This window comes from Aquimarina sp. (genome assembly GCF_977115655.1).
On record NZ_CDSBKO010000051.1, the window covers coordinates 1 to 44,024 of the forward strand.

Below are 44,024 nucleotides of genomic sequence, written 5' to 3' on the forward strand. Positions count from 1 at the left end.
GCATTGTGGAGCATGAAGCAGATGGATATAAATATGTCTACCAGTTTAAAGACCACTTGGGGAATATTAGATTATCGTACTCAGATAAGGACAAAGACGGTAAAATAGACTTAGAAGGTGTAGGAGAAGATTTGGACAATGACGGCCGTGCAGAAGAATATGAGATCGTACAGGAGAAGAATTATTATCCATTTGGATTGCAACACCAAGGATATAATTTTGCCGTGAATGGTAGAAAACATAACTATGGTTTTGGGGATAAAGAAGAACAAAATGAACTTGGTTTAGAATGGCTTGATATTACTGCTAGAAATTATGACCCTGCTATTGGTAAGTGGTTTAATATCGATCCGCAAGCAGAGAAGTATTATGATCAATCGCCTTTTACTTACGGATTGAATAATCCAACCTATTTTATTGACCCTAACGGAGAAGAGATCGATGTAACTGATTTAACTAATAATAAAGATAAAGACGAAGATCAACAAAATAGAGATGCTTGGTTATTGGTCAATCTTATGATAGATTTAGCAGATATATCTGGTCAAAAAGTATCTAAAAGCCAAACAAAGGATGGTAGAACTGTTCTAAGTGGTTCTGGAGAATGTGATGGTGATTGTACTGAAGCAGGTGCATTTGTAAGTCATCTTTTAGGTGATGGAGGTACGGTAACAGTATCTGGAACTAATGAGGGTTCTGATGGTTTTCCCGGAGGACAAGTTTATTTGGATGCTTCTGAAATTAATGGAGTTCAACAAGGTTTAAAAGATCAAGGACTAGATCCAGCAACTTATGGAACTGGGATGATTTTTCTACACGAATCGTTACATACCAAATTTGGAGCAAGTTTCTTTAATAGCCCAGAAGATCAAAAGGATAAAATAGGAGGACGTTTTGAAGATAAATTTGGAGGTGAACCAGGAAAAGGAGCTAATGTAACAAGGATAAATAGATTTAGAGAACAATTAGGGCTTGCTACTAGAGAACGATATAAAGGTCAGAATACTGAATTTGGTCAATCAAGCCTTCTATTTAAAAAAGACGGGAATGAATATTTAATTCCTCAAGTAAAGATCAAACCTAAAAATTAAAACTATGAGATTGAGTTTATTTATTTTACTCGCTATTATAACGGCTAGTTGTGGTGGGTTTGGTAGTAGTGATGAAAAAAGAGTTTTTTCAGAAATATTAGATGCTAAAATTATTAGTGAGTATCCTGAAAAATTAGGTGATAAATACCTTGTTTACCCATATTATGTTGATTTTGAATTCAGTGACTTTCTATCAAAGAAAATGGAAAATCACCCATCTAGAAAAAAAATAGCGAAAAGTGTTTTTTCAAAATTAGATATAGATGCTAATCTATTTACAGAAATCCAAGGAAAAGTAAATAAAAAATATAAAGGGTTGTATTCTGATAACCTTTATGATTTATCAACGGGAAATGAAAGTACATTGATCTTTACTTTTTCAGGGTTAAATGAAAATTTAGTTTTTGTTAACCTGTACTGGTATCACGATGCAATTTCAAAAGAAGACTTGACTAAAAACTTTGATTTTCGAAATAACTTATATTCTGTAAATTCATTCATTGCCTTTTTAGATTCTGAAAAAAAGGTTGTTAAAGAAGTTGTTTTTGATGATGGCCGTTCAATTGAATGGTGGCCTAATGGAAAAACTAAATAATCCCCGCTCCGCAAAGTCTCCTGACTTAGCGGAATGATCAAAGACGGATTTATAAATATTAAGAACCAGTTACATTAATGTAGCTGGTTTTTTTATGCGTATGTATTACGTGCTTTAGCATCCCGAATGAGCGCATTAATAGTAGTTAGAATATGTTGTTGATCTTCGTTTCTAAGTTTTTGTAAGCTAGTGATTGCTCCCGATTGTCTGGATATGATAGCTGTACGAACTGTCTGGTTATTTTGAAGAGGATTTTTTTGAAACAACAGACAGAGTTTAATTTACAAATCCATAAAATTTAGCTCATGTCTTCTTTAAGGTTAAAACGCATTTCTGCTATGTGCTTTTTAAATCCGATTTTTTCATAAGCTTTAATTGCTCTTGGATTTTGGTTATATACGGTAAGACGAATTTCTTCAATGTTTTTTAAGGAAAACCAATGACAAAGTTGTTGAATAATATTTTGACTAATACTTTGACCTCTATATTCTTCTTTCACATAAATAAAGCCAATATATCCAAGTTGTTTTTGTTTAAAATAATTTTTCCGATCTCTTATTTGCCCATAACCACTACCTATGACTTTACCATCAATTTCGGCAACCAAAACTTCGGTATGATTAGAAAGGATATAATCCCGGATACTATAATAGTTTATTTTTTTGTCTTGTATCAACGTTGGATCCATTGGTAGTTCGGTTTCGATAATTTTTTGTTCAAAATCGAGGAGTACAGGCAAGTCTTCTATTTTAGCGGGTCTGATAATCATGTTTGATTTGTAATATAGTATTTGAAAAAAAGATACGAGTATTGTTTAAACTTACCAATCCGGAGTTTTTGAAAGAGGTCTGTAGTCTTCAGTCCAATTTTTTTCTCCTACTTTTTTTAATCCCATTTTAGCAATCCAAAAAGGTAGTTTAGAAAGCTTTTCCCGTTTTTGATTACGGGCTCTGGTCCAATCAATACGGTCATTTCTGTTTTTTGAAAATGCAGGAGCAATAGTGTTCCAGTCTTCGGTTTTTAACAAGCCGGACAATACTATGGCATCTTCTATGGCCAAAGCACCACCTTGTGCCATAAAAGGAGGCATTCCATGTGCAGCATCGCCTGTCAAAACAACCCTTCCTTTTCCCATTTCAGGAAGTTTAGGTAGTTCTTCCAGATCATTCCAATATGCATCCTCGGGATTCCATTCTTTAAGGATTTTGGCAATAGGGGGGGCAAATCCCTTAAAAGGATTCATGTATTGGTCTTTGTCAAAAGTTTTAAAACCTCTTGTTTTTCTGTTTACATAGCAATATGCGGTGTCATTATCAACAGGGATTATAAGAAATTGCCCTGCAGGGCTAATATACAAAGTCCATGAATTAATTTCTTTTGGTTTTTGGATCATGAAACGGCATACCTGGGCAGTAACTTTTCGTAAAGGGATATCTCCTAATAGTAATTTTCTGGTTGTAGAGTATAACCCATCTGCACCAATGATTAGGTCGTATTCTTCTTTGTTACCGTTAGATAATTCAATAGTTACAGAATCTGGATTGATTTTTAGGGTATTAATTGTGGTGTTGAATGAGATGTCTATGTTAGATATTCCTTCTATTAGAATTTCGTGCAATACTTTTCTTTTTATTCCCAGGCATGGTTTTTCTCTTCCCCATATTTTTTGAAGATCTAAATCTAAGATCGTTTTTCCATTAGCATCTTTTATGTTACGAGAACTTATAAGAAAACCTTTTTTTCTTGCAATATCACCTAGTCCTAATTTGTCAAGGGCAATAACTCCGTTAGAAGGAAGGTACAACCCTGTTCCAATAGTTTGCCAATCTGGTTGTTTTTCTATTAGTTTAATTTGATATCCTTGGTTTTGAAGTGCTTTTGCAGTTGCAAGCCCGGCTATTCCTCCTCCTGCAATTAGTATTTTTTTCATTATAATAATAAGATGTATGTGGTTTTAAGTAAAATTAGAGCTTTGTAATGTGTTATAAAAATAAATAAAAAAGCGCCAACCGGCGCTTTTTTATTTAGAGTACGTTCATTTATTCTCCTAAAAAAGGATATCTGTAATCAGAAGGAGAAACAAAAGTTTCTTTTATCATTCTAGGAGATACCCAACGTAGTAAATTAAGATAGGATCCTGCTTTGTCGTTAGTTCCGGATGCTCTGGCACCCCCAAAAGGTTGTTGTCCAACTACAGCTCCGGTACATTTATCGTTGATATAAAAATTACCTGCACAGTTTTCTAGTGCCTTGGTAGCCTGGGCAGCAGCATAACGATCTGTAGAAAATATAGCTCCTGTTAATGCATACTCGCTTGTTTCATCAACCAACTTTAATGTTTCTGCCCACTGGTTATCTTCATAAACATAAATTGTAATTACAGGACCAAACAGTTCTGTACACATAGTAGTATATTTTGGGTCTTTTGTAACTATTACTGTAGGCTCTATAAAATACCCTTTGGATTTGTCATAATTACCTCCCGCAATGATTTCTGCATCCGTATCGTTTTTGGCCTGGTCTATATATTTTGCAAGTTTATTAAATGATCCTTCGTGTATAACTGCGGTAATAAAGTTGCTCATATCTTCTGGAGATCCCATTTTAAAGGATGCAACATCATCTATAAGATATTTTTTTACATCGGGCCATAGGCTTTTAGGAATATAGGCTCTGGATGCTGCACTACATTTTTGCCCTTGATATTCAAAAGCTCCTCTGGAGATTCCTGTTGCCACTTGTTTTGCATTTGCACTAGAGTGTGCTATGATAAAATCTTTTCCTCCGGTTTCTCCAACAATTCTAGGATACGTTTTATAGTTATGTATGTTAGCACCAATTTTTGCCCATATATCTTTAAATATATGTGTACTTCCGGTAAAATGAATCCCTGCAAAATCAGGACTAGCCAAAATAGTATCGGTAATCATTACAGGGTCTCCATAAACAACATTGATAACACCATCTGGTACCCCGGCTTCTTTAAAGATATCTACAATAACTTTTGCAGAATATATTTGGCTGTCACTTGGTTTCCAAACCACGGTATTTCCCATTAAAGCAGCACTTGCAGGTAGGTTTCCTGAAATTGCTGTAAAATTAAACGGGGTAATAGCATATACAAAACCTTCCAGAGGCCTGTATTCTAATCTGTTCCATGCGCCAGAAGTAGAATCTGGCTGATCTTCATAAATTTGAGTCATAAATTCTACATTAAAACGTAAAAAATCTATAAACTCGCAGGCAGCATCAATTTCTGCTTGATATATATTTTTGGATTGGGCAAGCATGGTTGCAGCATTTATTTTTGCACGGTATGGACCGGCAATAAGTTCGGCAGCTCTTAAAAATACAGCAGCACGTTGTTCCCAAGCCAGATCTGCCCACTTTTTTCTTGCATCCAGAGCAGTATCAATAGCCTTTTGCACATGTTGTTTTTCAGCTTTATGATACGTTCCTAAAATATGTTGATGGTCATGAGGAGGGGACATGGTACCAGTGTTTCCCGTTCTTATTTCTTCACCATTAATATATAAAGGTACGTCTATAGTGGTATTGTACATTGTCTTGTATGTTACCAGAACCTCTTCTCTTTCAGGTGTTCCCGGAGCATACGATTTTACAGGCTCATTTATTGCAGTAGGAACTTGAAAAAAACCTTTTCCCATGATGTTGTGTTTTAATTTAAATTAGTAAGATATGTCTATGTTTAGACTTTTTTTTGGTTAGCAAAGATAGAAAATTATATAGGCTAAAAGCTATTTTAGAGTATTATCCATAAAAAAAGCGCCCAATTTTTTCGAGATATGTTCTTTAATTTGTGAATTTATATTTTTTTTGTATTCTTTGACTATATATTTTGATAAATCTACTGCTTGCACTTTTGACAATAAAGAGTTGTATGTGTGTTATACCATTTTAACTTTGAAATCGTGCGTATAGAAATTGAATTTATTTTTTAAGTATTCAAGGCAAAAAGCTTGTGCCAGACTTGATCTGGTATCAAGCATATCTGTAGTTACGGTTATATTTTTTAACGAAGAACAGATGAAAAAGAAATAATTTATTAGTGCTGTTTCAAAGTTAAAATGGTATTATATATTTTTTTTGTAAGTTGTGTTAAATTTAGCCGACCCAGAATCTATGTGTACAGTTACGTTAACCCCAATTCAAGAAAATAATTTTATACTAACCTCTAGCCGTGATGAAGCATTGGATAGAAAAACACTGCTACCAGAGTTTTATCAGGTAAATAAAACCAGAATGTTGTTCCCCAAAGATGCTGTTGCCGGAGGAACCTGGATAGGTCTTAGTGATAAAAACACCATGATTTGTTTGCTTAACGGAGGGTTTGAGGCTCATAAAAGATTGGATTCTTACAGACAAAGCAGAGGCGTAGTAGTCAAAGATTTATTAGAAGCTAATGATTTGGAAAAAGCAATTTTAGATTATAATTATAAGGGTATTGAACCATTTACTATAGTTGCAGCAAATTGGAAGTCAGATCTTTTGTTTTTTGAATTAGTATGGGATGGGGATCAAAAACATTTTAGAAGATTAAAAAAAGAAAGCCATATATGGTCTTCTTCAACATTATATACTAAAGATGTAAAAGAGTTACGTGAAAAATGGTTTACAACTTTTGAAAGAGAAAGCATTGTAGCCCCTGATACGCTTTTGGATTTTCATAAAAATACAGGAATAGGGGATAAAAATAAAGATTTACAAATAGACAAAGGTTTTTTGAAAACCAGAAGCATTACACAGATTGTCAAAACAGAAGAAGAACTCTCGATGCGACATGAAAATCTACAGAATAAAGAAATAACCACTGTTGTTTTTGAAGCTATAACAGCCTAAAAAATAGTATAAATTATAAAATATTGACTTATACAGGTAAAATAATTGTACTTGCTTTTCCAGATACCTTTGTGCAATATTCTGATGAACCTTCGGTGAAATTTCTTTTAGCCTTGGGGTTAGGTAAGAATAATTATATAAAAGCGGGGCATGCAGCTTTTGTGCTTATTGAAAATAGAACAGGGAATGCCGAATATTATGATTTTGGAAGATATATAACCCCAAAAGGCCATGGCAGAGTAAGAAGCGCAGTTACAGATATCGAATTAGAAATTCCTTTTAAAGCCATAATAACCTCAGATTATAAACTAAGCAATGTCGAAGATTTTTTGTTATGGCTGGAGGCAAACCCCAAAAAAACCCATGGAGACGGACGCCTTGTGGCTTCGGTTTGTGATTATATCGATTATGAAAAAGCAAAAAAATATGTTTTGTCTGTTCAAAGTATGGGCAGTATCCCATACAAAGCTTTTGGTAAAACAGGCAGCAATTGTTCTCGAATTGTAACAGATACTATTTTAAGCAGTACCGATCAAATAAAAATTAAAAGACCATTATTAAGGAATAAATTGTTTACCCCAAGTCCTTTGGGTAATGTAGAAAAGGCAGCGTTGAACACTCCTGTTTACCAAGTAAAAGATGGCAGGCTACAAGTATACCCGGGATCGGTTTTTAAAGAAAACCTCACTAATTATTTTGATAAAAAGATTCCTGAAACAAAAGATAAGGGTATAAAAAAATGCAATAATAGGCTGGATAAAGCTCATTTTCTTTCAGGTACAGGAAGTAGTGCTTATTTTGTATTGGAAGAGTATTTAGAAGAGAATGTATTTGAGATTACAAGATATACAGAATATGGAGAAAAAGATTTTAAAGGTCTTTTTGTTGCTAAAGAAAGTAGATTGAATCCTAAACAAGAATATCGGTTTGTATACGATTCAAATTGTTTGTATTGCCATATAGAGCAAAATGGAAACAAAATAAGACTGGAACAAATAGGTATAACTAATTAAGAGCAAAAGGGGCGCTTAACTTAAATCCGGGGATCATTACCTGAAATTTACGGGTGGATGTAAAATTAACCATATTGTAATGTCCTTTCATAGCCCCAAAAGGAGAGCTAAGCAGGCAACCACTATTGTAGGTGTGGGATTCACCGGGTTTTAGAACTGGTTTTTTTCCAATAACACCTTCGCCTTCTACTATTTCAGTATTGTTTAAGGCATCTTTGATTTCCCAATAACGAGAGGTGAGTTGTACAGAATCCTTGCTTTGGTTTTCTATTGTTATTCTGTACCCAAAGGCAAAATGAATCTTATGGTTCTTGTAAAAAGTACCTTCAAAGGTGGTATCCACCGAAATTTTAATGCCTCTGGTAATTTGTTGAACCATACTAAAATATAAATATTGACCCTGCTAATGTTATTACAGAACCAATTCCTGCTAAGATAAAAAATAATATATTTACAAGCACAAATTTAACAATTGTTTTTCCTCTGCCCTGATTATAAAACTTTCGCATGGCTTTATACAGGTAAAATAGAAAAATAAGCATTGCAATATTAAAAAAAGAATTAATATTAGTGATTTTAGAAATCAAAATAGATAGCCCTATCGTTATAAAAAACATGGTTTGGGTATGGAATATAAAAACTAAGTGCTCCATGTAGTTAAAAGATTTTCTTATATATAAAAGCCAGATTCCTAAAGCAAAAAATGGAAGAAAGAAAAAGATGATGAAAGGAAGTTTGTTAAATATAAATTCAAAAAACTCTTGTCCATAATTTTCTTCTATTGCATTGGTTTTTAAAACCCTGTGGTAAATGTACTTGTTAAATTGGTTTTTTTCATGTTTCAGCTCAGATAAGGCTTTGTATGCAGATTTTTCTTCTGTTTTTTCGTAATAATCTTTGTACATCTCCCATAGTATATATCCCCTTTCAAAAAAACCAATACTATCAATCTGTTTTTGTGAATAGTAGATAACATCTTTGGGTTGGTTTTTCTTTTTGTTCAAGAAAGAAAGCCCGTCTGCCTTTAGAACCTCCTCACTGATCTTTTCTTTATCGGCTCTGGAAATACCGTTGGCAGCTAATATTTGGTCATTAATTTTCAGCTTTAATGAATCGTCTGTAGATATATTTTGTTTGATCTCGCTAATAGCTTCTTTTCCATCACTGACCTGATCTTCCATTTCTGTTCTAAAGCCATCAAAATCAATAAATAATCCATTAATAATAAAAAAGATAACAGAAACGCTTAAGTAAAACCGAAATGGATTAGCATATCTAACTCTTTTGCCCTTTACATAATCTTTAGAGATTTTACCGGGTCTGAATAGTAGGGCAATTATAGTATGACTAAGCCTGGAGTCGTAAGAAAAGATACTGGCAAAAAATTCATTGAAAAAATCTTTAAAAGAAAGTTTTTTTGTAGTATTGATCTGTCCGCAATGATGGCAATATCGATCAATGATGTCCAAAGGTACTCCACAATTAAGACATTCTGTGCCACGGTATTCTTTTAAGAATCTTCCCGTTTCTTTCATTTTTTTTTAGCTAATAGTTTCCTTAGGGAGCTAAAGTAATAATATTTTATGGTAACATGAAAGCTAAGGGAAGAGTTATGGATTTCTCTTGCAAGATGAAGTAAAAAGATCCTCTAAAAAGTTTTATATTATTTTATAGTGAAACAAAGCCAAAATATATTAAGACCAATACATTTTGACTTTGCTCCTTAATCAGTACTTTTTGGATAACCTCTCTGTTTAATCCATTTTAGTTATTCTAAGATGAATTTTTTAATTTGAGTTTTTGTATCGGATGTAACTGAAATGAAATATAATCCAGAAGGTAAACCATTTAATTCTATTTTATTTTTAGATACCATTCCTGCTTTTATTATTTGACCAATTTTGTTAACAATTTTGAAACTTGAATTATTATAATCATTGAGTTGTATCCTTATAAAGTCTTTAGCAGGATTTGGATAGATATAAAAACCAGAATCATCCGGATTTATTTTTAGATTATTAGTATTGCCAACACAGAAATTTTTGGTTTCCTCAGAGTTAAAAGAAGCTCCTGTGGCTAAAACGGTATTAGTGGTAACATTGGTTAATTCGTAAGATCCGTCACCGTATGTACAACAAAGCCCATCACTATCAGCGTCTTTAATTACGAAGGTGTAGCAACCTTTGTCTAAGATCTTGGTAATGTTTATAGTAGAGCTACCAGTTTGTGATTCGTATGGGCCTTCGGAGTGTATTACCTTATTACTGGCATCCTTTATCTCCCAACTGGTATTTTGTGGGTATCTGTCAAAAGTGATACGCAGTTTTACATCATATTTACTAGATGCTTCATTAGTAGTGACATTTATTTCTTTACTAGGAGCAGAGGTGTTTCCTGCTGCATCTTTAGCTTTAATGCTAAAAAGATATGCTGTATTAGCTTTTAATCCCGTAATATTGGCTGTGTTTGTGGTAACAGAAATAATCTTAGAAGTTCCTTGATATACTTCATATTCAGTTACACCAATAATATTATCTGTAGCGGCTACCCAGGATAATGTTACTGTTGTTTGTGTTATATTAGAGGCTACTAATCCTGTTGGAGTAGAAGGTGCTTGGGTATCTGTACCAGTTGCCTTATCGATAACAATACTATAATCTTCTACTTCGCCATACTCAAAAGATTCACAAGCAGTAGGGATAGAATTAAATTTCATAGATACCCTCATTCTGGTACTTCCATCTTTTGCTGTTGCAGGTACAGTAAAGCTACCACTTACAGGGGTTGTTTGCGAAGCAGCATTAATCCATACTTGTTCTCCTGTGTCGCTAAAATCTCCATCTTGATTATAATCTATCCAGACACTATATGCTTCATCGTATTTAGTTCCGGTCCAGGTAGGGGTAATGACAATAGTGTTTGAGGTTCCTTTTGTTAGGTTCGTAGATTCAGCAGTAAAATTACTGTATCCTCCAGCCTCTCCGGTCGATGTTTTGTTGATGGTTCCTAACCTTACATTACTGATATATTCATCGTTTGTATTTTTAGCATTAGAGGCGCAGTAGTTAAGTTGTACATTGGTAGTTGTAAAGTTTACAGAAGCACTATAATTAGATACAGTGCCATCTGGACATTTACTTCTTACCTGTACCTCATAGGTAGTAGAAGGAGTTAATCCGGAAATTACTTTAGAAGTCCCATTTTCTGTAGAGGTTGTCCATGTGTTTGTTCCGGTTTGCCTGTAGCGCAAATCATAATTTGCACCAGTAACGGTAGTCCATCCTATAGTAGCTGTATTTGATCCTGCCGCAGAAGAAGATACCCCGGTGGGTACTGTTGCTGCACATGCAGTATTTGATGAGTTGCTCCATGAAGCAGTATTTTGAGCATCTATGGCACCTGCTTTAGAAAAATTACCTCCTGCAAATATTTCTTTAGTTTGAGAAGATAGTGTTATCGCGTTAATGATGATATCAACACCAACGTTGGTATTGGTTCCTAAAGCTTTCCATCCGGTATCTTCGTTCCATTGTGCGATATTGTTTACGATTTTGTTACTGTTATTATCAGAAGCTGTAGTAAAAGCTCCTGCAGCATATAAGTGAGTTCCATCATAAAGTAATGAGCGAACATTGTTGTTAACTCCATTACCTAGTTTCGACCAGCTTTTGGTTGCAATGTTCCATTTGGCAATTCTATTTACAGTTGTGTTTCCTGCAAGAGCAAAATTTCCACCAATATAGATTGCAGTTGGGGTAGTCGTAATCGCTTCAACAAACCCACTCGTTCCATCTCCTAATGTCCCCCAGTTAGATCCGTTCCATGTTGCAATTCTTTTAGCGGTATTACCTCCCGCTTCATCAAAATTACCTCCTGCATATAAAATCCCATCACTACCTGTTGCTAAGGATCGAATTTCGTTATTAGTTCCTGATTTTTTGTTTGTTACATCTTCTAAAGCAGACCATTTACTGCCATCCCATTTAGCAATATTTCTTACGGTAGTTCCATTAATGGTTTTAAATACTCCACCAACAAAAATAGCATTACTGTTACCTGTTTCTATTGCAGCAACTGTTCCATCAATTCCGGAGCCTAATGCAGACCATTGTGATCCATTCCATACAGCAATGTTATTGGCATTAATTCCGCCAATTTTAGTAAAAACTCCTCCAACATACAGATTACCGTTTGGGGCAATTTTTAATGTATTGATACTACCGTTTGCGCCACTACCCAAAGCAGACCAACCAGAATTTTTGTTCCACACAGCAATATTATTAGCATCTATGCTTCCTGCTTTACTAAAGTTGCCGCCATGGTATATATTTCCATTAGAATCTGATGCGATTGCTTGTACAACTCCGTTAACTCCTTGCTCTAGTGAAGCCCATGATCCGATTCCGTTTACTATAGTGCCCGGGGGTGAGGTGTTCCCATCAATAAGTTTATATATTTTGGCATTGTTTCCATAGCTGCTAAAATATAATTCACCGTCTGTGTCGACGCCAAAGGAGGAGACATATAATCCATTGGTTTTAAATAATAATTCACGAGAGGTGCTTCCTGTAGATGGATTATAGTTTAACGCCCAAACTCTGCCGCTTACATAGTCGCCAAAAATATATTTTGAATTGATATCAGGATTTAGACTGGTAATTTTAGAGCCTCTATATACATAACCTCCGGTAATGGATACATCTCCTTGATTGTGGTTGTAATCAGACACAGGAGGTTCTACAGAACCTGAGATAATGACATTGCTATTGGCTACAGAATTGCCTTCAAACCTACTCCATCCATAGTTTTTGCCATTTTTGATAAGGTTAATTTCTTCAAACGCATTTTGTCCTACATCTGCTCCCCACATTCTTCCGGTTGGTTTGTCAAACGAAAACTTCCAGGTGTTTCTAATTCCATAAGCATAAATTTCATCTAACCCATCAGTTCCTACAAACGGATTGTCGCTTGGGATTTCATAATTTCCATTTGGTAAAACAGGGTTGCTTTCTACAGGATTATTTCCGTCAAGATCGACATCAATACGACAAATGCTTCCAAATACGGTATTTTTGTTTTGTCCATTGCCTTTAGGGTCATTTGCCCCGCCACCATCTCCAAAAGAGATATAAAGATAAGAATCCGGGCCAAATCCTATTTTGCCGCCATTATGGTTACTATTATCTTGGTTTTTGTCAAATTGAAAGAGTATAAGCTCACTATTGGGATCTGCAAGATTAGGATTATCTGTTCTAACAGAAAAACGCGATAATATCATTCGGGTAGAAATTCCAGAAATCGGACTATTTTTAGTGTAGTATACATAAAAATAGCCATTGTTTTTGTAGTTAGGATGAAAAGCAAGTCCTAAAAGACCTAATTCTTGACCTTCAGAAAATTGAACTCGATTTGTGATGTCAAGGAAGGTGTTTACTTGTGATGAAGTTACACTTTCAATTTTTGGAAATACTTTGATCCTACCACTTTGTTCTACAATAAACATTCGATCTGTGCCACTGTTTAGACATTGAATCTCTACAGGGAATTCAAAACTGATATTAGGAAAATTAGATTTGTAAGTGATTTGTGAATGAATATAATCGCAGGTAGTTAGTGTAATGATAATAAATAGATGAATTTTGAGTGAAATTTTCATTATGAGTTGTTTTTAAGAGAGTTATAAAATGTGAACAATAGCAAAACTTATTTTATTGTATGGATTGATTTGTTTGTTAATAAGTTTAACATAAATTAACTTTTTGTTCAACTTTTGCGCTTATAATATTGGATATCTGATATTTACTGTGCTCTGTTTTATTAAATTTATTAGGTAGTTCACTTGTTTTGAATTTTGCCACAATTTTTCTCTTATTATAGATCTTATAGATTCTAAACAGGTTTAATTTTTCCTTTAAGGAAATAAGACTTGAAGGGGAATGAATTGTAAAGAAAATATGAGTACAGAAAAGAGGCTGCTTAATGCTATTTAAACTTTGAAATCCTGTATGCAGAAATTGAATTTGTTTTTTAAGTATTCAAGGAAAAAATCTTGATATATCCTTAATTTGCTCTTGTGTTTTTTTAACGAAGAATAGATGAAAAACAGATAATTTATTAGAGTTATTTCAAAGTTAAAATACTACAGGTCTTTTGTTGATGAATTTTGATATTTTGGTGCAGGAAGGAATCTGTTTTCAGTTCAAAAAGAGAATCCAGATAATATAAAATAAAAACAAGGTTCAGAAAGTTTAATAAACAATACAAATACTCTAATTTGTAATAGACGAAGAGTTGCCCGTTCCTTTTCCTATAGCTCTGTCATAACGTGCCCCGGGAGCTCGGTAATAAGGTATTACGGTATATTCATTTTCAGTTTCATCAAAATTTCCACTAATAAAGCCGTGATCAATGGTTCCATCCTGTTTTAGTAAAACATATTTATAGTTATAGAACCCTTGTTTAAACAATCTTTTATTATAGTATACCTTACGTTCTTTGTCAAACTGGAGCAGGGTCGATTCGTCTAATGTGTAGTTATTAAAATTACCATAAAGGTGGATTTGACCACCATCAGTTGGTTCATAACACTCTAAAGAAAAATGAACCCAAACATAATCAGCTTCTGTATTATTGTTTTCTGCATCCAGATTCCGAATAACAAAATTACCATTAATATCAGGATTGTATGTGTATCTTCGATTTGCTCTAACTATATTGGTATACAGGTAGTTATGGTAGATGTCTTTTAACTCGATACCTCGTATACTAATATTGGATGCCCTTATATCTTTATTGTCAAAAAATAAAAACTCGTTTCCTCCCCAAAAACTAGATTCCTGATCATATTTGTATATCAAATCATTGGCAATGGTAAATTGAGGAACCAAGTCGGTAATGGCGTTTTTGATATCATTATTTTGCATTACCAAAGTTTTTACAGTTTTATGCGGGTTTCTTAGGATTTCATTAGGAGAACTTATCTCAAATTGAACCGATTGTTTAGAATCTATATGTTTTAGGTCTCTGGATCTTTTGGTGTACACTTTTACAACAGTACTGGGTTCGTAAATGATAAATTTTCTTGTAAATACTATTTCATTATCATCATTATAGATCTCTATTATATAATTGCCACTTACTTTAAGTCCTCTGGTATCTTCATTAGGTATGTTTAGGGTATAATGGCTATACATCTGCAATGTATTGAACGAATTTTCATAATTCACAATTCTAATTTCATCAAACCCGTCTAAATATTCATTTTTGTAAAGAGAAGAAGGTGTCCAGTCAAAATTATAGTGCCCTATTCTATAATAATAATCAGATTCGTCACCATTAATGTCGTCAAAAGTTACTTTAAATGACTCTCCCAACTTAAGTATAGGTATTCCTGAAAAATCTGATCCGGTAGATAGCTGGATTGTTTTTATGTTACTGGCAGTCGCAACGTCATTTGTAATGTTTTGGGCAAAAAGATTAGCACAGGTAATTAAGAAAACTATAAAAAACGAGAAATTTTGTTTAAGTTTTTGTAACATAATTCAAGGATTTGTGGTCGTAAATATAAGCAAAAAGTATGCCTAAAGAAGGGTAGATGTTTTTTGTTTTGAAATGTTATTTAGAAAGAGTATAAATAATTATCTTATAGCAGAACCTGCTTTTACTTACGTGTTTTAATTAGTAAATTTGCACGATTTTTTTAGTTAATTAACATAGACTACAAATATGTCAAAAGACATTCGTATCAGAAAAGGCTTGGACATTAAGCTTGTTGGCGAGGCAGAAAAAGTAACTGTAGATGCCACTAGAAGCAATGTTTACGCGATTAAACCTGGTGATTTTCACGGTATTGTGCCCAAAGTTGTTGCTAAACAAGGTGCAGAAGTTAAAGCCGGAGAACCACTTTTTTATTCAAAATCTAACGAGACAATGCTTTTTGCTTCTCCAGTAAGTGGAGAAGTAATAGAAATTGTGCGTGGTGCCAAAAGAAAAATTTTAGCTTTCAAAATTCTTGGAGACAAAGAGCAAAAATATACAGACTTTGGTATAAAGGATGTGAATTCTATGAGTAGGGATGCCATAAAGACCCATCTTTTACAATCAGGTTGTTGGCCTTTTATTAAGCAGCGCCCGTATGATGTAATTGCTAATCCCGATGTAGACCCAAAAGCTATTTTTATTTCAGGGTACACTACAGCTCCTCTTGCAGCAGATAGTGACTATGTGTTGGCAGGAAAAGAAAAAGAGCTTCAGGCAGCAGTTAATGCTTTAAGTAAATTGACAGAAGGAGAAGTACATGTTTCTATAGGTAAAAATTCAAATTCTCCTTTGGCCGGGTTAAATAATATTACAACACACAGTGTTTCAGGGCCTCACCCGGCAGGAAATGTAAGTGTACAAATTGCTAAAATCGACCCTGTTAACAAGGGAGAAGTAGTTTGGGTGGTAAACCCACAAGATTTAATTATTATAGGGGAGTTGTTGCTAACAGGAAAGTTTAATGCAGAACGAATTGTAGCACTAGCAGGTTCTTCTGTCAAAAAACCTAAATATTTCAAAACCAAAATAGGATCCGAAGTATCTTCTGTAGTATACGATTCTGGAGTTAATGACGAAAGAAACATAAGAGTAATTAGTGGAGACGTACTTACCGGAGAAAATGTAAAACCAGACGGTTATTTAGGCTATTATCACAATACGATAACAGTTATTCCAGAAGGCGATGACTATGAGTTTTTTGGTTGGAACAAACCTATATTCAATAAAATATCTCCGTCCAGAGCACTAACTTTTTCATGGTTGTTCCCTAATAAAAAATACGAGCTTACTACCAATACAAATGGAGAACACAGGGCTTTTGTGGTTACCGGAAGCTATGAAAATGTATTTCCTTTGGATATTTACCCATTACAATTGTTAAAAGCATGTGTGGTAAATGATTTGGATGCAATGGAGCAGTTAGGAATGTATGAAGTAGCTCCTGAAGACTTTGCTCTTACAGAGTTTATATGTGTTTCTAAGCAACCGCATCAAAAAATTATAAGAGAAGGGTTAGACCTAATGTTAAAAGAAATAGGATAGTGCCATGGGATTAAAAGATAAATTACATAAACTGAAACTTAAATATAAGGATAAAAAAATGGCTCCTGCATTTAATGCAATCCATACATTTTTATATTTACCTAATGAAACTACACATTCTGGATCCCATGTTCGTGGAGCAGATGATCTTAAGCGTACGATGAATACTGTAATCATGGCTTTAATTCCATGTTTGATCTTCGGTATGTTTAATGCAGGATACCAACATCACTTAGCAGCAGGAGAAATAGAAGCCGTAACCAATGGCTTTTTTAGTTCAGAATTTTGGTCTCTGGATAATTTAACAATAGGACTTTGGAAAGTATTACCGCTTGTAATTATTTCGTATGGAGTAGGACTTGGAGTTGAATTTCTATTTGCAGTAATCAAAAAACATGAAGTAGAAGAAGGGTATTTGGTAACAGGTATGTTAGTGCCTCTAATTGTACCAATAGATACACCTTTATGGATGCTTGCAATTGCGGTTATTTTTGGAGTAGTAATTGGTAAAGAAGTGTTTGGAGGTACAGGAATGAATATATTAAACCCTGCACTAACGATAAGAGCATTTTTATTCTTTGCATATCCAACCTGGATGTCAGGCGATAAAGTTTGGGTTCATGGTGCTGTAGAAAGAGCAAACGAGATAGCTGCAGGAGCAGAACTTGATGCTATATCAGGAGAGACTGTTTTAGGAGCTTTAGCTCAGGGGAAAGAGCTTACCTATTCTGTTTCGGATATGTTTTTAGGATTTATCCCCGGATCTGTAGGAGAAACCTCTGCGTTGCTGATTTTGTTGGGAGGATTATTCCTGATCTTTACAAAGATTGGAAGTTGGAGAATCATGGTAAGCGCCGTATTGGGGGCTTTGGCAATGGGGCTCATTTTTAATGGGGTAGTAAGCGCACAATGGATAAGTGAAAGCAGTAAATTCTATAGCTTGATGAGTACAGAGTTCTGGCATCATTTAATTATAGGGGGATTTGCTTTTGGAGTTGTTTTTATGGCGACCGATCCGGTTACAGCATCACAAACCAATAAAGGAAAATGGATTTATGGGTTTTTAATTGGATTTATATCTATATTGATTAGAGTATTTAATCCAGCATATCCAGAAGGAGTAATGTTAGCTATTTTATTAATGAATGTATTTGCTCCAACTATTGATCATTATGTAGTTCAAGGTAATATCAAGAAAAGAATGAAACGTTTAAAATTGAAAACGGCATAGATCATGGCAATTAACACAGATAAAAATTCATATACCATACTGTTTGCTATAGCAATGGTAGTAGTAGTAGGAGCACTGTTAGCATTTACTGCATCCTCTTTAAAAGAAAAAATTTCAGCAAATAAACGTACAGAGAAGCAACAAAACATTTTGTTTGCAATGGGAATAAGTGATACCGAAGACCCTAATGAGTTTGTACCTGCAGAAAAAGCTCAGGAACTATTTGATAAATATGTAGGCGATGAGCAATACATAATTATAGGTAGCACAGCTCAAAAAACAAAAGACGCTTTTAATGTTGAAGTCAAGACAGAAGGAGATAAAGTAAAGCAAGACCCGGGTTATAAAAGAAAAATGCCATTGTTTATCGGAGATAAAGATGGAGAAAAGTTTTACGTTATTCCTATGAGGGGTAATGGTCTTTGGGATGCAATCTGGGGATATGTTTCTTTAGATAAAGAATTTAAAACAGTAAAAGGAGCATTTTTTGATCATAAAGGAGAAACTCCGGGATTAGGAGCAAATATTAAAGAAGCTTATTTTAGAGATGACTTTATAGGAGAAAACATACTGGATGCATCTGGAAACTATAAAGGAATTACAGTAAAAAAAGGAAATGCAGATCCTAAAAATGCCGACAAAACAGATAATGAAGTAGATGCAATGGCAGGAGCAACAATTACAGGAGATGGAGTAACTGCAATGGTGAAGAAAGGTATAAAAATGTACCAACCTTATTTCGAATCTTTAAAAAAATAAAAAATGGCTGAAGTAACAGAACAAAAAGTTAAAGCAAAAGAGCCTAAAGAACCCTTGTTTTCAAAGAAAAACAAAAAATTATTGACAGATCCGCTTGCAGATAATAACCCTATTACTATTCAGGTACTTGGTATATGTTCTGCTTTAGCAATTACTGCACAATTAAAGCCTTCTATAGTAATGGCTATTTCAGTAATCTTTGTATTAGGAATGGGAAATGTGGTAATTTCTTTAATGAGAAATATCATACCTTCCAAAATTAGAATTATTGTACAGCTTGTAGTAGTTGCAGCTTTGGTAATCGTAGTAGATCAGGTGCTTAAAGCATTTGCATATACTTTAAGTAAAGAACTTTCGGTATTTATCGGACTTATTATTACAAACTGTATAATTATGGGGCGTTTTGAAGCATTTGCATTAGGTAATGGCCCATGGAAATCTTTCTTGGACGGAGTAGGAAACGCAGCAGGATACGGTTTACTATTAGTTATTGTAGCCTTCTTTAGAGAGTTATTGGGGTCAGGAACTTTGTTCGGGATTAAAGTTTTGGGAGATCCAATAGAAAAAACCGGACTATATGCTATCGGGTATGAAAATAATGGGTTTATGGTATTGGCACCAATGGCATTAATTACCGTAGGGATCCTTATCTGGATACAAAGAAGCAGAAATAAGGCATTAATCGAAGATCACTAAAAAGTTCACAGTTGCTAATTACTGGTTTATTAGTTAAAGTAAATCTTGATTATTATTCAGTAATCAACTTAAAACGAATAAAAAATGGAATATTTAGAATTATTTTTAAAATCAATCTTCATAGATAACATGGTATTTGCATTCTTTTTGGGAATGTGTTCTTACCTTGCTGTTTCTAAGAAAGTTTCTACCGCTGTGGGGCTTGGAGCCGCAGTAATATTTGTATTGGCGATTACCGTGCCATTAAATTTTTTGTTGGATAAATATCTTCTAAAAGAAGGCGCTTTGGTATGGCTGGGTCCAGAATATGCAGATTATGACTTAAGTTTCCTGACTTTTATATTATTTATTGCAACGATTGCTACCATGGTGCAATTAGTAGAGATAATTGTAGAAAAATTTTCTCCCTCATTGTATAACTCATTAGGTATCTTTTTACCACTTATTGCTGTAAACTGTGCCATATTGGGAGGATCATTGTTTATGCAACAAAAAGAGTTTGCAACAATATCTCATGCAGCAGTATATGGTGTGGGATCAGGTATAGGATGGTTTTTGGCAATACTAGCAATTGCAGCAATTCGCGAAAAAATCAGATATTCTAATATACCGGCTCCTTTAAGAGGATTAGGGATAACCTTTATCCTTACAGGGTTAATGGCTATTGGTTTTATGAGTTTTGGTGGAATGTTGACAGGGGGTGATGAAGAAGAAAAAAAGGAAACCAAAACAGTACAAGTAGAAAAAGAAAAGACTACAAAAAAAGTAGCCGAAAATACTAACGTTACAATACTTAAATAATATGATATTTTTAGCATCTACCGGTGGGACAATAGCGATAACGATTATTTCGTTTTTGGTGCTGATTCTTGTTTTAGTAGGAATCTTATTATTTGCAAAAGATAAATTATTACCGTCTGGACCAGTAAAAATCACCATTAATGGCGAAAAAGAAATAGAAGTAGCATCAGGAGGTACATTGTTATCTACTTTAGGGGCTCAAAAAATATTTTTACCATCTGCTTGCGGTGGTGGAGGAACATGTATTCAATGTGAATGTCATGTATTAGAAGGAGGAGGAGAAGCATTACCTACAGAAACACCACACTTTTCTCGTAAAGAACTACAACATGGTGCTCGATTAGCATGTCAGGTTAAAGTAAAGCAGGATATGAATATCGAAATCCCGGAAGAAGTATTTGGGATTAAAAAGTGGGAAGCAGAAGTAGTACGTAACTACAATGTAGCTTCTTTTATTAAAGAATTTGTAGTTCGTATTCCTGAAGATATGGGATATAAAGCAGGAGGATATATCCAGATCGAGATTCCACAATGTGAGATCAAATATTCGGATATAGATATAACTGCTCACCCAGAAGAGCATGAAACTCCGGATAAGTTTCAGGCAGAATGGGATAAATTTGGTCTATGGCCTTTAGTAATGAAGAATAACGAAACCGTAGAGCGTGCATATTCTATGGCTTCTTATCCAGCAGAAGGAAGAGAGATTATGCTTAATGTACGTATTGCAACGCCACCATGGGATAGATCCAAAAATGGATGGATGGATGTAAATCCGGGAGTAGCATCTTCTTATATCTTTTCAAGAAAACCAGGAGATAAAGTGGTAATATCAGGACCTTATGGAGAATTCTTTATAAATGATTCTCAATCTGAAATGCTTTACGTTGGTGGTGGTGCAGGTATGGCACCAATGCGCTCTCATTTATATCATTTATTCAAAACATTAGAAACAGGTAGAACTGTTACTTACTGGTATGGTGGGCGTTCTAAGAGAGAGTTGTTCTACTTAGATCACTTTTATGACTTAGAAAAGAAATTCCCGAATTTTAAATTTTTCTTAGCGCTTTCTGAACCTTTAGAAGAAGATAACTGGAAAGTAAAAAAAGATATACACGATACTGAAGGAGACGGATTTGTAGGGTTTATACACAATTGTGTAATTGATAATTATTTAAACCTTCATGAGTCTCCGGAAGATATAGAATTATACTTTTGTGGACCACCATTAATGAACAAAGCTGTTCAGAAAATGGGAGAAGATTTTGGTATTCCAGATGAGCACATCCGATTTGATGACTTTGGAGGATAAAATTTAATTCAAAAAAAAACACTGTAAACCGGTATAAGCAATTATATCGGTTTTTTTAATTTTATAGTTAAATTGGTATAAATTAGATCGTATGAAGAAGTTAGTTTTTGGTATAGGTATTATAGTAATTATATTCTTAGTGCTAAGAAACACAGCTAAAGGTAGGATGGTTACCAATCATGTAACAGGAGTAGTTGCTGGTGTTGTCACAAAAACAAATTATATAAATACTACTGGGGATTCTATATCTACCAGAGTTATAGTGCCAAAAGGCTATAAAAGAGTAGCGTATAAAACAGGATCTTTTCAGCAATATTTACGACATTATAACCTAAAACCTTATGGTAGCAAGATTATAAATTATGACGATAGTGAGTATTTTGCGCAAAATTGGCACGAAGCAATATTAGAAATTCCTGTGCCATCTAATGGATTACAACAATGTGCAGATGCATTAATGAGGATTCGATCTGAGTATTTATGGCAGGAAAACAGAAAAGATGAAATTGGATTTAATTTTACATCCGGCCATTACTGCTCATGGAACAAGTATGCACAAGGATACAGACCCAAAATAAAAGGAAACAAAGTAACATTTCATAAAACGGTAAGTCCTAATCATTCTAAAGCAAACTTTTATAAATACTTAAATCTTATTTATACCTATGCAGGGACATTATCTATGTATAATGAATTACATAAAGTAGCTGTAAAAAACATACGAATTGGGGATATGCTCGTTAAACCTGGTTCTCCGGGGCATATAGAAATTATAGTCGACGAAATTATAAATGAAACCGGAGATAGAATGTATCTTTTGGCGCAAGGAAATACCCCTGCGCAAAGTGTTTGTTTGCTTAAAAATTTTGAGGATACCGAATTTTCTCCTTGGTATAAGTTTAAAGAAAACGACCCAGTATACACTCCAAGTTATTATTTTGACGAAGCACGATTTATACGGTTTAAATAGTTTTGTAATCTAATACCTTTCCCTAAACGTAAAGGAGCGTTCACTCATTGAAGCTTTTATATAGTATGATTTATATAGAGTTTTATACTATATAAAAAAGCTAACCATGAAAAAATTACTACTACACCTATTTTTAATAGTATCCTTAAGCATTTATGCGCAAGACGCTCCTACAATTCAGTTAAACGATTCTACCCAATTAAAACTTTCTATTTTAAAAGTTGATGTCCAGATTATTGGAAATTTTGCTACTACAACTTATGATATGAAATTTTATAATGAGTTAGACAGAACATTAGAGGGAGAGTTAGCATTTCCGTTAGGAGAAGGACAATCTGTTTCTGGATTTGCAATGGATGTTAATGGAAAAATGAGAGATGCAGTTATTGTTGAAAAAGAATTAGCAAGAGTTGCATTTGAAAGTACGGTAAGGCAAAATATAGATCCGGGACTTTTAGAAAAAACACAGGGCAATAATTACAAAGCGAGGGTATATCCAATCTTGCCAAAAGAGTATAAGCGTATCCAGGTAACTTATGAGCAGGAATTGAATACAGTTAATGATTCTTATGTATATGAGCTTCCACTTGGTTTTAAAGAATATCTGGATAAGTTTTCAATAGATGTTAAGATTTATGGTGAAAAAGCTCCTGTAGTACTTGACGGTTCCATGTCTTTTGGTCAGGAAAAGGATATGTACCATGCTGTTTTGAATAAAGAGAATTATATACCTGCTACCCCGATGATTATTAATATTCCGGTTAAGTTAGATTCGCAACAAATAATGACTTCGGGAAACTTCTTTTATATTCATCAAAAACTAGAGCCCAATTCAAGAATAAAAAGAAAGCCTAAAAAGGTTACTGTTTTATGGGACACTTCCTTTTCATTAGCTCATAAAAAAACAAAAAAAGAGTTAGATCTATTAAATATATACTTTACCTATCTTCAAAATGTAGAAGTACAATTTATTTCATTTAATAATTCAATTAATACTTCTAAAATATTTACGGTTACTAACGGTATCTGGTCAGATATAAGACAAGAAATAGAAAGTGTACAATATGATGGGGGTACTTCATTTGGTTGCCTGGATACAGTTGCATTTTTATCTGATGAGATACTGTTTTTTACCGATGGATTAAGAAATTTAGGAGATTATAATTCTTTAGATAAGAAAACAATATATGTAATTAATTCTTCGGGATCTGGAGACCATGAGTTAATGAATACAATGGCAACAAATTCCGGAGGGAGTTATATTAACCTTAAAAGATATGGAGCACAAGATGCTTTTGAAATATTAAAACATGAAACGTATCAGTTTTTAGGGATTAAAAAAAATAAAGATGTAGTAGAAGTCTATCCCAGAACAAATACGAATGTAAGAACGGATTTTTCTGTTTCTGGTAAATTTTTAAAAAACACAACTATCAAATTGCTTTTTGGATATCAGAATAAAGTTGAAAAAGAAATAGAAATAATGCTAGAAGGGAGTATTGCAAATGAAAAAATGGTAAAGCGATTATGGGCAAAACAAAAACTAAAATATTTAAATAATAATAATAAGAAAGAAGAAAATAAACCATTAATAATATCCTTAGCGAAACAATATCATCTTATCACAGATTATACATCTATGTTGATTTTGGATAGAATAGAAGATTATGTAAGATATAGAATAGAACCACCACAAGAGTTAAGGGCAGAATATAAGGAGAGAATAGCAAATATAGAGGAAGAAGAGCAGGATAAAAAAGAAGAACTAGAGGAGCGAAAAGAGGAATTGTTTGAGGATTATGAAGATATAATGAAATGGTATACTACGGTGTACCCTAAAAATAAATCCAAGCAAAAAGAAAAAGAGAAAGAAGAAATTGAAGGTGATCTTCCAGAAGAAAATGAGAATACCAGCACAAATTCAAACTTGGTACAGCAAGATACTATTCAAAACACAGACATCGTTGCCCCGGTTTCAAACCCTGATAGAAATGTTGTAGTAGATCACGGTATTTCTGTACGTGCTAATATTACGGTGGTAGATACTACTAAAAGAGTTGTTTCTGGAGTAATTACAGATGGAGGAGGCCTTTCGTTACCAGGAGTAAGTATTGTTGTAAATGGTACAGGAAGAGGCGCGCAAACTGATTTTGACGGAAAATTTAGTGTCAATGTAGAAACAGGCGAAGAATTAAGCTTTTCGTATGTTGGATTTAAACCAAAAACGTTGGTAGTAGAAAATTTGGATACAGTAAACATAATGTTGGAAGAGGATGTTGCTATGCTTGAAGAAGTAGTGGTTACCGCTCAAGCGGTTACAACTCAAAAAAGAACATTAGGCTATTCGGTGTCCGAAGTAACTTCAGAATCATTATCGGGTGCTGTGGCAGGAGTTACTGTAAAAGAACAATCCAGAGGCGAATCACCCTCGGTTACGATAAGAGGTATTTCTACAATTTCAGATACAGAACCTTTATATGTTGTAGATGGAACTTCGGTTGAAGGTAATCCAATATCTCAGCTCTCTCCCGATGATATTGTATCTGTACAGGTTTTGAAAGAAGCCAGTAGTGTTACATTATATGGCTCTAGAGGTGCTAATGGAGTAGTGATAATTACCACCAAAGAAGGAGAGAGATCTAATAAAGACGAAATTGCAGAATTAAATCAAAAAATAACCGATAAAATAGAATTAAAACCTTGGAGTCCGGATGTGCCGTACATTAAAATTTTAGAAAAAGAAAAAACGATAGATTTGGCGTATGTCAAGTATTTAGAAATAAGAAATCAGTATACTAATATTCCTTCTTTTTACCTTGATGTTGCAGACTTTTTTGATCGTAAGGGAGCATCGGATATTGCAATCAGAATAGTAACAAACCTTATAGAAGTAGATATAGATAATCACGAATTGATGAGAGCTTTGGGGTACAAGCTAGAATATTTTGAGCAATATAAATTGGCGGTTAGTATATATCAAAAAGTATTAGAATTAAGACCAGAAGAGCCGCAATCCTACAGAGATTTAGCTTTAGCTTATGAATATATAGGCGAGTTCCAGAAAAGTTTTGACTTATTGTATAAAATATATAATGCAGAGTTATTAGAAAAAGATGAAGATGAGCGTTTTTATGGGATAGAAGGAATTGCATATATAGAATTAAATAGATTAGTATACAAACATGGTAAGAAATTAAAATTAAATGAATCTCAGAGAAGTAAGTTTACAGAAACTCCTATGGATGTAAGAGTAGTAATAGATTGGAATCATAATGATACAGATATTGATTTATGGGTGATCGATCCAAATAACGAAAAAGGATATTATTCAAATTCTAGAACAAATATAGGAGGAAGGTTATCTGAAGATATGACAGAAGGTTATGGTCCGGAAGAATTTACATTAAAAAATGCAATTAAAGGAAACTATCAGATTATGGTTGATTATTTTGCAGATAGTGTACAGAAGATATCGGGTCCTACTGTTCTTAAAGTATCCATGTTTGCCAATTATGGGAAGAAAAATGAATCTAGAAAAATAACTATTATTCGATTAGATAACAAAAAAGATAAAATAGAAGTAGGGAATTTAAAATTTTAAATAGAAAAGAAACCTCTAAGATTTATAATTTTAATTCTGCGTTCAAAATAATATCTTTGCCCCGCTATGACCAGAATACTTACCAAACAAGAACTGCACAACCTCGCGATGAATATCGTTGGTGAAGAATTAGAAAAACGAGGATACGAATTTATAGCGATCAATAGCAAGCTAGGAAAACACCCGCAATTTGTGTGTGTAGATCCCTCTAATCAACGTTATTTTGTGTTGGTTAAAGCAGTTTCTCATCCGGATAATCCACATAACTATGATGTAATTTGGATGGAAGCATTTAAAAAACATGCAAGAGAGCAGGATGCAAAAGTGTTTTATGCAGGAGTTGGTTTGCAAAATGCTGAGGATCCTAATAAACCAGTTTTTCTAAATGAAGATTATATATTAGAATATGCAGGTCTGCAAGTAATAGAAACCCATTTGAATTAAAAATGAATAAGATCAAAAAAATACTTTTTATACTTTTTATTGGATTAGTTTCTTGTAAAAACGAACCGCAATTACATCTTAATTATGCTAATGGAGAAGCTTTTGGGACTACTTTTTCTATTCAATTTATAGACACAAAACAGGTAGATTATTCCAAATCGTATGATAGTATAATTACTGTTATCAATAAATCTATGTCTACCTACATTGCAGATTCTGATATTTCCAGAATTAATGCCGGGGATACTACGGTAACTGTAGACGATCATTTTAAAAAAGTAATGACCGCTTCCAAACAGATATATCATGAAACCGAGGGGGCTTTTGATCCAACCGTAGGTATTTTGGTAAATGCATGGGACTTTGGGCCAGAAGGAAAAATAATCTCGTTAGACAGCCTTAAAATCGATAGCCTGTTAGTATCGGTAGGTTTGGATAAAGTAGTGTTAAAAGATAATTCCATTATAAAAAGTAATCCCAAAACATTTATAGATTTTAATGCTTTGGCAAAAGGCTATGCGGTAGATGTATTTGCAGGATTTTTAGAACAAAAAGGATATAAAAATTATTTAGTAGAAATAGGAGGAGAGATCGTAGGAAAAGGAACTAATGTAGTAAAAGAAAAACCGTGGAGAATAGGGGTAGAAGATCCTAATTTTGACGGAACCCAATCCTATAGTAAAATTATTGAGCTGCATAATGAAGCTATGGCAACCTCTGGAGGATATAGAAAATATAAAACCAATGAAAATGGAGAGCGGTATATTCATATTTTAAACCCTAAAACCGGGTATCCTTTAAAATCCAACCTTTTGGCAGTTTCGGTCATTGCCAATACTTGTATGGAAGCCGATGCCTATGCTACCGCGTTCATGACTATGGGATTAGATCGCTCTAAAGAGTTTTTGAAATCACACCCAGAGCTAAAAGTGTATTTTATGTATCAGGATGCAAACAAGGAATTAAAAACACTATCCATAAATGGGTTTCCAACAGATGAGTAAGAGATCAGACCTTCAAGGTTTTGTACACCTTCAAGGTTTTTGGAAACCTTGAAGGTGTAACTGCCTTTACTATTGTAATAGGATTATTTGTATCTAATGTGATGGTATTTTCTTGGATAATTGTATACCCTATTTTTGCACATTGTTCTTTAAAAACCAATATCGAACTTTGTTTTACGGCATTGATAACAATACTTGTGCCCTGATGTAAAAAGGGAGTCATCTTTAAAAACAGTTGCTCTAATTTACCTCCGTGCCCACCAATAAATATCGTATCTGGTTTTGGTAATGTACTAAGATCTTGCTCCAAAAAATCTCCCATTACTACTTGGATTCCCGGAACCCCTAATCGTTTTTGATTCTCTATCATAATCGCTTCACATTCTGGTCTTTTTTCAAAAGCGACTACTGTTATATCCGGATTTTTTAATTTAGCTTCTATACTAACCGATCCTGTACAAAAACCAATGTCCCATAGTGTATTTATGTTAAGAATGTTTAAATAATGTAGCGTCATTAATCGAACAGGCATTTTGGTAATCATCTTAGGCCTGCCCGGTAAGCCTTTAAAATCTGTATCTCTTATCCCAAAATCAATTTGTCGATGTGTAGTCTTTTTTAGTATAACACAATTAAGAGGATGAAATCTCATCATGGGAGCTTCAGGCAAAGATAATTCTTGAAACTTCTCCTCTGTTCCTTCTATATCTTCGCCTACAAATATTTTATAATTATCATATCCATACTCCAAAAGTCGTTTTGCAATGGTAGCTGGGTTTTTATCGGTATCGGTAAGCACTCCAATACATTCTTTTTGTTGGATTAAAACAACATCTAATGCTTTCCAGGTTCTGCCATGTACGCTTATGGTTTGTAAATGGCTACTATTTATATGCATTGCATTAGCCAATAATTGAATCGAGCTAAAGTAAGGAGTCGTTACGATTTCTGCATCTGGATATTTATTTTTTAATGTATTGGAAAAACCATAAAACAAAGGGTTTCCTGAAGCGAAAATTACAATTGTACCAGACGTTTCTTCGTATGCAGTAAATACCTCCTGCATGGGAGATTGAATGGGTATCCATTGATGATTTTTAGGGAGGTAACCTTTCACCAATTCATAATGTCGTTTTCCACCGCTAAAAACATGGGTATCCAGAATATCTTGTTGCTGCTTTACAGTAAAGTTTGGTTCTTTATTTCCGATACCTATTACATAAAAAGTCATAGTATTTTTTATTGTATATTCTATGTCTATCCGTATTAAGATTTTTGAAGTCTTAGTATGAATGGTTACACTCTGTACTTTTCTTGAACAACCACTTCTTTTTGAAGCTTTTTACGATCCCATTTTTTTAATTCTAATTCTGGTTGGTTATAAAACATATCGGTATATCCAAAGCACAAGTATCCTATTAACTCGTTTTTTTCTGGGGCTTTAAGTACTTGTTTTACTTTTTGAGGATCCAAAATACTCACCCATCCCATGCCTATGTTTAAGGATCGCGCCATGAGCCACATATTTTGTATGGCACAAACCACGCTGTATTTACCCATATCGGGCATACTGGTTTGCCCAAGAACAGGACCATCTTTAGGAGTGTAAAATACGGCTATGTTTAGCGGAGATTCTAAAATTCCTTCTAACTTAAGCTTAATGTATTCTTTTTGTTTTTGGTCTGTAAATTGGGTTGCTGCGTATGCTGTTTCTTCAGAAAAAGTTTCTTTTACTGCTTGCTTTGTTTTTTGATCCCGAATCAATACAAACTCCCAGGGTTGTGAGAACCCAACCGAGGGGGCTTCTAACGCTGCTTGTAGTATCGTATCTACCGCTTGTTGTGGTATCGGAGTATTTAAAAAGTGGTTTCCCCTAACATCCCTGCGATGCATTAGTATTTCTTCTAATAATTCTTGTTCTTCCTTAGTAAATAAACGTTGTTGGGGTTCTTCTTTCATATCCGTTTATATTTTGGCTTCTTGCAGAGTAAATGCTGCGTTTACAATAGCTGCTGCAAAATTACTTCCTCCTCGTTTTTCGGTAATTAATGCATAGGGTGTATTGTTTATTGTTTTTAGCCTTTCTTTGGATTCTATTACATTAATAAATCCTACCGGGGCACCAATAACTCCTGTTGGGGATAGTACCCCTTCTTGTATCTGATCTGCTATTTCGATTAATGCCGTTGGGGCATTACCTATAACAAATAGTGCCTTGGGATATTTTTTTGCCGCTAATTTTATACCTGCCTGGGTACGTGTTAATCCTTCTTTTTCAGCAAGTTCAAGAGATTCTTTATCATTTAACAAACAAATCACCTTATTGTTATACTTGGCAGTATATGCTTTTGTAATTCCTGCTGCTACCATGGTTACATCGGTAACTATGGTTCCTCCTTTTATTAGATACTCATGCCAGATCGAAATCGCATTTTCTGAAGTTTTAAGATAGTTTATGTACTCAAAATCTCCTGAAGTATGGATACATCGTATAGCTGCCCATAATGTATCTTTTGCCAATGTATTTTGCGGAATATTATTTAGTATTTCGGCAAAACTGGCTTGTTGTATCTCTTCGCCTGTTTCTGGCTTTCTGTTTAGATACCCTCTGGGAGTAATTAAGTGATCTTTATACTTAAAGGTTTGGCTGTTTCCTATAAGCACCACGCAAAACATATCTACGTCGTTTACATCCAGATTTCCTAAGGTAGTAATTTTAATCTCTTCTTCGGTTCTTCCTAATTGTTTACATATTGCTACTGGCGTTGTTGCAGAGCGGTATTCTAGATATATATTTTTTAAGGTCTGCAATTGCCAATACCGCTTTTTACTTTTGGGATTATAAAGACCGGTTACAAAATCTCCCATTGCCGCGGCGTGAATACGTTTCTCGATGGTGGTCCACGGTGTCATTAAATCAGATAAGGAAATACAACAAAAATCGTGTCCTAATACGGCTCCTAATTTACTACCTGCGGTAATAAAGGCAGAAATCCCCGGCACTGTTTCTACAGGAATATCTAAGTTTTGCTCTGCTACTTTTTGATATACAATAGATGCCATTGCATATATACTGGCGTCGCCAGAGCCTATCACCACGACATGTTCTCCTTCCAGGGCATGTTGTATTGCTATTTCAGCTCTTTTTTCTTCTTCGCTTAATTCTTTTCCTATACACAATGCATTTGGGTGCACCAGATGTTGTATAAATTGAAAATAATAATGATATCCTATGATTACGGTAGCTTCTGAAATTGCTTGGGCAGCCATCGGGATAATATAGTCGGCATGTCCCGGACCTAATCCTACAACTTTGATCATTTTTTTATAATTAATAAAGAGAAATATGGGATTTCTCTGGTAGCCAGAGCAGTTATCTCTGTGGTTATATATTCTTTATTAGTTCCTAAGCGTTCACAATAATAGTATTTCCAGTTTTTTTGTACCAAGTCTGTATAAAAAGTATTCCACCCAGAACGTATTTTCATTAATACTACGGTATCAAATTCTTGAAAATACTGTGTGATTTCCTCGATATTTTTTACTCTTGGCAGTATCGCAACCTTATCATTAAGCAAACTTAATGGCACTTGATGCCGGGATGCTCCTAAAGAAAAGGAGTTAATGCCCGGCACTAAAGAAATGGGTAATTCTAAATCCTGAAGCTGTTTTAGTATATAGGAAAAAGAGGCATATAAGCTAATATCCCCCTCGCATACAATTGCTATTTTTTTTCCCGAATGATAGGCTTCTTCTATATTTTTTGTGGTTATTGTGTACGTATCTGAAGCTTCTTTGCGATCACTCGACATTTTTAGAAAAAAGCCTGTTAATTCTTTTTTTTCTAGCCCGTGATATTGTAAAATAGGATACACAAAGCTTTTTTTCTGATCTTTGCTAATAGATCCAGGATAAAAAATAAGATCTGCTTCCTTTAGTATTCGTAATGCTTTTAGGGTAAGAAGCTCGGGGTCTCCTGGTCCTAAAGCTACTCCATAGATAGTGTGCAAAATAATTATGTTGTTTTCTTTTTTCGTTTATACAAAAATAATTGCCATTTTTCTTCTGCTACCCCTGCTTTATCCATTTCTGCCCTTGCCATAGTAAAGAACAAATCTGATAATCTATTAATATATGCTACCACATATTCTTCTACAGAGTTTGGGTCTTCGTGCATTAAAGTAACCAGTCTGCGCTCTCCTCTTCGTATTTGGGTTCTGCATACATGGCATAAAGCAGAAATTTCGTTCCCACCTGGTAATAAAAAGTAATCTGAAGGAGAGCTTATAGCGGCCTCCATGGCATCCATCCACTGTTCGCAAAAATCTGCTCCGTCTATAGGTTTAGGATTTGTATTTTCTTTTTTGGAATCGGATGGTCTTGCCAAATGCGACATCATATCCATCAAATCTTTTTGGATTTTATGCAAATTTGGTTGCCACTCGTGGTCATTACTTAATTTTGCCCGTAACAAACCAATGGTAGAGTTTGCTTCATCCAAGGCTCCGTTGCACTCTATACGAGCAGAATCTTTATATTCTCTTTTTCCTCCAAAAACTCCGGTCATACCGGTATCTCCTTTGCGTGTATATATTTTCAAGGGTATAAATTTTAAATTAATTACCTTTTAGGATATTTTTATACTTCTGCTACTATCCTAAGTTTTTCTTCTAATGCCTGTTGGATTTTATCCTCTTCTAGTTTTTCTCCTATAATTACTAAGCGTGTAGCTTTTGGCTCTGCATCTTTCCATTTTCTGTCAAAATAATTTTCAAACCGTTCTGCTACTCCTTGAACGATCATGCGCATTGGTTTACCGGGCACGTGTATGATTCCTTTAATTCGATAAATAGAGTTTTGCGCAACTAATTCTTTTAATGCTTTTATTAATGTTTGTGGTGTATGTGCTGCTTTTACTTCTATAACGATAGAGTTTATAGTCTCGTCATGGTCATGATCGTGGTGATGATCGTCATGGTCATGATGGTGATGGTGGTCTTCATGATGCGAGTGTTTGCTGTCTACATGGTCTTCGGCTTTGGCATCTATGCCTAATAGTACCTCTACAGAAATATCTCCTTTTACGGCTGAAATTAGTTTGACTTTTTCTCCTACCCGGTTCTGGATAATATCCTTTACCTCCTCATATTGCTCTTGGTTAATTAAATCTGATTTTGTCATTACAATCAAATCTGCACATGCCAACTGATCTTCAAACAGCTCTTCTATAGAGGATTCGTGATCCAGATTTTCATCTTCTAGCCTTTGCGATTGCACCTTATCCCGATCGCATATTTCTCCCGTAGCTTGTCCTACACTATCTACCACAGTAATTACTGCATCTACAGTGATTTGCGGTTTTAAATCGGGCCAGTTAAAAGCTTTTAATAGTGGTTTAGGCAATGCTAATCCAGAGGTTTCTATAATAATATGGTCGATATCTTGTTTACGCTCCATTAATTGCAGCATTGTCGGCAGAAATTCTTCTTGTACCGTACAACAAAGGCAACCATTACTTAACTCTAGTATATTTTCTTCTTCGCATCCACAATCATTACCTTTTAATATTTCTGCATCCATACCCAGTTCGCCAAACTCGTTAACAATAATCGCTAATCTTCTGCCATTAGCATTTTGAGCAATTTTATGTATTAAAGTTGTTTTACCGGATCCCAGAAAACCTGTGATTATAGTTACCGGGATTTTTTGTGTCTGCAAAGCCATATTTTTTTTATTAAGATAATTCCTAACAAATCTATTTATTATTGTTTAAAGGAAAAAACAAAACCAGATATGTTTCCATATCCGGTTTTGTTTTTTTGCTACCATAATTGTTCTTAACATATTATTGAGATCCATTAAATCAATGGTTCTTTTATATCAACTTGAGTTTCTATGTTAAAAACCAAGCCATTTTCAAGGATTCAAATCCATTTGATCCAAGAGTTCCAAAAAGATAAATCTATTGGTAACAGGGTTTCGTGTTTGTGCAGTATGGGTTTCTAAAAATCTGTTTAACACATCCTCCAGATGGGTTCCTTCAAAAGTACTTTTCAGGTTTTCGTCTGTATAATCCATAATTTTCAATTGCCAAGGTGTGAAAAAATATAATAATTCTTTACCAAAAAAATCAGGCAACAAAGTTTTGGCTTTATATATTTTGATATACTCACACTGATCTTCCAAATAAAAATGCCCAAAATTATCTGCCGCATCTGCGTTTATTTTTCTGGAAGTACTTTCTAATGATTCTTTAAGTTCTTCATACCGAATAGGACTTTTAAAATCCAACAACATGCTCTCTATCTTAAAAAGTATATCATATACTTCTATTTTTGACATACCGTCTAATTGTTTAAAGACTTTTTGAACTACTGCTTCTTCTTGTGTTATCATATTTTAATTGGTTAATAGGTTTAAGAGCAGAAGTAGTACTTTCTGGTTTGTTTTCTTACAAACATTAGGTTATTGTGGTTGTAAAAAATCAACCTGGTTTTAAAGAAACTACTACTTCTTGTGTGTATCTTTTTTTTTTAAATAAAAAGACAATTTTATCCTCCAATAGTTGCATGTATATCCAATAACTTTATACAAAAAAGACTGTCTTAATCCAAAAGCATTCAAATTTGTTTTTGAAGCTATATTTTTTACCATTTGTATTTATCTCTAATTCTTTTCAATATTTAAAATTTTGATTAAACATTACTCTGAAACGTTATTTTGAAATAACATTTGGACAACTGGTCATTTATCATTTTTAATACTAAAAACAAAACCAAATAAAGATTCTGTTTTTAAAATTTTATGAAATGCTAAATCTATATGATGATTTTCTGCAAAAATAATTATACATTTATCTCAAAGATGTGAAGGATTCTCAAAAAACAATAATACCCCAAGTAGCAGACTTAATAAGGGGTTTAAAGAATTTTTAAATACTCAAAAAAAATCAAAAAAGAATTAAAACTATAAATAATGAAAGAGAAATCAGGAAAAACACAAGATCTAATCGACAAAAAATTTTTAGAGGAACGAAGTGTGTTTCTTTGGGGGCAAGTAGATGATAAATCTGCAAAACATGTAATCGACAGGCTTATGTATCTGGATATGGTTAACCATAAAGAAATCAAGTTATATATTAATAGCCCGGGCGGATATGTTACTTCTGGGTTTGCAATGTACGACACCATAAAAAGTTTAAAAAGCCCGGTATCTACTATTTGTACAGGGTTGGCAGCATCTATGGGTTCTATTCTTTTAAGTGTGGGTGAAAAAGGCAGAAGATTTATACAGCCACATGCAAAAGTAATGATACATCAACCAAGTGGTGGCGCCAGAGGTCAGGCTTCCAATATAGAAATTCAAGCCACAGAAATCATTAAAACAAAAGAGCTAAGTGCTCAAATTCTTGCAGATAATTGCGGTCAGGATATCGAAAAAGTATTAAAAGATTTTAATCGCGACTATTGGATGGATGCTCAAGAATCTTTGGAATATGGTATAGTAGATGGAATTATGGAATAACATATCTTAAAAAACATTTATTGGATTGTAATATAAAACCATGATAAGACGAAATTTTATTGAAATCAGTTCTTTGGGGATATTAGGAGTACTAATGCCGTCGTTTTCTATATTACAATCCAAATTTTCTAAAGATGATTTAATCGGAAAAAGTGATATTCCTCTTTTTGGGGACACATACAAACTTCGAAAAGAAGCACATGAAGCTTTTTTAAAAATGAAAGCTGCCGCATCCAAAAGTGGATTTAAAATAAAAGTAGTTTCCAGTTACAGAAGTTACGCTCACCAAAACCAGATATGGGATCGTAAGTACAAAAAATTTACTTCAGAAGGATTATCTCCCACAGAAGCTATAAACAAAATTGTAGAATATTCTACAATACCAGGCACATCAAGGCATCATTGGGGAACAGATTTAGATATTGTAGATGGTAATGCTGTACAACCAAAAAACTTACTTCTAACCGAAAATTTTGAAGGCAATGGTCCCTTTTGTAAGTTTAAAGAATGGATGGACACTAATGCAAATACTTTTGGTTTTTTTCTTGTATACACAAATAAAGAGGACAGAAAAGGGTTTAAGTATGAACCATGGCACTACTCGTATGCTCCTCTTTCTATTTACATGCTAAAAGAATATCAAAAAATAAATATAGTACAAGAGCTAAATAAAGCAAAATTAATTGGCAGTAATTATTTTACCGAAAAATTTATTAATCAATACATTAAGAATAACATATTAGATATTAATCCGGAATTATTTAAAAAAAATATATAATAAAAACATACTATTTAAGTTATTTTGTAAAAAAACCCCATTTTTATGAAAACTTCTTTAGTAAAGTATTTATTTACATTTTTAATTCTATCCTCTGTATTATCCTCTTGTTCTAATGATGATAGCAATTCTAATGAAATTTCTGTCGCCGACGAAGTCCTCAAATTAGTAAATGAATATCGATCTGAAAAAGGCTTAAAACCTTTAACAAAAAATAGTACTGCAGAAGAATTAGCTATCGGTCATACACGATATATGATCTCTAAAAAAGACATTAGCCACGATAATTTTAATTCCAGAGGCGATGTCTTAAATGAAAAAGAAAATGCTGTTTCTACAGCTGAAAATGTAGCTAGTTCCTATCCCGATGCAAAAAGTGTGGTAGATGGCTGGATTGCCAGCGATGGACATAGACAAAATATAGAAGGAGACTACACCCATACTGGTATTGCTGCAATAAAAGACGAAAATGGCAAATACTATTATACACAATTATTTTATCGCTAACTATTGTAAACTCAACTACGCTAGTTTGCACTAACCCCGTTTTAAAACTAAAAACGGTCACCCCTAGCAGTTGCTTACTAATTAAATATACCTGTATTTTTTAGTAAGCAACTTTTATTTTTAACTATTTACATAATCTAATACTTTCTTGAACAGTTTTACTTTCATTTATTTTTTAACTTTAAGATCATTTCTGTAAATTACTGACCTAAATTAATTTATAATGAGACGTGGCGGCTTAAAAATCAGGATACTTATAGGTTTGGCTATTGTAGCTTTTGCTTTTTTTAAAAAGTGTAATAATAAAACTCACAATCCATATACCAATAGAGTACAAAATATTAATATGACAAGTGATCAAGAGATTGCTATTGGATTGCAAAGTGCTCCAGAAATGGCTCAACAACACGGTGGGCTATACCCCGATCAAAAGTTACAGAACTATATAGATATGGTAGGTAATAAACTGGTTAATTCCAGTATGGCTAAAGAAACTCCGTATAAATATGAGTTTCATTTATTGGCAGATCCAAACACTATTAATGCATTTGCCTTACCCGGGGGACAGATATTTATAACTTATGCATTACTGTCTAAATTAGAAAATGAAGATCAGGTAGCAGGCGTATTAGGTCATGAGATCGGGCATGTATTAGGGAGACATTCTGCAGAAAGAATAGCAGAACACGAATTCTGGAAGACCATATCTACAGGTGCTTCTGTTGGAGCAGATGCAGGTGGTATTGTAAACAGTATAGGATCTAATATATTATTGGGTAATGGTCGCGAAGATGAGTTAGAAAGTGATGATCTAGGAGTTTTATTTATGATCGATGCAGGATATAATGCCGAAGAGATGATTGGAGTTATGAAAATCTTAAAAACTGCCGGAGGACCAAACCGTACCCCAGAGTTTCAAAGCACACATCCTGATCCTGATAATCGAATAGAAAAAATCAAAGAAGCGATACAAAAGTATAGTAAATAATAAAAGCCGTTAATTTATACAAATTAACGGCTTTTAAAAAACTCAATTAAAAAAGTTATGACAACTCTTCTAATAACGCCACAGCTTCTTTTGCATTAGATTGCTTTGCAAATTTCATTGCTGTATACCCTTTACTATTTTTAGTATTAATTTTAGCACCTTTTTCTACGAGTATTTTAATAATATCTGTACGATTATATCGTGCCGCATACATAAGGGGGGTCATTCCATCAGATTTTTCATTAACATCACTTCCTAGTTCGATCAGTTTCTTTACAGTTTCCAGGTCTCCTTTTACGATAGCCATACAAAACGGACTTGTTTTGTACGCAATAATAGCAGAACTATTATTGTCATTAAAACTTTTGTCAGATTCTGAAGCAAAACTTAAAGAAGTAACACATACGGCCATTAAAATGGTAAAAATTGATTTTTTCATGATAGATTGATTTTTTATATTATTTGATTGACTTATACTTAGTATGACTACCAAAACCAATATTTTGTTACATCTGTTACCAGATAATAACACAATTTTAACCTTTTAATGTAATACATTCATCAAAATCTTAAAACCTTGTTTTATAAAAACCAACAATGAAGCAGCCTCATTAGGTATATTTATTTGAGTATATATTTTTCTTGACAGGGAGATTAAAAAATCCGCTAAACATATAATAATGCCTAGCGGATTCAAATTGTACGATACAATTCTAAAATATTATTTTTTCTTTAGCTCCAATAATAATGTTTTGGCATTATCAGCTCCGGATAATTCTGCATACTTTAATGCAGTAAACCCTTTTTTATCTTTCACATTGATTTCTGCCCCATTAGCTACCAATAATTTAATTATTTCTACTCTATTATAACGAGCAGCGTACATAAGCGGAGTCATCCCTTCTGAAGTTTTATTTACTTCAGTTCCTAATTCAACCATTTTTTTTACCATTTCATAATCTCCTTTAGCAATAGAAATACAAAATGGAGATACATTTACAACTTCTGTTTTCTCAACTTTATATGTTTCCAGACTTTTTACAGGATCCTTTGCTAATACCAGACTTACTGTCATACATGTAATTAAAATCGATAACTTTTTCATTTTTTGTGCTTTTATAAGTTCAATTTGGATTTGTGATTGTCAAAATTTTGACGGCGCAAATAAATTACATTATCCTCATAAAAAATAACACTATTTCAAGAATAACTCATTTTTAACCTTACTTACACAAATTCGTTAATAATTTCACAAAAAAAGCACTTCTGTTAACCCTACAAAAATGTACTAATAACAAAGTAATAACCTGTGTTTTTTGCCTGCTTATTTATGAAGTTGTAAATTTGATTCTTTTTCTAATTTTTGGAGTTTTGATCTTCAAAAACAACCAACCAAAAACCATAACTAAGAGTTTATTATGAACAAAAAAGTAATCTTAATGATTCTGGATGGGTGGGGAACCTCTCCTGATCCTAAAGTATCTGCTATCGATCATGCAAATACTCCTTTTATAGATAGTTTGTATAAAAAATACCCAAATGCAGCATTACGTACCGATGGTCTTCATGTAGGCTTACCAGACGGGCAAATGGGTAATAGTGAGGTTGGGCACATGAATCTTGGCGCAGGTAGAATTGTTTATCAAGATTTAGCTAAAATCAATTTAGCAGTACAAAACAATACACTTAAAGATGAATTTGTATTAACAGATGCTTTTAAATACGCTAAAGAAAAAAACAAAAACGTACATCTTCTTGGTCTGGTAAGCGATGGCGGAGTACATTCTCATAGTAATCATATCAAAGGAATATTAGATGCAGCGAATGCTTTTGAGTTAAAAAATGTTTTTTTACATGCATTTACAGACGGTCGTGATGTAGATCCAAAATCCGGAAAAGGACACATTCAGGATATAAAGGATCATATATCTAAAACCACTGGGAAACTGGCCTCTGTAATAGGCAGATACTATGCAATGGATAGAGATCAGCGATGGGAGCGTGTTAAACTGGCGTATGATCTTATCGTAAATGGCGTAGGTAAAAAAACCGAAGACCCTATCCAGAGTATCCAAAACAGTTATGATGCTGGTGTTACCGATGAGTTTATCGAACCAATCTTAGTGCAAGAAAACGGAGCTCCTGTAGCAACCATAAAGGAAGGCGATGTTGTTCTGTTTTTTAATTTCAGAACCGATCGTGGTCGGGAATTAACCGAAATGCTTTCTCAAAAAGATATGCACGAATATAACACGCACAAACTCTCCTTATATTATGTTACTATGACAAATTATGATGAAAGTTTTGAAAACATAAAGGTGATCTACAATAAGGATAATATTACAGAAACTCTGGGTGAAATAATTTCTAAGGCTGGTAAAAAACAAATTCGTATTGCAGAAACCGAAAAATACCCGCACGTAACTTTTTTCTTTTCTGGTGGGCAAGAAGAGCCTTTTAAAGGAGAAACCAGAATATTAAAAAACTCTCCTAAAGTTGCAACATACGACCTAAAACCCGAAATGAGTGCGTATGAACTAAGGGATGCACTGGTAACAGAACTACAAAAAGGCGAAGCGGATTTTGTATGTTTAAATTTTGCAAATGGAGATATGGTAGGACACACAGGAGTAATGGAGGCAGCTATTAAAGCTTGTGAAGCTGTAGATATTTGTGTAAAAGATGTAGTAACTACAGGATTAGAAAACAACTACTCTACCCTTTTGATTGCAGATCATGGTAATTGCGAAACTATGATTAATCCAGATGGTACTCCCAATACAGCGCACACTACCAATCCTGTTCCTTTTATTTTGGTAGATACCGATCTAATAGAAATAAAGGATGGCGTTTTAGGAGATATTGCTCCTACTATTCTGGATCTTATGGGAATCCAAAAGCCTGAAGCGATGACACAACATTCTCTATTAAAATAATATCGTTTTAACTTTGATATCTTAGTACATGACAAAAAATTATACGATATAGAGATGAGATGATTTGTCATTCCGTTGCAGAACGGAATCTACTCATGGATAACTCTATGGCTAAATGGATTCTAGCCTTTAGTTTATCCTGAACTTGACGAAGGGCTGGAATGGCAAAAAACGATAAATACACCTGTAGTTTGTTAATTGTAAATCATTTATCGGAAATCATAGATTTTTTGTCCTGTACAAAGCTTTGAAATAGTAAACCTATTTTGTTAAACAACCTCTAACATCAATTAGAGGTTGTTGACTTTATGGTATATTCGTATAGAAGTAGTTCATTTTTTTGATCTATTGAATATTTTTTTACACTTTACACACATTATTCTAATTAAAATGAAAAAGATAATTATTATTGGTCTTTGCGCATTTTCCGTTTCTTGTGCCAGTACTTCGGTTACTAAAACAGATACCGCAAAAACAACAAACACCCAATCCCAAACCTCTGGCACCGTGTCTCAAAAACCTAATCCCGAAATATTAGTAGGAAAACAAGATCGAAAAGCTTTGCAGCAAGAACCTTTTGGCACTTGGTTTACTAAAAATTATAAGGAGTATACTATAGATGAAACTACCGTTAAAGAACTGGCTCCGTATGTAAAAGATATTTCTATTAAAGCTTTTATGGGCACTTGGTGTAGTGATAGCAAAAGAGAAACTCCTGCTTTTTATAAAATATTAGATACTACCGGGTTTAACTATAACAACCTAGAACTAATAACGGTAACTCGCGAAAAAGATACTCCAGAGGGGTTTGAAAAAGACTTAAATATTGACAGGGTTCCTACTTTTATTTTTTATAAAAACGGAAAAGAATTAGGTCGTTATGTAGAATTTGCAAGAGAAACTCTGGAAAAAGATATTCTGGCAATCGTATCGGGTGCGCCTTATAAACACTCTTATGAAGATTAAATTATAAATGACTCCACATCAAAAACTAAAAGAACTCAATATTGAATTGCCTGAAGTTTCTACTCCAGGGGGATCTTATACTTCTGTAAATATTAGAGGCACTATAGCATATATAGCGATTCAATTTCCTATAATAAATGGTGAATATTTATATCAAGGCAGACTAGGCGATTCTATTACTACAGAGGATGGTTATGAAGCCATGCGATTATGCGCTATAAATGTTCTTGCACAAATAGATAAAAAAATTGGTTTTGACTCTATCATAGGGCTTAATCATATAGATGCATACTTTCAATCTGGCACTAGCTGGGACGATTCTCCTACTGTAGTAAATGGAGCTTCTGATTTATTTCTTGATATATTAGGTGAAAAAGGCATACACTCCAGAGCTATTTTTGGAGTGGATAAACTCCCAAGAAATTTTAGCGTTGGTCTAACCACTTCTTTTACTATAAAAACACTGTAAAACAGTAGTACCCTGAACTTGATATAAGATCGATACAATTTTTCCTCGTTATCCTATGAAAAATCAATCCATTTGTCGGCTTTTTTAAATCTAATTCTTATAACTCATATTAGTGCTATTCCTTAAGACATACGATACATTTCTTTTTGTGTTATTGTAAATGCAACAATTTGCGTGAGGGATTGGAGTGTAAATCCCACAGCCCGACAAAGGAGGAGCGAGGAATTGAAACAGAAAGCCCGACCCTTGTGGTCACGCCCATATCTAAAAAAACAGAATTTGTTATACCCCTCGCTTATTTGCATCAAAAAGCGAAATATCAAAATAGATTATATGCACCTGCAGAACAAGCATTATTCTTTGTAAATTTGCCTCTTTTATCAAAGTATTGTTTTTACGATTATGATTATTACCAAAACACGCGAAGAAATAGAATTAATGCGCGAAAGCGCTTTGGTTGTTTCTAAAACACTAGGGATGTTAGCTGCCGAAGTTAAACCTGGTGTAACCACTTTACATCTGGATAAACTTGCCGAAGAATTTATTAGAGATCATGGGGCAATCCCTGGTTTTTTAGGCCTGTATGATTTTCCAAATACACTGTGTATGAGTCCCAATGCTCAAGTAGTTCATGGGATCCCTAATAATACTCCATTAGTAGAGGGAGATATTATATCTATTGATTGTGGTGCTATTAAAAATGATTTTTACGGGGATCATGCCTATACTTTTCCGGTTGGAGAAGTTTCTGAAGACGTAAAACAACTACTTAAGGTAACCAAAGAATCTTTATACATTGGTATTGCAGAGTTTAAATTAGGAAACCGCGTTGGAGATGTTGGATATGCTATTCAAAAATTTACAGAAGAAGCTGGTTATGGTGTAGTTAGAGAATTAGTAGGTCACGGACTTGGCAGAAAAATGCATGAAGATCCTGAAATGCCAAATTATGGACGTCGTGGAAGAGGCAAAAAGTTTATAGAAGGAATGGTGGTTGCTATAGAACCAATGACCAATATGGGTACACACCGTATTAAACAATTACGGGACGGGTGGACTATATTAACTAATGATGGTAAACCTAGTGCTCATTTTGAGCATGATGTTGCAATCGTAGATGGCAAACCAGAAATCTTATCTACTTTTAAATATATATACAAAGCTTTGGGTATAGAGTCTGATGAGGAAGATGCTTTTAGACAAGAGCTATTGACTGTTTAACTTTTTTATAAAAATAAAAACCTGATCTTCTTATTAATGTTCATATAAGTTTACTTAAAAATGAAACGTTTTTATTCTGTAAATCTTTATGAAACGTTGAAACTTGTTTTGTGCCCTTAGTGTACCTCTATTATGAAAAAGCTTTTCAAACTTATATTAAATACCATACCCAGACCCGTTTTAATTCGGTTGAGTTACTTGGCAAGACCTGTTATATCTCTATTTTTAAAAGGAAATACCTATACCGATCCTATTGATGGCAAAAGTTTTTCGCGTTTTTTACCTTATGGATATGAAAACCAAAGGGATAATGTATTATCGCCTTCTACCTTATCTTTAGAACGACATAGACTGCTTTGGTTATATCTTATTAATGAAACTGATTTTTTTACTGCACCGGCAAAAGTATTGCATTTTGCACCAGAGCAAGCATTTTATAAACGGTTTAGGGAACTAAAACATATAGAATACACTACTACAGACCTTAACTCTCCCTTAGCAGATGTAAAAGCAGATATTTGTAACCTGCCATTTACAGATAATGAATATGATGTTATTTTTTGCAATCACGTTTTAGAACACATCCCTAACGATACTAAAGCTATGCAGGAGCTATATCGGGTTTTAAAACCCGGCGGAATGGCTATTTTTCAAATACCTCAGGATTTGAACAGGGAAACCACCTTTGAAGATGACAGCATAACCGATCCACAGGAGCGGGCTCGTATATTTGGACAATACGACCATGTACGAATTTACGGTAGGGATTATTTTGAAAAGCTGCGATCTATTGGTTTTAAAGTAGATGAAGTAAACTACACCTCTATCCTATCTAAAGAAGAAGTTACTAAATACTGTCTTGCCCCGGGCGAAATACTGCCTGTTTGTTATAAGCATTAAGGTTCTACTAGTTTATAATAGTGTTGCTAGTTGTATCGAAACTCAGCATATCCCATCCCCAGCCCTTCCCAGAAGGAAGGGAGTCAGTCAAAGTGTGATCCAAATCAAAACGGAATCCAATTTTATTTATTTCTTGTTATTACAACCTTTCGATTCGGCTTAGGATAAACTATAGCAGGAATTCATTAGTAACAACACATACACAAAATGGATCCCAGTCTACACTGGGATGAACTGTGCTTAAAAACAAATATTTGGTTGATAATTTTCTATATAT

40 protein-coding genes are annotated in these 44,024 nt (G+C 34.0%); 23 read left to right on the forward strand and 17 right to left on the reverse strand.

Annotated features, from left to right (window positions below):
* Positions 1–1,091, forward strand: a 1,091-nt coding sequence (locus tag ACZIYX_RS18130) for an RHS repeat domain-containing protein (RefSeq protein ID WP_462683673.1), incomplete at its 5' end; no start/stop codon positions are given.
* A gap of 4 nt (positions 1,092–1,095) precedes the next feature.
* The gene (locus ACZIYX_RS18135) at positions 1,096–1,686 is read left to right on the forward strand and encodes a hypothetical protein (RefSeq protein ID WP_462683674.1); all 591 of its coding nucleotides are present in this window, start codon (positions 1,096–1,098) and stop codon (positions 1,684–1,686) included.
* A gap of 92 nt (positions 1,687–1,778) precedes the next feature.
* Here ACZIYX_RS18135 and ACZIYX_RS18140 read toward each other — a convergent pair whose 3' ends face one another.
* The 4 genes from ACZIYX_RS18140 to pruA all read right to left on the reverse strand — a co-directional run bounded on the left by ACZIYX_RS18140 (position 1,779) and on the right by pruA (position 5,354).
* Complete coding sequence (locus tag ACZIYX_RS18140) at positions 1,779–1,952, reverse strand: hypothetical protein (RefSeq protein ID WP_462683675.1); 174 nt, start codon at positions 1,950–1,952, stop codon at positions 1,779–1,781.
* Positions 1,953–1,984: 32 nt separating this feature from the next.
* Positions 1,985–2,455 (reverse strand): N-acetyltransferase family protein, encoded by a 471-nt coding sequence (locus ACZIYX_RS18145; RefSeq protein ID WP_462683676.1) that lies wholly within the window; start codon positions 2,453–2,455, stop codon positions 1,985–1,987.
* 51 nt (positions 2,456–2,506) lie between these two features.
* Positions 2,507–3,616: an FAD-dependent monooxygenase gene (locus ACZIYX_RS18150; RefSeq protein WP_462683677.1), complete on the reverse strand. Its 1,110-nt coding sequence runs from the start codon at positions 3,614–3,616 to the stop codon at positions 2,507–2,509.
* Positions 3,617–3,725: 109 nt separating this feature from the next.
* Positions 3,726–5,354 carry an L-glutamate gamma-semialdehyde dehydrogenase gene (gene pruA / locus ACZIYX_RS18155; protein ID WP_462683678.1) on the reverse strand — a complete coding sequence of 543 codons (1,629 nt, stop codon included), beginning with the start codon at positions 5,352–5,354 and terminating at the stop codon, positions 3,726–3,728.
* Positions 5,355–5,829: 475 nt separating this feature from the next.
* Between pruA and ACZIYX_RS18160 the strand changes: the two genes are divergently transcribed.
* Positions 5,830–6,546 (forward strand): NRDE family protein, encoded by a 717-nt coding sequence (locus ACZIYX_RS18160; RefSeq protein ID WP_462683679.1) that lies wholly within the window; start codon positions 5,830–5,832, stop codon positions 6,544–6,546.
* A gap of 23 nt (positions 6,547–6,569) precedes the next feature.
* Positions 6,570–7,559 carry a DUF6695 family protein gene (locus ACZIYX_RS18165; protein ID WP_462683680.1) on the forward strand — a complete coding sequence of 330 codons (990 nt, stop codon included), beginning with the start codon at positions 6,570–6,572 and terminating at the stop codon, positions 7,557–7,559.
* Here ACZIYX_RS18165 and apaG read toward each other — a convergent pair.
* The 4 genes from apaG to ACZIYX_RS18185 all read right to left on the reverse strand — a co-directional run bounded on the left by apaG (position 7,552) and on the right by ACZIYX_RS18185 (position 15,097).
* A complete protein-coding gene (apaG, locus tag ACZIYX_RS18170) occupies positions 7,552–7,938 on the reverse strand; it encodes a Co2+/Mg2+ efflux protein ApaG (RefSeq protein ID WP_462683681.1) in 387 nt (128 codons plus the stop codon). The genes ACZIYX_RS18165 and apaG overlap by 8 nt on opposite strands.
* 1 nt (position 7,939) lies before the next feature.
* A complete protein-coding gene (locus ACZIYX_RS18175; protein ID WP_462683682.1) occupies positions 7,940–9,094 on the reverse strand; it encodes a DUF3667 domain-containing protein in 1,155 nt (384 codons plus the stop codon).
* A gap of 233 nt (positions 9,095–9,327) precedes the next feature.
* Positions 9,328–13,215: a PQQ-dependent sugar dehydrogenase gene (locus ACZIYX_RS18180; RefSeq protein ID WP_462683683.1), complete on the reverse strand. Its 3,888-nt coding sequence runs from the start codon at positions 13,213–13,215 to the stop codon at positions 9,328–9,330.
* 613 nt (positions 13,216–13,828) lie between these two features.
* Positions 13,829–15,097: a type IX secretion system plug protein gene (locus tag ACZIYX_RS18185; protein ID WP_462683684.1), complete on the reverse strand. Its 1,269-nt coding sequence runs from the start codon at positions 15,095–15,097 to the stop codon at positions 13,829–13,831.
* Between the two features lie 187 nt (positions 15,098–15,284).
* On the opposite strand from ACZIYX_RS18185, the gene ACZIYX_RS18190 reads away from it, so the two are divergent.
* The 10 genes from ACZIYX_RS18190 (at position 15,285) to ACZIYX_RS18235 (ending at position 27,458) form a co-directional block, all read left to right on the forward strand.
* Positions 15,285–16,640 (forward strand): Na(+)-translocating NADH-quinone reductase subunit A, encoded by a 1,356-nt coding sequence (locus tag ACZIYX_RS18190; protein WP_462683685.1) that lies wholly within the window; start codon positions 15,285–15,287, stop codon positions 16,638–16,640.
* Between the two features lie 4 nt (positions 16,641–16,644).
* Positions 16,645–17,871, forward strand: a complete 1,227-nt coding sequence (locus ACZIYX_RS18195; protein ID WP_462683686.1) for an NADH:ubiquinone reductase (Na(+)-transporting) subunit B — start codon at positions 16,645–16,647, stop codon at positions 17,869–17,871.
* Positions 17,872–17,874: 3 nt separating this feature from the next.
* Positions 17,875–18,630: a Na(+)-translocating NADH-quinone reductase subunit C gene (locus tag ACZIYX_RS18200; protein ID WP_462683687.1), complete on the forward strand. Its 756-nt coding sequence runs from the start codon at positions 17,875–17,877 to the stop codon at positions 18,628–18,630.
* Positions 18,631–18,633: 3 nt separating this feature from the next.
* On the forward strand, positions 18,634–19,326 hold the full coding sequence (locus tag ACZIYX_RS18205; protein ID WP_462683688.1) for an NADH:ubiquinone reductase (Na(+)-transporting) subunit D: 693 nt from the start codon (positions 18,634–18,636) through the stop codon (positions 19,324–19,326).
* An 84-nt stretch (positions 19,327–19,410) separates the two neighbouring features.
* Complete coding sequence (gene nqrE / locus ACZIYX_RS18210; protein WP_462683689.1) at positions 19,411–20,127, forward strand: NADH:ubiquinone reductase (Na(+)-transporting) subunit E; 717 nt, start codon at positions 19,411–19,413, stop codon at positions 20,125–20,127.
* Between the two features lies 1 nt (position 20,128).
* Positions 20,129–21,439, forward strand: a complete 1,311-nt coding sequence (nqrF, locus tag ACZIYX_RS18215) for an NADH:ubiquinone reductase (Na(+)-transporting) subunit F (RefSeq protein WP_462683690.1) — start codon at positions 20,129–20,131, stop codon at positions 21,437–21,439.
* A gap of 91 nt (positions 21,440–21,530) precedes the next feature.
* The gene (locus tag ACZIYX_RS18220; protein WP_462683691.1) at positions 21,531–22,409 is read left to right on the forward strand and encodes a DUF4846 domain-containing protein; all 879 of its coding nucleotides are present in this window, start codon (positions 21,531–21,533) and stop codon (positions 22,407–22,409) included.
* A gap of 106 nt (positions 22,410–22,515) precedes the next feature.
* The gene (locus ACZIYX_RS18225; protein ID WP_462683692.1) at positions 22,516–26,010 is read left to right on the forward strand and encodes a VIT domain-containing protein; all 3,495 of its coding nucleotides are present in this window, start codon (positions 22,516–22,518) and stop codon (positions 26,008–26,010) included.
* Positions 26,011–26,076: 66 nt separating this feature from the next.
* The gene (locus ACZIYX_RS18230; RefSeq protein WP_462683693.1) at positions 26,077–26,454 is read left to right on the forward strand and encodes a Na(+)-translocating NADH-quinone reductase subunit F; all 378 of its coding nucleotides are present in this window, start codon (positions 26,077–26,079) and stop codon (positions 26,452–26,454) included.
* 2 nt (positions 26,455–26,456) lie between these two features.
* Positions 26,457–27,458 (forward strand): FAD:protein FMN transferase, encoded by a 1,002-nt coding sequence (locus tag ACZIYX_RS18235; RefSeq protein WP_462683694.1) that lies wholly within the window; start codon positions 26,457–26,459, stop codon positions 27,456–27,458.
* A gap of 4 nt (positions 27,459–27,462) precedes the next feature.
* On the opposite strand, the gene cbiE is transcribed toward ACZIYX_RS18235, so the two are convergent.
* The 7 genes from cbiE to ACZIYX_RS18270 all read right to left on the reverse strand — a co-directional run bounded on the left by cbiE (position 27,463) and on the right by ACZIYX_RS18270 (position 33,854).
* Positions 27,463–28,689, reverse strand: a complete 1,227-nt coding sequence (gene cbiE / locus ACZIYX_RS18240) for a precorrin-6y C5,15-methyltransferase (decarboxylating) subunit CbiE (protein WP_462683695.1) — start codon at positions 28,687–28,689, stop codon at positions 27,463–27,465.
* Between the two features lie 65 nt (positions 28,690–28,754).
* The gene (gene bluB, locus ACZIYX_RS18245; protein WP_462683696.1) at positions 28,755–29,417 is read right to left on the reverse strand and encodes a 5,6-dimethylbenzimidazole synthase; all 663 of its coding nucleotides are present in this window, start codon (positions 29,415–29,417) and stop codon (positions 28,755–28,757) included.
* Between the two features lie 6 nt (positions 29,418–29,423).
* The gene (gene cobJ, locus ACZIYX_RS18250) at positions 29,424–30,779 is read right to left on the reverse strand and encodes a precorrin-3B C(17)-methyltransferase (protein ID WP_462683697.1); all 1,356 of its coding nucleotides are present in this window, start codon (positions 30,777–30,779) and stop codon (positions 29,424–29,426) included.
* Positions 30,776–31,468, reverse strand: a complete 693-nt coding sequence (gene cobI, locus ACZIYX_RS18255) for a precorrin-2 C(20)-methyltransferase (protein WP_462683698.1) — start codon at positions 31,466–31,468, stop codon at positions 30,776–30,778. The genes cobJ and cobI overlap by 4 nt, the downstream gene beginning before the upstream one ends.
* Before the next feature lie 5 nt (positions 31,469–31,473).
* Entirely contained in the window at positions 31,474–32,058 is a 585-nt protein-coding gene (locus ACZIYX_RS18260) for a cob(I)yrinic acid a,c-diamide adenosyltransferase (protein WP_462683699.1), read from the reverse strand.
* A 38-nt stretch (positions 32,059–32,096) separates the two neighbouring features.
* The gene (cobW, locus tag ACZIYX_RS18265; protein WP_462683700.1) at positions 32,097–33,176 is read right to left on the reverse strand and encodes a cobalamin biosynthesis protein CobW; all 1,080 of its coding nucleotides are present in this window, start codon (positions 33,174–33,176) and stop codon (positions 32,097–32,099) included.
* Between the two features lie 198 nt (positions 33,177–33,374).
* On the reverse strand, positions 33,375–33,854 hold the full coding sequence (locus tag ACZIYX_RS18270) for a hypothetical protein (protein WP_462683701.1): 480 nt from the start codon (positions 33,852–33,854) through the stop codon (positions 33,375–33,377).
* 579 nt (positions 33,855–34,433) lie between these two features.
* On the opposite strand from ACZIYX_RS18270, the gene ACZIYX_RS18275 reads away from it, so the two are divergent.
* The 4 genes from ACZIYX_RS18275 (at position 34,434) to ACZIYX_RS18290 (ending at position 37,255) form a co-directional block, all read left to right on the forward strand.
* Positions 34,434–34,982: a ClpP family protease gene (locus ACZIYX_RS18275; RefSeq protein ID WP_462683702.1), complete on the forward strand. Its 549-nt coding sequence runs from the start codon at positions 34,434–34,436 to the stop codon at positions 34,980–34,982.
* A 40-nt stretch (positions 34,983–35,022) separates the two neighbouring features.
* A complete protein-coding gene (locus tag ACZIYX_RS18280) occupies positions 35,023–35,760 on the forward strand; it encodes a M15 family metallopeptidase (protein WP_462683703.1) in 738 nt (245 codons plus the stop codon).
* Between the two features lie 45 nt (positions 35,761–35,805).
* A complete protein-coding gene (locus ACZIYX_RS18285; RefSeq protein ID WP_462683704.1) occupies positions 35,806–36,267 on the forward strand; it encodes a CAP domain-containing protein in 462 nt (153 codons plus the stop codon).
* Between the two features lie 223 nt (positions 36,268–36,490).
* Complete coding sequence (locus tag ACZIYX_RS18290; protein WP_462683705.1) at positions 36,491–37,255, forward strand: M48 family metalloprotease; 765 nt, start codon at positions 36,491–36,493, stop codon at positions 37,253–37,255.
* Between the two features lie 55 nt (positions 37,256–37,310).
* On the opposite strand, the gene ACZIYX_RS18295 is transcribed toward ACZIYX_RS18290, so the two are convergent.
* Positions 37,311–37,694, reverse strand: a complete 384-nt coding sequence (locus ACZIYX_RS18295) for an ankyrin repeat domain-containing protein (RefSeq protein WP_462683706.1) — start codon at positions 37,692–37,694, stop codon at positions 37,311–37,313.
* A 282-nt stretch (positions 37,695–37,976) separates the two neighbouring features.
* A complete protein-coding gene (locus ACZIYX_RS18300) occupies positions 37,977–38,360 on the reverse strand; it encodes an ankyrin repeat domain-containing protein (RefSeq protein WP_462683707.1) in 384 nt (127 codons plus the stop codon).
* A 313-nt stretch (positions 38,361–38,673) separates the two neighbouring features.
* On the opposite strand from ACZIYX_RS18300, the gene gpmI reads away from it, so the two are divergent.
* The 5 genes from gpmI to ACZIYX_RS18325 all read left to right on the forward strand — a co-directional run bounded on the left by gpmI (position 38,674) and on the right by ACZIYX_RS18325 (position 43,747).
* Complete coding sequence (gpmI, locus tag ACZIYX_RS18305; protein WP_462683708.1) at positions 38,674–40,191, forward strand: 2,3-bisphosphoglycerate-independent phosphoglycerate mutase; 1,518 nt, start codon at positions 38,674–38,676, stop codon at positions 40,189–40,191.
* Positions 40,192–40,581: 390 nt separating this feature from the next.
* Positions 40,582–41,157, forward strand: a complete 576-nt coding sequence (locus ACZIYX_RS18310; protein WP_462683709.1) for a thioredoxin family protein — start codon at positions 40,582–40,584, stop codon at positions 41,155–41,157.
* Positions 41,158–41,164: 7 nt separating this feature from the next.
* Positions 41,165–41,626: a RidA family protein gene (locus ACZIYX_RS18315; RefSeq protein WP_462683710.1), complete on the forward strand. Its 462-nt coding sequence runs from the start codon at positions 41,165–41,167 to the stop codon at positions 41,624–41,626.
* Positions 41,627–42,028: 402 nt separating this feature from the next.
* Positions 42,029–42,847: a type I methionyl aminopeptidase gene (gene map / locus ACZIYX_RS18320; protein ID WP_462683711.1), complete on the forward strand. Its 819-nt coding sequence runs from the start codon at positions 42,029–42,031 to the stop codon at positions 42,845–42,847.
* A 132-nt stretch (positions 42,848–42,979) separates the two neighbouring features.
* On the forward strand, positions 42,980–43,747 hold the full coding sequence (locus tag ACZIYX_RS18325) for a class I SAM-dependent methyltransferase (RefSeq protein ID WP_462683712.1): 768 nt from the start codon (positions 42,980–42,982) through the stop codon (positions 43,745–43,747).
* The last annotated feature ends 277 nt before the right edge of the window (positions 43,748–44,024 follow it).

Bases quoted from the DNA above. Each gene is read 5' to 3' on its own strand.
- ACZIYX_RS18300 (WP_462683707.1), bottom strand. From the start codon at position 38,360: ATGAAAAAGTTATCGATTTTAATTACATGTATGACAGTAAGTCTGGTA.
- pruA (WP_462683678.1), bottom strand. From the start codon at position 5,354: ATGGGAAAAGGTTTTTTTCAAGTTCCTACTGCAATAAATGAGCCTGTA.
- ACZIYX_RS18315 (WP_462683710.1), top strand. From the start codon at position 41,165: ATGACTCCACATCAAAAACTAAAAGAACTCAATATTGAATTGCCTGAA.
- nqrF (WP_462683690.1), top strand. From the start codon at position 20,129: ATGATATTTTTAGCATCTACCGGTGGGACAATAGCGATAACGATTATT.
- ACZIYX_RS18190 (WP_462683685.1), top strand. From the start codon at position 15,285: ATGTCAAAAGACATTCGTATCAGAAAAGGCTTGGACATTAAGCTTGTT.
- ACZIYX_RS18325 (WP_462683712.1), top strand. From the start codon at position 42,980: ATGAAAAAGCTTTTCAAACTTATATTAAATACCATACCCAGACCCGTT.
- ACZIYX_RS18310 (WP_462683709.1), top strand. From the start codon at position 40,582: ATGAAAAAGATAATTATTATTGGTCTTTGCGCATTTTCCGTTTCTTGT.
- bluB (WP_462683696.1), bottom strand. From the start codon at position 29,417: ATGAAAGAAGAACCCCAACAACGTTTATTTACTAAGGAAGAACAAGAA.
- nqrE (WP_462683689.1), top strand. From the start codon at position 19,411: ATGGAATATTTAGAATTATTTTTAAAATCAATCTTCATAGATAACATG.
- apaG (WP_462683681.1), bottom strand. From the start codon at position 7,938: ATGGTTCAACAAATTACCAGAGGCATTAAAATTTCGGTGGATACCACC.
- ACZIYX_RS18235 (WP_462683694.1), top strand. From the start codon at position 26,457: ATGAATAAGATCAAAAAAATACTTTTTATACTTTTTATTGGATTAGTT.
- ACZIYX_RS18175 (WP_462683682.1), bottom strand. From the start codon at position 9,094: ATGAAAGAAACGGGAAGATTCTTAAAAGAATACCGTGGCACAGAATGT.
- ACZIYX_RS18220 (WP_462683691.1), top strand. From the start codon at position 21,531: ATGAAGAAGTTAGTTTTTGGTATAGGTATTATAGTAATTATATTCTTA.
- cbiE (WP_462683695.1), bottom strand. From the start codon at position 28,689: ATGACTTTTTATGTAATAGGTATCGGAAATAAAGAACCAAACTTTACT.
- ACZIYX_RS18290 (WP_462683705.1), top strand. From the start codon at position 36,491: ATGAGACGTGGCGGCTTAAAAATCAGGATACTTATAGGTTTGGCTATT.
- ACZIYX_RS18285 (WP_462683704.1), top strand. From the start codon at position 35,806: ATGAAAACTTCTTTAGTAAAGTATTTATTTACATTTTTAATTCTATCC.
- ACZIYX_RS18195 (WP_462683686.1), top strand. From the start codon at position 16,645: ATGGGATTAAAAGATAAATTACATAAACTGAAACTTAAATATAAGGAT.
- gpmI (WP_462683708.1), top strand. From the start codon at position 38,674: ATGAACAAAAAAGTAATCTTAATGATTCTGGATGGGTGGGGAACCTCT.
- ACZIYX_RS18270 (WP_462683701.1), bottom strand. From the start codon at position 33,854: ATGATAACACAAGAAGAAGCAGTAGTTCAAAAAGTCTTTAAACAATTA.
- ACZIYX_RS18180 (WP_462683683.1), bottom strand. From the start codon at position 13,215: ATGAAAATTTCACTCAAAATTCATCTATTTATTATCATTACACTAACT.
- cobJ (WP_462683697.1), bottom strand. From the start codon at position 30,779: ATGATCAAAGTTGTAGGATTAGGTCCGGGACATGCCGACTATATTATC.
- ACZIYX_RS18135 (WP_462683674.1), top strand. From the start codon at position 1,096: ATGAGATTGAGTTTATTTATTTTACTCGCTATTATAACGGCTAGTTGT.
- ACZIYX_RS18205 (WP_462683688.1), top strand. From the start codon at position 18,634: ATGGCTGAAGTAACAGAACAAAAAGTTAAAGCAAAAGAGCCTAAAGAA.
- ACZIYX_RS18295 (WP_462683706.1), bottom strand. From the start codon at position 37,694: ATGAAAAAATCAATTTTTACCATTTTAATGGCCGTATGTGTTACTTCT.
- ACZIYX_RS18200 (WP_462683687.1), top strand. From the start codon at position 17,875: ATGGCAATTAACACAGATAAAAATTCATATACCATACTGTTTGCTATA.
- map (WP_462683711.1), top strand. From the start codon at position 42,029: ATGATTATTACCAAAACACGCGAAGAAATAGAATTAATGCGCGAAAGC.
- ACZIYX_RS18150 (WP_462683677.1), bottom strand. From the start codon at position 3,616: ATGAAAAAAATACTAATTGCAGGAGGAGGAATAGCCGGGCTTGCAACT.
- ACZIYX_RS18185 (WP_462683684.1), bottom strand. From the start codon at position 15,097: ATGTTACAAAAACTTAAACAAAATTTCTCGTTTTTTATAGTTTTCTTA.
- ACZIYX_RS18230 (WP_462683693.1), top strand. From the start codon at position 26,077: ATGACCAGAATACTTACCAAACAAGAACTGCACAACCTCGCGATGAAT.
- ACZIYX_RS18275 (WP_462683702.1), top strand. From the start codon at position 34,434: ATGAAAGAGAAATCAGGAAAAACACAAGATCTAATCGACAAAAAATTT.
- ACZIYX_RS18160 (WP_462683679.1), top strand. From the start codon at position 5,830: ATGTGTACAGTTACGTTAACCCCAATTCAAGAAAATAATTTTATACTA.
- ACZIYX_RS18145 (WP_462683676.1), bottom strand. From the start codon at position 2,455: ATGATTATCAGACCCGCTAAAATAGAAGACTTGCCTGTACTCCTCGAT.
- ACZIYX_RS18225 (WP_462683692.1), top strand. From the start codon at position 22,516: ATGAAAAAATTACTACTACACCTATTTTTAATAGTATCCTTAAGCATT.
- ACZIYX_RS18280 (WP_462683703.1), top strand. From the start codon at position 35,023: ATGATAAGACGAAATTTTATTGAAATCAGTTCTTTGGGGATATTAGGA.